Raw genomic sequence first — 55,443 nt, forward strand, 5'->3', positions numbered from 1 at the left:
GAAAAGGGGCGACCCCCGCCGGGGGGGAGAGCGGGGGTCGCCTGATCGGTCCGGCTCCGGGGGGGTAGAGCCGGTCCCGTTTCAGAAGAAAGCTTTCATCACTTCACCAGAGCCTGGCAAGGGACTTGCAAACCTATCCCCCGCAAGGTCGCTCCAGTTTCGGGCGATACCCCCGTATGCTGCCCGATCGGATCGAGTTTCGTCGAGGAGCAATCTCGCCTTTTCGCCAAGTTTTTTCGCCGACTGATAACGATCACATAAAGTCGATCACGGAGAGTGATCGACACAGGCTGGTAACCGGGTTGGCGCAGCCGAGGCGCCGATGCGCCCGGGCCCTGTCTCATCGGCAGGTAAAGGTCTTGGTCTGAGGGGTTCCCATCAGGGCGAATCCGTCGTAGAAAGGGGTTACGGACCACTTGTCCGGGTGCATTAGCCGGGTACCCACGCGCGACCAGCCGCGGGAGGCGCGTCGTGACGGGCTTGACCCGCTCCGACGAATACAGGTGCACGCTTGGTAACCCGGTGTGATGCACCGGCGGACGGCGTCTCATGACTGAGACGCCGTCAGCTATGTCGGCACCCTGCTCAGCCCCTTTGCATGGCCTCGCAGATGGCGGTCGTCTCGCGCACGCCGAGAGTTACCGCGGAGGCACACTCTTGTACCCACCGGGCGACGCCCTCAGGCGTCCCGCTCAGGTACGCTCGCAGCCCGTCGGCATACGGTAGCTCCAGGTGCCCTACCTCGACGGCCACCAGGGACTTCGGGTCCAGCCCGTACTCCACCAGCGTCAGCCGCTCGGCCGAGCGCGCGACCACCCCGTCGGCCGCGCCGAACGGCCGCAGCACGGCCAGCTCCGCGTGGACCACGGCGGCCAGCACGATCGCAGGGGCCCTCGTAGGACGTTCCAGCAGGTCCAGCAGGCTGTCCATGCGGGTCGCCGTCTCCTTGGCATCCGGCGCAGGACCCAGGTTCAGCGGGTCAGGGGCCTCGTCCTCCGCCCTGGGGCGGCCCAGCGTGGCGTGCGGCGCGAGGCCGGCCGCGGCGACCGTGTGCAGGCGGGCGAGCACCTGCCTGGGCGCCTTGCGCCAGGTCGGTCCCAGCCTGCCCATCTCCGCCGACGCGCGTAGCGCTCCCTGGACCAGCGGGTCGTGGATCTCGTCTCGGCGCAGGGCGTCCAGGGGTACGTCGACGCCTTCGATGGCGGCCGACGCTCTGGCGCCGCGCAAGGACGACTCCGTGGACACCGCGGGGCTGGCCCGGCGGAGCACGCGATGGCGGTAGAGCCTGTCGACGGCCTGGCGGGCCTCGTCCACCGCCTCCGGCACCCCCGGGAACTGCGCGATGACGGCCAATGGGTCACTCACGGGACCTGACCTTACCCGCGGGTACGGGCTGCTTCCGCGGGCTGGTGCCTAATGGCGCCGCGGGTTCGTCCCGAGTGGCGCCATTGGGCTGATCCCGGGTGACGCCGCGAGGTCACGAGGTCAGAGCCTCAAGAGGGAGCGGCCGGTGGGTCGACACGTCGGTCGAGCAGCGGGTGCGACTGGTAGGGCAGTACGCAAGCGGGTCAGGGTCAGGGTCAAGGGTGGAGGCAGGGGCGGAGGCAGGCCGGCGACGGCCGACCGGTGGCACTTGGATGGCACTTGCGCGGGCGCTTTGGTACGGACCGCGGTGCGCGCTGGGCGAGCGCTTCGGGGTGGAGCTTGGGGTGGGGCTTCGGTGAGCGCTTCGGCCGGGGATCTCGGCGTTGCCGACCTCACAGCGGGTAGGCGGCCCGGCGGAAAGTCCTGAAATAGGTGGCCGACCCCGGCCGGCTCTCAAAGAACCCCACCGGGGGACCCATAAACCCCAACCACATATTTCCCTGATTTCAAGATGACAACATTTCGATAGCACTTGTCAGGCGCCCTGATAAGAACTCCCCCATACCCGCCCACTCGGTACAGACCTGTCTAGACCTCTTGTGTGTAGAGGCCGTGAGCTGGTGAAGTGGGACACGACCTATCCAACCTGGCCCATAGAAGGAGCACGAGGTGGCCCCGGAGACCCCTGGCAACGAGACCCAGGCGCTGTCCAACCTGCTGAAGGAGAACCGCCGGTTCGCACCTCCGGCTGACCTGGTGGCGGCCGCGAACGTGACCGCAGCCGCATATGACGAGGCCGCCGCGGACCGTCTCGCCTTCTGGGAGCATGCAGCCGACCGGCTGACCTGGGCCAAGCGGTGGGACCAGACGCTCGAATGGAATCCCCCCTTCGCCAAGTGGTTCGTCGGCGGCGAGCTGAACGTCGCCTACAACTGCGTCGACCGCCACGTCGAGGAGGGCCGCGGCGACAAGATCGCCTACTACTGGGAGGGCGAGCCGGACGGCGACACCCGCACCCTCACGTACAACGACCTGAAGACGGAGGTCAGCAAGGCCGCCAACGCCCTCCAGGAGCTGGGCGTCGGCAAGGGCGACCGGGTCGCGATCTACATGCCGATGATCCCCGAGCTGCCGATCGCGATGCTGGCCTGCGCCCGCATCGGGGCTGTCCACTCGGTGGTGTTCGGCGGGTTCTCGGCGAGCGCGCTGAAGAGCCGCATCGACGACGCCGACGCCAAGCTGGTGATCACGTCCGACGGCGGCTACCGCAGGGGCAAGCCGAGCGCGCTCAAGCCCACCGTGGACGAGGCCGTCGCCGAGTGCCCGCAGATCGAGCACGTCCTCGTCGTACGGCGTACCGGCCAGGACGTCCCCACGAACGGCAAGGACGTGTGGTGGCACGACCTGGTGGAGCGCCAGAGCGACCAGCACACCGCCGAGCCCCACGACGCCGAGGACCCGCTGTACATCCTGTACACCAGCGGCACCACCGGTAAGCCCAAGGGCATCCTGCACACGACCGGCGGCTACCTGACCCAGACGGCCTGGACGCACCACGCGGTCTTCGACCTCAAGCCGGAGACCGACATCTACTGGTGCACGGCCGACATCGGCTGGGTGACCGGACACTCCTACATCGTGTACGGCCCCCTCGCCAACGGCGCCACCAGCGTCATCTACGAGGGCACCCCGGACACCCCGCACCGCGGCCGGTTCTGGGAGATCGTGCAGAAGTACAAGATCACGATCCTCTACACGGCCCCCACGGCGATCCGGACGTTCATGAAGTGGGGCGACGACATCCCCGCCAAGTTCGACATGTCCAGCCTGCGCATCCTGGGCTCCGTCGGCGAGCCGATCAACCCCGAGGCGTACGTCTGGTACCGCGAGCACATCGGCCACGAGCGCTGCCCCGTCGTCGACACCTGGTGGCAGACGGAGACCGGCGCCATCATGATCAGCCCGCTGCCCGGCGTGACCGCGGGCAAGCCGGGTGCCGCGATGCGCCCGCTCCCCGGCATCGTCGCCGACGTGGTGGACGACCAGGGCAACAGCGTCCCCGACGGAGGCGGCGGCTTCCTCGTGGTCCGCGAGCCGTGGCCGTCGATGCTCCGCACGATCTGGGGCGACGACCAGCGCTACATCGACACGTACTGGAGCAGATTCGAGGGAATGTACTTCCCCGGCGATGGCGCGAAGAAGGACGGGGACGGCGACCTGTGGCTGCTCGGCCGCGTGGACGACGTCATGCTGATCTCCGGCCACAACATCTCGACCACGGAGGTGGAGAGCGCGCTGGTCAGCCACCCGAAGGTGGCCGAGGCGGCCGTGGTGGGCGCGACCGACCCGGTGACCGGCCAGGCCATCGTGTCGTTCGTGATCCTGCGCGGCAGCGCGGAGGAGGGCGACGACATCGGCGCCGAGCTGCGCAACCACGTGGCCAAGGCGCTCGGCCCGATCGCCAAGCCGCGCCAGATCCTGGTCGTGCCGGAGCTGCCCAAGACCCGCTCCGGCAAGATCATGCGTCGCCTGCTGCGCGACGTGGCGGAGAACCGCAGCATCGGCGACGTCACCACCCTGGCCGACAGCACGGTGATGAACCTGATCTCCGAGAAGCTCCCCTCGGCCAAGTCCGAGGACTAACAAAAGGGCGCATGTCCCAGCAAATGGGACATGCGCCCCCATACGGGAACCCTGCTACCCAGGTGTGCCGGGAAGTCGGGTCGGCGCGCTCGCAGTGACGGCCGGCGCGATGCCGGCGGCGCCGCGGGCGTTCCTGCCGACCTGCGCGGTCGTCGACGACCTCGGCGCGATCTCGATCACCGCCGTCGTCTACAGGCACGACGTGAACGCCCCCATGCTCCTGCTCGGCATGACCCTGGGCCTGCTGACCCGGGTCAGCAGGCCCAGGGACGAGCAGCGCTCCCCGGCCGAGACCGCCGACCACTACATTCGCCCGATTTCGACGGATTTCGCCGTGCCCGTGTTCGCGTTTCTTTCGGCGGGGGGTGAAGCTGGATGGATCAAGTCTGGGCGCTATCTTCTCGGATCGGGTAGTTCTGGGAGTGATAGCGGGACTCGTACTCGGGAAGTTCCTCGGTGTGTTCGGTGGCGCCTGGCTGTGCTCGGCCTGGCGAACTGTCGGAGGAGCTCTCCTGGCGGGACATGGCGGCGATGTCGTTGCCGGCCGGGATCGGGTTCACGGTGTCACTGCTGATCGGCGACCTGGCGTACGGCGACGTCCGGCAGCGCGCCGAGACCGTCACCATCGGGATCCTCGCGGCCGGCCTCATCGCGTCGATCCTGGCGGCGACGCTGCTACACCTACGGGTACGCAACCGTCGCAATGCGCTGGATGATGTTTGACACGGCCACCGGGCCTCGATAGGAGACGTTCATGCCGCAGACTCCCGAGGAAGAATCCCTGGGCTCCCTGGTCGCCCAGGCGAGCACCCATATCTCGTCCCTGGTCCGCTCGGAGATCGAGCTGGCCAAGGCCGAGCTCAGATTCGACGCCAAGCGGGTCGGCACGGCAGGCGCCCTGTTCGCCGGGGCGGCGTTCATGGCGCATCTGTGCCTGATCCTGGCCTCGTTCGCGCTCGCCTACCTGCTCGCCCAGTGGTTGCCCAACTGGGCGGCCTTCCTCATCGTGACCGGGATTTACCTGGTGCTCGCGGGTCTGGCCGTGTTCCTCGGGATCAGGCGGCTCAAGGGCCTTGCCGGGATGAAGCGCACCGCCAGATCGATCAAGGGACTCAAGGAGATCGCCACGCCCGAGGAGCCGGCGCTCCCCGTGGTACGCCCCGATCGCGAGCCGGTGACCCGCGATGGCACCTGACGAGTCGGTCGTCCAGATCGAGGGGCCCTGGCGGCACCGCGCGGTGCACGCGGGCGGCACCCGCTTCCACGTCGTCGAGGCGGGCGAGGGGCCGCTGGTCCTGCTGCTGCACGGGTTCCCGCAGTTCTGGTGGACGTGGCGGCACCAGCTCGCGTCGCTGCCCAAGGCCGGATACCGGGCGGTCGCGGCCGATTTGCGCGGCTACGGCGGCAGCGACAAGCCGCCGCGCGGCTACGACCTGCCCACGCTGGCCGCCGACGCGGCCGGGCTGATCCGCGCGCTGGGCGAGACCGGGGCGATCGTGGTCGGGCACGACTGGGGCGGGATGCTGGCCTGGACGATGGCGGCGCTCGACCCCAAGAGCGTGCGGCGGCTGGTCGCCGTGTCCGCCCCCCATCCGCTGCGGCTGCGGGGGGCGCTGCTGACCGACCCGCTCGGCCAGTTCAAGGCCAGCGGCAAGGCGCTCGGCTACCAGCTACCGCTGCTGCCCGAGCACCGGCTCACGCGCCGCAACGCGTCGCTGGTGGGCCGGCTGCTCGACGAGTGGTCGCGGCCCGGCTGGCCGGAGGCCGAGGAGTCGCGGGCCTACCGGGAGGCGTTCAGGATCCCGGCCGTGGCGCACTGCGCGCTGGAGTACCACCGCTGGTTCGGCCGCTCCCAGCTGCGTCCCGACGGCCGCCGCTACGCCCGCGCCATGCGCACCGAGGTCGAGGCCCCCACCTTGCACCTGCACGGCGCGCTCGACCCGCGCGTCCTGCCGCGTACGGCCCAGGGTTCGAGCCGCTACGTGGCGGCCCCGTACCGGTGGCGGCTGTTCGAAGGAGCGGGCCACTTCCCCCACGAGGAGATCCCCGACGTGTTCGACACCGAGCTGATCGGCTGGCTGACCGATCCGGAGCCCGACCGATGAGAGACCGAGACCCCGAAGGCAGGCCGCGCCAGTCCAGGCCGCGCGACCCGTACGGCAGGCCGCTCCCCTACGGCGCGTCCGGCGTGCCCAGGGTCCCCGACGACTACGCGCCCACCACCGAACAGGCCCTCGCCGACGGCCGCCGGTTCCTGCGCGAGGGGATGCCGTTCAACGCGCACGAGGTGTTCGAGGGCCGCTGGAAATGCGCCCCCGAGGAGGAGCGCGATCTGTGGCAGGGCCTGGCGCAGATCTGCGTCGGGCTGACACACCTGCAGCGCGGGAACGGGCGCGGCGCGGTGACGCTCTTCAGCCGCGGCGCGGCCAAGGCGCAGGCGTACGGCGGCGCGTACGACGCGGTCGGCAAGGCCGCCTCCAGCCTGGGCCAGGACAGCGACCCGGACGAGGCGATCGCCCTGATCCTGGACAAGCTCCCCGGTTAGCGCGCCGGACCGCCGGCTCCGGCCTAGTCGCACTCCTGCGTGCTGGCCGGCGTGGTGTCGTTGCGGCCGGCGGCGGCGTCGGGGGCGACCTCCTCGGCCGTCAGCACGTAGCCGGTCTCCTGCTCGTTGACCGCGGCGGCGAAGATCACGCCGTAGACGCGGCCCTCCGCCGTGAGCAGGGGGCCGCCCGAGTTGCCGGGCAGGACCACGCCGCGGATCGCGTACACCTCGCGGGTGACGGTGGTGCTGCGGTAGATGTCGGGGCCTTCGGCGTTGAGCTGCCCGCCGATCCTGGCCGGCTCGGCGGTGAACCCCTTGCCCTTGGGGAAGCCGGCGATGATCGCGTTGTCGCCCCGGCTGCCGTCGCCGTCGAAGGCGAGCTGCGGCAGGTCGAGCCCGGGCACGTAGAGCACGGCGATGTCGCGCCGCGGGTTGTAGCGCACGACCGTGGCCGAGTGCCGGACGTTGTTGGAGTCGATGACCTGCAGGTCGCGGGTCACACCGGCGACCACGTGCGCGTTGGTCATGATCCGGCCGGAGGCGTAGACGAAGCCGGTGCCCTCGATGTGCTTGTTGCAGCTCTCCGCGTTGCCCTGCACCTTGACGATCGCCCTCCGGGCCCGGCTCAGCCGGTTGCCCTGCAGCACGCTCTGGTCCGGCGGCGGCACGTCGATGATCGTGCCGCCGCCGATGGCGTCGAAGACGGGCGGGAACTCCGAGCGGTCGATGAACTTCTTGAACGGCTGCTGCCAGTTGCGGGCCGTCTGGGGGATCGCGTCGTCGACCGTGGTGAGCAGCGCGGAGTTCTTCACCTGGTCGACGAGCGGGGTGAAGGTCGAGGAGATGATCAGCGACCCGATCAGCCAGGCGAAGACCAGCACGGACAGCGCGCTGGCGAACGTGCCGCCGACCGCGTCGGCCAGCTTGGCCGGCTCCCAGGTGACGTGGCTGCGTACGACGGCGCCGATGGTCGAGGACGCGAACTGGCCGATGGTGGCGGACAGAAAGACGATCACGATGGCGAGCAGCGCCTGCGGCGTGTCGCCGTCGACCACCGCCTTGGCGATGGGCGGCGCGATGAAGATGCCGAGCACGGCGCCGCCGGCGAACCCCACGAGGCTCATCGCCCCGATGATGAAGCCCTGGCGGTAACCCGAGATGCCGAAGGCCACCATGAGGCCGATCAAGATGAGGTCAAGCAGATCACCGCGCACGCTTCAAAGGTAGCCAGCGATACGGTCAAGCGTGCACGTCTTCGGCCAGGACGGCGTCACCCTGCTGACTACCTTGGGCGGTATGCCGCCGGCCGAGGGAACAGTGCGCGATCTCATCGAGGCAGCGCTACGCGACAGCGATCCTGACGGCCCGCTGCGCTGGCACGTGATCTCGCTGCTGCGCCAGCGCGGCGACCTCGAGTCGTTCATCGAGGCGCGCCGGTTGTGCGCCGCGGACACCGTGGCCGAGCGGCTGCTCGGGGTGGACATCATGGGGATGCTGCGGCCGTTCGCCGACCGTACACTGCCGGTGCTGCGCTACCTGGCCGCCAGCGAGAACGACGCCATGGTGCTCTACTCGGTGCTGATCGCGTTCGGCCACCTGGGCGACCCGCGGTCGCTGCCGTCCGTGATCGACCTGGCCGGCCACGACGACGCAAGGGTCAGGTACGGCGCCGCGTACGCGCTCCACCACGTGCTGGGCGACCCTCCGGACCCGGCGGGCCTCGACATGCTGCGCACGCTGGCGGGCGACAGCGACGCGGACGTGGCGGGCTGGGCATCCCTGGGCGTGGCGCTGCGGACCGCTCGCTAGCCGCGCGAGGCCAGGTCGAGCACGTCGGGCGGCAATTCCTCGACCCGCGACGGATCCCACGGCCGTTCGAGGCCGCCCTCGCGCAGCACCGAGTCCAGCACCATCGCCGTGAACCCCCACACCAGCATCCCCCGCACCCGGAACGCCGGCCCCGCCGTGCCACTGGGATGCCGCAGCATGATCCGGTTGCCGGGGTCGACCAGCTCGGCGATCGGCACCCGCTCCACGGACTCGACCTCGTCGGGCGAGGCCGCGTGCACCGCCGACGGCTCGCGCCACCAGGCGAGCACCGGCGTGACCCGGTTGTCGCTGTGGGTCAGGTAGAGCTCGGGCATGGTGCCCAGCACGTGCACCCCGCCGGGTTCGAGCCCGGTCTCCTCCTCCGCCTCGCGCAGCGCCGCCTCGACGGGTCCGCCGTCCTCGGGGTCCACGCCGCCGCCCGGGAACGCGGGCTGGCCCGCGTGCCTGCGACCGCGTGTGCTGCGCTGGATGAGCAGCACGTCGGGCCCGTGCGGCCCCTCGCCGAACAGCATCAGCACCGCGGCCTCCCGCCCGCGCCCGTCTGGTGGCCGCAGGTATCGGGGCACGCGGGTCCGGCCGGCCTGGGCCGCCAGTCGGTCAAGCCAGTCGGGCACTTGGGTCACGCATCCTCCAACACGCCGGGGCTCCGGTGACTTCCCCGCGGGGAAGCTTGCTTCCCCGAAGGGGGAGGCCTTTTCCTTGTTGGTTTCGGGGGTCCTTGTTGGTTTCGGGGGGTCGCGGGGGCTTGCCCCCGCGGGGAAGCTTGCTTCCCCGAAGAGGGGCGCCTTTTCCTTGTTGGTTTCCGGGGGACGCGGGGGCTTGCCCCCGCGGGGTCAGGAGAAGGGGCCGGGTCTGACAAGCTTCGAAGACTCGGCGGCGCCGGTGGGGCCGGTGCCGTACGAGGGGCAGAGCGCGGCCAGCGGGCAGACGCCGCACGCCGGGCGCCGGGAGTGGCAGATCCGGCGGCCGTGCCAGATCACCCGGTGCGAGAAGATCGTCCACTCGCGCTTGGGCAGCAACTCCGCCACGACGTGCTCGATCTTGACCGGGTCGGTCTCCTCGGTCCAGCCGAAGCGGCGCACCAGCCGCTGGAAGTGGGTGTCGACGGTGAGCCCCGGCACGCCGAACGCGTTGCCGAGGACCACGTTGGCGGTCTTGCGGCCTACGCCGGGCAGCTTGACGAGGTCCTTCAGCCTGTTCGGGATCTCGCCGCCGTGGTGCTCGCACACCGCCTGTGCCATGCCGATGATGCTGTTCGTCTTCGCGCGGAAGAACCCGGTCGAGCGGATGATCTCTTCCATCTCGGTCCGGTCGGCGGCGGCGTAGTCCTCGACCGCCGGATATTTCGCGAAGAGAATGGGGGTCACCATGTTGACCCGCTTGTCCGTGCACTGCGCCGAGAGGATGGTCGCGACCAGCAGCTCGAGAGGGTTGCCGAAGTCGAGCTCGCAGTGGGCGTCCGGGTAGGTGTCCGCGAGGATGCGGTTCATCTTGCGCGCCCGCCGCACCAGTGCCAACTGGGTCTCCGGCTTGCGCCCCGCCGCGTTCGTCACCATAGCGGCAAGGGTAGAAGGTCTCGCCCGTGGTTGAACCCTGGACCGCTCCGATCGCGTACCACCTGGCGACACGGGAGGCGGTTGCCATGGGCGGTCAGGGTGCGGTGCTGGCGGACTTCGTACGTTCCTCGGGACCCTTGCGGGGGCAGGCGCTGCACCGCCTCGCCATGGGTTGCGCGGCCGCCATGGCCAAGCTGCACGCGCGCGGCGCGGCGGGACTGCGGCTCGGCCCGCGGACCGTGGCGCTCGGCACCCGGGGCCAGGTGCTCATCGGCTGGCAAGCGTCGGCGGCGGATGACGGCGGGGCGATGGCGGAAGATGTGCGGGATTGGGCTGATCTGGTGGTGTTCGCGGCGACCGGTTCACAGCACGGCGACCTCTCCGTGCTCACTCCCGCGCTGCGCGCGGCGGTCGAAGAGTGCCGCCGCCCGGACGCCGCGGCCCGGCCGCAGGCCGGCCACCTGCTCCGCGTCCTGCTCGGCCACTCCATGGCAGCCGCGGTCGCCTCGGTCGACGACCTGCTGGCGGGTTAGGGCGCGATCATCGGCAGCGACGTTCTCGACCTCATCGCCGCGCTGCGCCGGGGCGAGCTGACCCTGGACGAGGTGGCGGAGCGCTTCCGCCGGCGGCACTGGGCGGAGCCCGGCACGTTCGGCCCGCGCCTGGCCGCGCTGGTGCACGACGCGCCTCCCGCCGTCCCCGGCTCCGTGGACGACCTGAGCCTCGCCTACGCACGCCGGCAGCTCTCCGACCACGAGTTCTACGTCCTCGCAGAGGCGGCAATCGAGGCAATGCGCGCCCAGGACGACGAATCAGACTTCTGAACTGCCCACAAAGGGGGTGTCATTGCCCAAACTACTCCGGCATTCCCATAGCCTGTGTGTGCCGCTTGGAGTGGGGTGCGTCACAATGGCAGCAGAGGAGGCAGAGTGAACACCGAAGATGTGCTGGGCAAGGCCCCCCTGTTCGCCGCGCTGGACCGCGAGAGCGCCGCGGCGCTGCGTACGAGCATCACCGAGGTCCAGCTGTCCAAGGGACAGACGCTCTTCCACGAGAACGAGACCGGCGACCGGCTCTACGTCGTGCTCGAAGGGAAGATCAAGCTCTCCCGGACCTCGCCCGACGGCAGGGAGAACCTGCTCAGCGTGCTGGGGCCGAGCGAGATGTTCGGCGAGCTGTCGCTGTTCGACCCGAGGCCGCGCACGGCCACAGCGACGGCGCTGACCGAGGTGCGGCTGGCCGGGCTCGGCCACGACGACCTTCGCCCCTGGCTCACCGGCCGTCCTGAGGTGGCCCTGCACCTGCTGCGCGCACTCGCGCAGCGGCTGCGCCGCACTAACGACGTGCTGGCCGACCTGGTGTTCACCGACGTGCCCGGACGGGTGGCCAAGCAGCTGCTCGACCTGGCCGAGCGGTTCGGCACCAAGACCGAGGACGGCCTGCGGGTGCACCACGACCTCACCCAGGAGGAGCTGGCCCAGCTCGTCGGCGCCTCGCGCGAGACGGTCAACAAGGCGCTGGCCGACTTCGCCCAGCGCGGCTGGCTGCGGATCGAGGCCAAGGCCGTGGTCATCCTCGACATGGACCGGCTCTACAACCGCTCCAGATAGTCCAGCTGCGCCCGCACTGACATCTCGGCGGCCGGCCAGAGCGATCTGTCGACGTCGGCGTACACGATGCGGACGATCTCGCGCGGCGTGCGCGCGCCCTGCGCTCGCGCCGCCCTGATCTGGTCGAGCCGCTCGCGCCGGTGCGCGATGTAGCCGTCGAGCGCCCCGATCGGGTCGGGCAGCACCGGGCCGTGCCCGGGCAGCAGCGCCCGCGCCTCCAGGTCCTCCGCGGCCGCCCTGAGCCGGTCGAGGCTGCGCAGGTAGTCGGCGAGGCCGCCGTCGCCGGCGATGATCGTGGTGCCCCTGCCGAGCACCGTGTCGCCGGTCAGCATCGCGTGGTCCTGCGGCAGCCAGAAGCACAGCGAGTCGAACGAGTGGCCTGGGGTGCCGTACACGTGGATCTCCAGGCCGTCCACGGTCACCACGTCCCCGTCGGCCAGCCCCTCCTCTCCGAGCCTGTGGCGCGGGTCCAGGGCGCGTACAGGGGCCTTCACCATCGCGGCGAAGCTCTTCGCGCCACCGCTGTGGTCGAAGTGGCCGTGGGTCAGCAGGATCTGGGTGACACGGCGGTCGGCGAGGTGGCCGCGTACGCGGCGCAGATGGCCGGCGTCGTCCGGGCCGGGATCGACGACGATCACCTCCTCCCGCGTGCCGACGACCCAGGTGTTGGTGCCGTCGAGCGTCATGATCGAGGGGTTGGGGGCGAGCAGGTTCTCGGCGTGCTCCGTACGGGAGCCGTCCGGCGTGCCGATCGGGATGTGCAGGCCGCTCATGCGAGCTCCTTCATCGACCGGCTGTGTTTGATCGGTCGCTCGCTCATGTCGTCACCAGCCGCATCTCGCCCTCGATCTCCACCGCCCGGGGCATGATGGTCACGATCTCCCGGTGCGCGGCCAGGACGTCCGCCACGCTGCCGTACGCCGACAGCTCGGTCAGCGTGTGGTACGTGGGCGGCATCAGAAAGATCTCCCCCTGGTGCGCCAGGTCGATCGCCTCCGCGGGCCGCTTCCACGCGACCTGATCGGCCTCCCCGCCGACGTCGCGGGTGCGCTGGCCCTCGGGCAGCACGGCGGCGAAGAACCGGGTGTCGAAGCGGCGCGTCTCGATCTCCGGCGTGATCCAGTGCGCCCAGGGCTTGAGCAGGTCGGAGCGGAGCACCAGGCCGCGCCTGGCGAGGAAGTCGGCGAAGGCCAGGCTCCGGTCGATCAGCGCCAGCCGGTCGGACTCCCAGTCGTCCCCTGTCGTGTCGGCGACCACAGAGCCGGGTCCGGGGCCGGCCAGCAGCACGCCGGACTCCTCGAACGTCTCGCGTACGGCCGCGCACACCAGGCCGCGCGCGACCTGCTCGCTCGCGTTGAACACCGCGCCCCACTCCGCGGGGGACGGCCCGGCCCAGGCGACGGCCTGGTCGGTGTCGCGGGCGTCCACCGACCCGCCGGGGAAGACGTAAGCCCCCGCCGCGAAGGCCATGGTGGACCTCCGCCGGAGCAGGTAGACCTCGGGCCCTTCCCGCAGGATCACTACCGTGGCGGCGTCCCGCGTGGGCGCGGGCTCGACCCGTCCGGCGAGGACGTCCCGCGCCCGCGCGGCGAGCTCGGCTGGAAGCGGAAATCCGGTCACATGACCTCCTCCTAGAACATCACTCGGTCATGGTGACATATCCCCGCTCAGGCGATCTCGGCGATCAGCTCCACCTCGACGGGCACGTCGAGCGGGAGCGAGGCCACGCCCACCGCGCTGCGCGCGTGCCTGCCCGCCTCGCCGAACACCTCGCCCAGCAGCTCGCTGGCGCCGTTGCCGACCTGTGGCTGCTCGGTGAAGGCCGGATCGCTGGCCACGAACACGACGACCTTGACGATGCGCACGACCCGCTGCAGGTCGCCGACCTCCGACTTCAGGGCGGCCAGGGCGTTGAGCGCGCAGATGCGGGCCATCCTCGCACCCTCTTCGGTGGTCATACCGGCGCCGAGCTTGCCGGTGCCCACCACCTTGCCCTCCACGATGGGCACCTGGCCGGAGGTGTAGACGAGATTGCCCGTGCGCACGGCCGGCACATAGGCCGCCACCGGCTTCGGCACCTCGGGCAGCGTCAGGCCGAGCTCCTCGAGCTTCTGCTCCGGTGTCACTGCTTCTCCCGCTTGAAGTAGGCGACCAGCTGCTCGGGCGTGGCGCCCTGGAGGATCTGGACCAGCTCCCAGCCGTCGGCGCCGAAGTTGTCCAGGATCATCTTGGTGTTGTGGATCAGCACCGGAGCGGTGAGGTACTCCCATTTCTTCATGAGGGTCAGAGTAGTGTGAGCAATCTCAAACGGTGGTCACCGGCTTGCGACAAGTGACCGTTCGGTAGCCTCGAAACGTGGACTCTCCGGACACCGATTGGGCCGGCGTACGACTGCACGTCGTCACCGGGAAGGGCGGCACAGGCAAGACGACCGTCGCCGCCGCCCTGGCTCTCGCCCTGGCCTCTGGCGGCCGCAAGGTGCTGCTGGTCGAGGTCGAGGGCAGGCAGGGCATCGCGCGGATCTTCGACCTGCCGCCGCTCCCGTACGAGGAGCGCAAGATCGCCGTCGCGCCGTCGGGCGGGGACGTGTACGCGCTGGCGATCGATCCCGAGGAAGCCATGCTCGAGTACATGGAGATGTTCTACGGGATGCGCCGGGCCGGGCGGGCGCTGACCAAGATGGGCATCGTCGACTTCGCCACCACCGTGGCCCCCGGCTTCCGCGACGTGCTGGTCACCGGCAAGACGACCGAGGCGGTACGCAGGCGCGCCAGGAACGGCCGCCGGGTCTACGACGCGGTCGTGCTGGACGCGCCGCCCACGGGCCGCATCACGCGCTTCCTGAACGTCACCCGAGAGGTCGCCGGGCTGGCCAAGGTGGGGCCGATCAAGAACCACTCAGAGCTGGTCAGCGGCGTCGTGAAGTCTCCCGAGACGGCGGTGCACCTGGTGACGCTGCTGGAGGAGATGCCGGTCCAGGAGACCCTCGACGGCATCGTCGAGTTGCGCTCCGCGGGGCTGCCCACCGGCGGCATCTTCATCAACATGGTGCGTGAATCACTGCTCCCGCAGGCGGCCCTCGACTCGGCTGTCAAGGGCCGCTTCGACATCGGGGAGCTGGTGCTCGGGCTCAAGTCGACCGGGGTGGCCGACGGCGCGGAGGCCACGGCGCTGGCCGAGGCGCTCGCCGGAGAAGTGACCGAGCACGCCCACCGCACCGAGCTGGAGCGGACCGAGCGCGAGTCGCTGACCGCGGCCGGGCTGCCGCGCTACGACCTGCCGCTGCTGGCCGACGGCGTCGACCTGGCCGGCCTGTACGAGCTGGCAGAGAGCATCCGCACCCAGGGAGCAGCGTGAAGAAGCCCGCCCAGCTGGACATCGACGCGATACTCGACGACCCCCACACCCGCATCATCGTCTGCTGCGGCGCCGGCGGCGTGGGCAAGACCACGACCGCCGCGGCGCTCGGGCTGCGCGCGGCCGAGCGCGGCAGGTGCGCGGTCGTGCTGACCGTGGACCCCGCGCGGCGGCTGGCCCAGTCGATGGGGCTCACCGAACTGGACAACACCCCGCGCCTGGTCGACGAGGCCGGGAACGGCGGCCAGCTGTTCGCCATGATGCTCGACATGAAGCGTACGTTCGACGAGATCATCGAGGCGCACGCCGACCCCGAGCGGGCCGCCCAGATCCTGTCGAACCCCTTCTACCAGTCCCTCTCCTCCAGCTTCTCCGGCACGCAGGAGTACATGGCGATGGAGAAGCTGGGCCAGCTGCGCCGCTCCGACGAGTGGGACCTGATCGTGGTGGACACGCCGCCGTCGCGGTCCGCGCTCGACTTCCTCGACGCGCCCGAGCGGCTCGGGCGGTTCCTGGACGGCCGGTTCATCCGGCTGCTGACGGCGCCGGCCAAGGCCGGCGGGCGCAGCGCGTTCAGGTTGCTCAACGCCGGGTTCGGGCTCATGGCCGGGGCCATGACGAAGCTGCTCGGCGCGCAGGTGATCAAGGATCTGCAGACGTTCGTGTCCGCGCTCGACGCGGTGTTCGGGGGGTTCAGGCAGCGGGCGGAGATGACGTACAAGCTGCTGCAGGCCCCCGGCACGGCCTTCCTCGTGGTGGCCGCGCCCGAGCGCGACGCGATGCGCGAGGCGTCGTACTTCGTCGAGCGGCTCGCAGAGGAGCGCATGCCACTGGCCGGCCTGGTGGTCAACCGGGCGCACACGTCCCCCGCCACCGCGCTCTCAGCGGCTCGTAGCGCCGCCGCGGCCGAGGACCTGGAGTCCAGGGGCGAGCATGAGCTGACCGCCGCCGTGCTGCGGCTGCACGCCGGGCGGATGCAGCTCACCGCCCGCGAGAGCCGCGAGCGGGAGCACTTCGTCTCGGCCCACCCCACGGTGCCCGTGGTGCAGGTCCGCGCCATGTCCGAGGACGTTCACGATCTGGCCGGGTTGCGGCAGATCGGGGAGCTGCTGGCGAGTTCATAGAAGTACGGCCGGCGGACGGCGCCGGCCGTACTTCTGCTCGCCGGGCTTGGGTCAGCCCGCGATCAGCTCATTGGTCCGTTCGTACTCTTCCTTGGCCGACTCGAGCAGCTCTCGCCATGAGTCCACGTCGGGCCGCCGCCGAAGCAGCGCGCGACGTTCCCGTTCGGTCATACCGCCCCACACCCCGAACTCGATGCGATTGTCCAGTGCATCGGCGAGGCATTCAGTACGGACCGGGCAACCCCGGCAGATGAGCTTGGCCCTGTTCTGCGCGGCGCCCTGCACGAACAGGGCATCCGGATCCGCACCCTTACAGGCGGCACGGGAGGTCCAATCCGTGATCCACATTTTTCGACCCCACTCCCCTTAGGTGGTCAGTCGTCATTTGGGGCCGACGGGCGCGGGCGCCGAGCCTCCGTATTCAGTTGCCGCAGGGAGAACGTACGCAACTACCCGTTCGGGCCGACAGACCCCAGAGGACCAAATTCTCGCGGCAGTCTTGACCGGGAATGACTAGTCACCCCCGCCAGTCAAGGCGAAATGGGGTGGCGCTACCGATTAGGTCAGTCTTTCGAAGTACGCTTGGAAGCGTGCAAGCGCAGCGCAAAGATCGCTCCAACCCCATCCTGGCCGTCCTGCGTCTGATCATCGCGGGAACGGCCGCCGGGGTGCTCGCGGCCGCCGTGGCTCTGCCCGCGGTCGGCGGGGCCGGGGTGTCGGCGAAGACCGCCGTGGAGGGGCTCGACCTCAAGCCCGAGGACCTCGACGAACCCCCTCTTCCCGAGCGCACGAAGCTGGTCGACGCCAACGGCAAGGAGATCGGGCGCTTCTACTACGAGAACCGCCAGTCCGTACGCCTCGACCAGGTCGCCCCGATCATGCGGACCGCGCTGATCTCGATCGAGGACTTCCGTTTCTACCAGCACGGGCCGATCGATGTTGAGGGAACGGCCAGAGCCCTCGTCAAGAATCTCACCACCGGCGGCGTGACGCAGGGTGGATCGTCACTCACCCAGCAGTACGTCAAGCAGGTGCTGGTCAACAAGGCCGAGACGCCGGAGGAGCAGGCGGCGGCCATCGCCCCGACGCTCTCCCGCAAGCTGTCCGAGCTGCGCTACGCGATGGCGATCGAGAAGAAATACGCCAAGGACCAGATCCTCGAGAAATATCTGAACATCGCCTACTTCGGCGCGGGCGCGCACGGCATCCAGGCCGCGGCCAAGCGTTTCTTCGACAAGTCCGCCTCCGAGCTCACCCTCGTCGAGGCCGCCACGCTGGCCGGCGCCGTCCAGAACCCTGCCAGGACCGACCCCAACGTCGGCCCCGAGTCGCGGGAGCGGCTGCTGCAGCGGCGCAACACTGTGATCGACAGGATGCTCATACTCGAGAAGATCACGCCGCAGGAGGCCGCCGAGGCCAAGGCCAAGAAGCTGGGCTACAAGGACGTCGAGTTCCCCGGCGGCTGCGAGGCCAGCAAATATCCGTACTTCTGCCTCTACGTCCAGTACGAGATCCTCAACAACGAGGAGTTCGGCAAGAACGCGGACGAGCGCAGGAAGCTGCTCCAGCGGGGCGGTCTGACGATCAAGACCACGATCGACCCCAAGATGCAGGCGGCCGCGGAGAAGGCGATCAAGAAGTACGTCTCCACGAAGGACAAGCCCGTGGCCTCGCAGGCCATGGTCGTTCCCGGCACCGGCGAGATCAAGGCGATGGCCGCCTCGCGGAAGTTCGGCGGGAGCAAGAAGAAGAACGAGATGAGCTACAACATCGTGGCCGACGCGGCGCACGGCGGCGGCCGCGGGTTCCAGCAGGGCTCGACGGCCAAGGTCTACACGCTGGCCACGGCGCTGGAGGAGGGCCTGAAGTACGGCGACGGCTTCCCCGCCCCCGCCGGCTACACCGCCGGCGGCTACAGCACGTTCAAGAACTGCAAGGGCCAGAACGTCGGAGACCCGTCGCACGAGGTGCGCAACTCCAGCGAGGGCGGCGGCGGCTTCAAGACCCTGGAGTCGGGCACCTGGGGCTCGGTGAACACGTTCTTCGTCAAGCTGGAGGAGCGGGTCGGGCTCTGCAGCGTCGTCAAGATGGCCAAGAAGCTCGGGGTCAAGCGGGCCGACGGGCAGAAGCTGTCCGAGGTGGAGACGTTCACGCTCGGGGTCAACGAGGTCGACCCGGTCACGATCGCCAGCTCGTACGCCGTGTTCGCCTCGCGCGGGAAATACTGCAGGCCGCTGGCCATCACCGAGATCAAGGACAGGAACGGCAAGGCCAAGCAGTACAAGCCCAAGTGCTCGCAGGTCCTCGAGGAGGAGGTCGCCGACGCGGTCAGCGGCATCCTGTCCGGCGTGTTCACCAAGGGCACGATGCAGGAGGTCGGCGGCATCGGCCGGGACGCGGCCGGCAAGACGGGCACCACCGACAACTACATGTCGGCCTGGTTCGCCGGCTACACGCCGAACATGTCCTCCGCGGTCAGCCTGGGTGACCCGCGCGGCACCAAGAACCACGAGCTGATCGGCATCAAGATCGGCGGGCGGTACTACCAGTACGTGTACGGCGCGTCCATCTCAGGGCGGATCTGGAAGGACTCGATGATCTCCGCCTTGAAGGGGATCGAGCCGGTCGGGTTCACACCGGTGGACCGCTCGCGGTTCGGCGGGTGCACGGAGCACTGCGCGCCCAAACCCAAGAAGAAGAAGGAAGATGAGGGACCGCGGGGAGACCGCGATCCGTTCGACATCTTCGACCCGCCGGGCAACGGCGACGGCCCACCGGATGGCGAGCCGGACCGGGGCGTCGGCCGCGGCGGCGACATCGGCCCCATCACCCCAGGCCGCTGAGGCCCCCCGATCGGGGAGGCCTCACGGACGGCACGCTGTCTCGCCCCCTGGGCGGGCGGACTCCATCAGGCCTGGGCCGCGGACTCCACCGGACCTGGGCCGCGGACTCCTCGAGCCTGAGCCGCAGACCGGGAGGGGACCCAGAGCTGGGACTGGGCGGGATTAGGACGAGGCGGCGAGGCGGGCGCGCACGGTGGCCGCCACCCGGCCTCCCTCGGCCCGCCCGGCGACCTTCGGATTGACGGCCTTCATGACCTGCCCCATGGCCTGCGGCCCGGAGGCGCCGGTCTCGGCGATGGCAGCGTCGACCAGCCCGACCAGCTCCTCGTCGGACAGCTGCGCCGGAAGGTACTCCTCCAGCACCGCCTGCTCGTCCAGCTCCGCCTGGGCCTGCTCGGCCCGCCCCGCATTGCCGAACGCCTCCGCCGCCTCCCGGCGCTTCTTTGCCTCCTTGGTCAGAACTTTGATGACCTCGTCGTCGCTCAGCTCCCTGGCCGCCTTGCCCGCGACCTCCTCGACGTTCACGGCGGCCAGGGCCATCCGAATCGTCCGGAGACGTACCTCGTCCCGGCTCTTCAGCGAGGCCGTCAGATCGGCCTTCAGCTTGTCCTTCAATGCGCTCATGAGCTCCATCTTGCCGTCTGCGCGGACGCCTCGCGCCGGATGTCGGGCATCATGAGTACGTGAGGAAAGCCGTCGCAGTGCCCCTGTCCATGCTCGGTCTCGGCCTGGCCGGGCTGGGTTACGCCTCCGTGGTGGAGCGCAACTCGTTCCGGCTGCGCCGGTTCGACGTGCCCGTGCTGGAGCGCGGCCAGCGCCCGGTGCGCATCCTCCACCTGTCGGACCTGCATCTGACGCCGCGCCGCACGATGCTCATCAACTGGGTCCGCTCGCTGGCCGCGCTGAAGCCCGACCTGGTCGTCAACACCGGCGACTCGATCGCGCACCCGCAGGCCGTACCGTCGCTCCTGCACGCCCTGGAGCCCCTGCTGTCCCGCCCGGGCCTGTTCGTCTACGGCTCCAACGACCTGTACGCCCCGAAGCCCAAGAACCCGGCCCGCTACCTCTGGCGCACCTCCAGGAACGAACGCCGCCAGCACATCCCCAGCCTGCCGTGGGAGGAGCTGGGTGCGAGCATGGCGGCCGAGGGCTGGCTCGACATGAACAACACCACGGCCCGCATCAAGGTGGGCGACCTGGATGTGGCGGTGGCGGGCATCCACGACTCGCACATCTCCCGCGACCGCTACGACCTCGTGGCCGGCCCGGCCCCGGCCGACGCCGACCTCCGCCTGGGCGTCATGCACTCGCCGGAGCCCCGCAACATGAGCCTCTTCGCGGCGGACGGCTACCAGCTCCTGCTGGCCGGCCACACCCACGGCGGCCAGCTCTGCATCCCGTTCTACGGCGCCCTCGTCACCAATTGCGGCATCGATCGCGCCAGGGTCAAGGGCCTGAGCCACCACGACAGCGCCTGGCTCCACGTGTCCGCCGGCCTCGGCACCTCGCCTTACGCCCCCGTCCGCTTCGCCTGCTTCCCGGAAGCCTCGCTCCTCACCCTCGTGCCCCGCCGATAAACGCGGTCACAAGCACCGTTGGAGTCCGCTAGACTTTCGTAAGCACGCGCAGGACCGGCGTGCGCCGGGGTGTAGCGCAGCTTGGCAGCGCGCTTCGTTCGGGACGAAGAGGCCGTGGGTTCAAATCCCGCCACCCCGACCCAGCTCAAAGGCCACTTCCGAGAGATCGGGAGTGGCCTTTTGATCTTTGTGCAGCAGCAAAGTGCAGCAATGTCACTTCACTGGCCGAGGCTGTCGCCGAGCCGCTTGAGTGCCTTCCTCGTCTCCTCGGACGGGATGTGCGTGTAGACCTCCATCGTGACCTTGATGTCGCTGTGCCGGAGGATCTGCATAGCGACCCGCGGGTGCACGTCGAGCGCGGCCAGCAGCGAGGCGCAGGTGTGGCGCGTGTCGTGGATAGTGATCTTTCGTACGCCAGCATGTCGGCATCGAGTGTCGAAGCGGCGGTTGAAATTGCGCGGCTCGAACGGCGTGCCGTGCTCGGTGGTGAACACGAACCCCGACTCGATCCAGGTTTCTCCAGCTCGCTGCCGCGCTTCCTCCTGGCTCTTGTGTCGCAACCGAAGAGCCGCAACGCAGACGTCCGGCAACGGCAGCACCGCGTCGGAAGCTTCGGTCTTCGTCTCCCGATGATGAAGCTGCCGCTTGACTCGCTGGAGCTGTCGTGAGACGTCCAGCTCGGCGCCGTCGAGGTTGACCCGATCCCAAGTGAGCCCCAGCAGCTCCCCCTTACGCAGGCCCAGCACGAGGATGAGCACGTACGCGGCATACAACGCGTCACCATAGCGCCGAGCCGACTCCAGGAACGCGCGAGCCTCCTCCACCGACCATGGCTTGATCTTCCGCTTGCGCTTGGCCGACAGCCGCACTCCCGTCACCGGACTCTTGGCGATGATCTCTTCACTGATGGCCGTGTTGAGAGCGCTGCGCAGCACACCCCGCGCATCCTTGATCGTCCGCTCGGACGCGATCTGGTCGCAACACCTCCCTGCCGCGCAGCAGCGAGGAACCTTACGTCGAGCGTCCTTGCCCTGAGCGCAGCACTGGCATGTGCGACGTAGCTTGTTCAGCCACAACCGCACATCCCGAACTTGGATCTTGTCGAGACGTTTCGTCCCAAGGTACGGCGTGATGTACAGCCGCACCATAGTCTCGTAGGTGCTCGCTGTCAGTGGCGCCAGCTCCGGCTCAACGACCTCGCGCACCCAGTACAGCAGGAACGCTGCGAGGGTTGGCGCGTTGACCGCGACTGGTCCTTTCTCCACCTTGGCCTTGAGCTCCTTCCACGCCTGCTGTGTTTCGTCGTACGTCTTGCGCTTGACGTACTTACGCTTCCGGACGCCCTCGGGCGTGGTCACCCAGACGAAGGCCCGGTAGCCGCCCGGGACGGGGTAGATGGATCCTTCTCCGTTGCCTCGTCGGCTCACTATCCCTCCCCTTCTGCGATCTTGGTTATGTACTCGTCCACCCATTGCGGAAGGATGCGGCGGTGGCGGCCGTCCTTTACGCTGCGGATCTGGCCGGACAGCACCAGGAACTTGGTCTTGGTCAGGCCGAAGCCGAGCATCTCGGCGACCTCCTTCGTGCTGTGCCATCGCTTGGTGATCACACTCATGGATCCACCTCCCTTCGAGCTGTCATGCCTGGCGGCCCGTTGATGATCGATGTAGCCAGCAGCGATTCACCCGCGGTGTAGCCCTGGCCGGCAAAGCTCCAGTGCGCGAGCACGAGCGTGGACTCCTCAGGCAGCTCGGCCCCGCCGTGCACGCTTTGCGCTCTGCGGTAGTCGGCGCGCTCGTCTCGGACGGCGCCGAGAGTGGTGGAGTAGGCGCGGGACCTGGTCGAGAAGTGGCCGCGGAAGCCGAGCATGTGAGCCCACTTGCGCAATCTGAGCCCGGTCAGCTCCGGGTACGACTCCGGGTTGCCCAGCCGCCACGCCGTGCGGATCAGGCGAGCGGCGTGCGAACTGGCGCCCTGCTCGCGCAGCCGGGACAGGTCATGAGCGTGAATGCGCCGATCCAGGGTGCCGGAGGTTTCGGCGGCCTTAGTCGCATACTTGGCGATGTAGGCGGCCACGGCCTGCTCCGACAGGTGGCCGTCGAGGTCGCCCGTTTCGATGGGCTTGACGTCGACCTGTCGGCCCCACACCAGCTCCTTAGTCGGCTGGCCGACATCCGGCGCCTTGACCCGCACCGCAGCCACAGCCGAGCTGATAGCGGTCTCCAGCAGCTCCAGCGTGGCCCACGGGGGCGGTTCGACCACGTCGGCCGGTTCGGTAGTGCGGCCATCGAGGCGAACCACGCCGTGAAAGTGGACGACGCCGCGGGCTTGGTATTCGGCGACCTTGGCGAACGACACCCGCACCGCCTTGTTGAACGCCGACTGGGTCAGCCCTGCGGCGGCGGCCAGGTGACGGCGCAGATAGATCGTGAAGCGGCGCCACAGCTCGCCCGCGTGCGCGTTCCACAGCACGTGCCCGACGTAGTCGTAGGAGTCCAGATCGAGCGGTTGGCCGATCCTGCCATCGTCGCTCTTATGCCGCTCGAAACAGGTCGGGCCGGTCCGGCGCGGGTGGCAGACCCGCCGCACGCCGCTCTTGTCGGGACCGCGATGCACCGGCCCGAACGAGGGCGCCGTCAGTGTCACGAACACGCGAGGGTGAGCGCGCACACTGGCCGGCACACCCTTCGCCCCGCCGAGCAGCCCGGCCCGGATCAGGTGGAAGGTGTCACGCCGGTACAACTCAGCGCAGGAGGGGCAGCGCGAGGCGCGCCGGTTGCCGCAGCGCACCAGAAGATGGCCGTGCGGTTCGCCCGCGGTGCTGTAGCTCGAGACGATCTCGCCGGAGGCGGCATCGAGCGTCATCGTTTCGCCCACCAGACGGACCGGTTCCGTACAGCCGCCCAGGCGGTGAACTTGCTCCAGCCAGCGGGACAGGTCCTTGCCGGAGCGCCGGGCCAGGTCACGCAAGACCGGCCCGACGCACTCGGCGAGCAGCGCAGGCGCGCTCACTCTTGCACTCTCCTTACCTCGACGACCTGGACGCGGACCAGGCAGGCATCGCACTGCCGAGCAGCGGGAAGACGACGACCGCAGGCGATCAGCCGACGCTGGCCGTTAGCCTTGACCTCCACCGGACGCCGACACGAGGAGCCCTCCGCGGCCGTGACGCGGCGGTCCACGCTCCAGGGGTTGTCCTTGACACCGTCGGCGTAGGTTTCGGTCACCTCGACCCGGTAGCGGCTCATGCGGCCACCTCGTCGAACAGAGACGGCTGGACAGGCTCGAAGCCACCACGAGTTGCGCTGCCGGAGTACAGGTCGGCCAGGTAGTCGCGTACGGGCTGCTGCCAGTCCAGGCCGAGAGCCGTGCCGAGGATCGCGGCGGCCACTGGAGGAGAGACGACGTCGGCAGCCTGCAAGAACTGCTTGGACCTGGACCCGCGCCACGGGTAGTCGGCGGGGAACCCGGTCAAGAGCCCGGCCTGGGATGCGGTGAGTGGGGCGCCGTCGCTGATGCGTTTCCACGAGCGTGCCTTCTCGGTCAGGCACCAGGACGGCCGGTCGGCGGAGAACTCATTCCCGCCGGAGGTCTTGCGGGCGCCGCGGGTGTTGACCCGCTCCCCCGAGCCCCAGCCGAGCGCCTGCGCCATCGTCACCCGCGGGAAGACGGTGGACGACAGGTTGACGTCGATGCGGGGAGGCTCGAACCGGCCGCACGTCCACCACGACGCCGCCGGCAGGCCGGACAAGGGGCGGGTGTGGTGCCGGATCGCGATCAGGAAGACCCGACGCCGCAGCGAGGCGACACCGAGATCGTCGGCGTCGAGGGTGACCACCGAGCAGTGCTCGAAGTCGTGGGCCATGGCCAGCTCGGCGCACATTTCTTCCCAGATCGGCGCGACCGCGGGCACTTGCTCGCAGATCACCCATTGGGCGTACGGGAGGCGCAGAGCGAACCTCAATGCCTCGACGACCAGCGCGGACCGCTCGTCCTGTACCAGTTCGTAGGCGATGGCGTAGGCGTCATCGGCCGCCGTCCCGGCGTGGCTGTCACCGAGCCTGGTGATGGCCTCGAGGATGGCGCGGTGGTCGGCCTCCTGAAGCGCGGATCGCTTGCCCGCTTTGCTGAACGTGGGGCAAGGCGGGCTGACGATCACACCGGTGACGTCGCGCATGCTGTCCGGGTCGAGGTCCTTGACGCTGGTCCGGGTCCGCTCGAACCCGGCGGCCGTCGCTGTGGCGCAGGCGTCCGCGTCGATGTCGTAGCCGCGGATCTGCTGAGAGAGGCCAAGGATGCGAGCACCCATGTCGAAGCCTCCGGGGCCGGCGAACAGGTTGAGGATTGCGCGCCCGGTCACCGCTTGGCCTCCGCCTTGCCGGTGCCGTTGCAGTTGTCGCAGCGGCGCCAGCCGCGCACGCTGCCGGGGTCGAACACTGACGACGGCACCCACCCTGCGCCCCGGCAGCGCGGGCAGCCGAAGACCTTGTCCTTGCTCATTGGCCGCACCTCCGGCAGAAGATGGCCGTGGCGTAGTTGACCGCCTTGCAGCGACGGCACTGCCACGTGCTAGGCGTGGTCGGCGGCAGCGTCGGCGCGCTCATAGCCCCGCCACCTCTCCCGGACGCAGGTCATCGGCTGCCAAGCGACCGCGGCCCTTGCACCGAGGACATTCGCGGGCCTCGACCTTGCCGCGCGAGCGGCCCGAGCCGCCGCAGCGTACGCAGCGCACGCTCGTGGGCTGGTTGTGCTTCATACTGGAATCTCCTTTGCTTGATGCCAGGTGAAGGAGGCGCGCCCTACGGGACGGCGGACGCCGGCCAAGCTGAGCCGTTCCGTGGGCGCGCACCCAACAACAGTTGCCGCGTGTCAGCGGCTAACAGTGAATAGCGGTATAGATCTCCTCTTCCGAGGAGTTCCGGTATGCTGCGTTCAGTACGGCATAACACCGCGCTATTTCCTTCGTCGTGCCTATGCTCATGGCTCTCTCGTACTCACGAGCAGCGGTCCTGAGCTTTTCAACTTGCGAGCGGCGAACCATGTTTCCTTTTCTCCTGGTTCTTGCAGGCGGACTAAGCGAAGTTGACCCAGAACGAGTAGCGGCAGTTGGGGCAGCCGACCTGTAGCCCGGCCTCGCCCACGAGCAGCGCATCAAAGCGCCTCAGACGAGTCTCGTAGCGGCAATCGGGGCAGCGCACGCGCCTGTTATTAATGCCTGTTGTGTTTGACATGTGACGGACCTCAGCATGCCCAACACTGAGAGGCGTGCTGATTTGCATGCCTGCTCAGGTTGTAACCCTTGCCACCGCACCCCTCACACACCCATCGACCATAGGGTGCGACTTTGGGATCAAAGGCCCATACGACAGTGCTGCCACCCGCGGTGCGGTATGTAATTACATCCTTCATCTTGCCTCCCTTCGCTTTTCTAGCGATCACATTTCGGGCATGTCTTCGTACGCACATACAGGTAGCCTTTGCACACCGAGCACCGCGGCATCGGTCGGCACGGTGGAATCTGTTTTCTGCTCATCCGTCCGTGCTTTCAGTTGTGGTTGTCGATTCCGGTGCCGTTGCAGTCTCGGCACGTTCGGCTTTCGGAGTCGATCCCGGTGCCGTTACAGGTACAGCACGCATACGACGACAGTGGAATGAAGCGCCTGTTTGTCATTGTCGCGTCACAGGTCTTCCCAGAGAATCAACGTGCAGTTATTGCACACTTCGACCTTGTCTTTTTCGTACCACGTGCTGTCCTTCTTCCCGCACTCCGGGCACAGCGAAGCAGCCATGTAATTTCTCCTTTTCTCCTTCGTTTGACGAGTGGCCTTCCATGAGCCGCCCTCCTGCATACGGTGGGCGGCCGGATGCAAAGTCACTCACCGGGACGGAAGAGCTCCGCGACCCTTGCACCGTTTGCAGGTCTGCCCTTCGAACTCATAGCCCTTGCCCATCTTCCACCGCCCATTTATCCTGCGGCCCGTGCCCGAGCACTTATCGCAATCCAGCGGCGGAGCAGGCTTCTTCAACAGGCCCACCATTGCCCACCTCCCTCTCTATTACTTCGTACGCTTATGAAGTGAGATCATCGTCTTATCGCTCTCCGCTGCCCTTGCATCTGCCGCACCAGATGTGGATGGACCCGGACCGGAATCCGCCGGCACCCTTGCACCATCGGCATTCCTTCTTCTTCGTGTCGGACGTCTTGCGATGCTGGCCTGCCATGTTCACCTCCTGATCACCGGAACCGGATCGGTTTCGAACGGGAAATTTTCCTGTGCCGCCGCACGCCCAGCACAGCCGGAATCGCTGCATTTTCCACCGGATGACCCACCGCTTTTCGGTCACCGTCCGGCAGATGAGTCTGCGGCCCTCGCACGCCTGGCACACGTCAGCGAGCGGCGGCGAGATTGGCTGGTATGTCATTACAGAGAGCCCCGGCCCTGGCAGGTGAAGCACTTGCGGCGCACCTCGATAACGAGAAGCTGGCCGTTTTTGAGCGTGGACTTCATTTCGCCGATCTTGCCGACGCCTCGGCAGGTCCGGCATTGACCGCTTCTTGCCATGACGACTTGTCCTTTCGTGAACGTGAATTGCGAAAATCGCTGGGCGTGGTTATCCGGGGCGCTTTCAGCCCAGAACCGCGACGCAGAAAACAGCGAGCTGGTCAGCGCTGTTCAGGATTCCGCCGAAGACGCCTTTGACGGCTCCCGCGGCTTGAGCCGGACGGGTGAACAGGTAGAAGACGGCGAACGCGATAACCGCCCAGCCGAGCCAGCGACGAGGGCGCCACATCAGCGCTCACCCCACGCCGTCACGACGCCGTAATAGCTGCTGGCCGCCTGGTGATCGCGCATGTACTGCTCGCTGATCGTGAGCGCCTCGTAGGTGATCGGCCCGAAGTCGCGCGTGGTCTTGTAGTGCGTGCCCCCGCTGGCAGGTGAGCCGATCAGCTCGGCTACCTGGTCCACCAGGGCGCGCTCCTCCTCATCGCTGCACCCCTTGGCGTGCACACGGACCGTCTCGCCGTGGCTGGGGACCGGCACTTTGGGGTTGTCGGCCAGGAACTGCGCCAGACGGCGCAACCCGGCGATGAACTCGCAGCGGACCGTGGGATCGGTGGTCATCATCGGTGTTCTCCTCCTTCTGGAAGGGGCAGGACTGGCTTTCCATGAGCCGCCCACCGGGGAAGGGATGGGCGGCCGGATGCAAGGTCAGTCCTCCAAATGAGCGATCAGGCTCGCGGCCAGCTCCGGCGCGATATGCATGCGCGAGCGCAGCAGCTCGGCAGTGATCGGCCGGTCATGACTGGCTCGGTGGGCATCGGCCAGACGGCGGGCATAGGCCACCAGCGACGGCGACGGCGCCGGCACTTCCGGCTCGTGCTCGACATGCGCGGGTGAGGCTTGTTCCAGAGCAGGGGCGCCCTGCTCCACCGGCAGCCCGGCAGCCTCGTCGACTCGGTCGACGTGCACCCGCTCAGCCGGGGGCGCGTCGCCTGTGTCGGGTGTCAGCGACGGGTCTTCCCAGACCAGGCCCGTTTCCTTCGCTCGTGCCGGTTTGCCGTGGCCTGCCCGGCGTTCGATCATTGACATGGCGATCAGGAACGCCGCCGCAGGTGTGGCCGCCATAATCCAGCCCCACGCGCTATCGCGTGCTTCGGCCAGGTTCGCGGCCAGCGTCAACACGATCCCGCCCGCCAGCACCAGCGACGGCCACGACACCGGCCCGCGCCGACGGCGGCCGGTGCGCTTGTCGCGCTGGATCTCCCGCGCGGCCATCACGCACACCAGATCGATGCAGACGGCCGCCGCCCACGAGCGCCAACCCTCTTGGCCGTACTTGCGGGCCAGGCTGGAGATGTGATCGAACGAGCCGACTGCCGCGATTACTGCCAGCACCGTTACCGGCCCCGAATCGGCCAGCATCCGACGCATTCGTTCCACTTGGTCACGCCTCCCTTCCTGTGGTCAGCTCCGGGCTTTGCAGGTACAGCCCGGGTGTTTGCACCAGCCCGACGCGTTCGCCCAGGTCGGCTCGTAGATCGCCCAGCCGCCCGGACTAGCGCCACCGGTGTGGACGGCCCATTGGTGGCCGCAGCCCTGGCACGGCTTCTCCAACTCGTGCATCTCGGTCACATCCATGCAGCGAGACACCCTCACGCCCTTCTCTCAGCCGCATCGCGGCAAGGCTCGGGTAAGGACGTGGCGTGATCAGGGCTCACGCCCGGCCCGTAGGAGCCGACCCCGGGCTGTGCTCTAGACGGGAACTTCGTCCATGTCGGGGTTGGCGAACTCGTCTACCGCTTGCTCGTCCAGCTCGGCGGTATCGTTCACGTTGATGGCGGGACCGCCGGTGAGCAGCGCCCATGACGGCGTGAGTTCCGCGTACCGCTCGGCGGCTGCTTCGGCTTCCTCTTCGAGCACGTGCACCGAACGGGCGTGATGCCAGCGGCTATCGGAGCCGATCACCACGGCCGTGCCGGGCCGGTCCGGTGAGATCTGCCGAGCCGCCGCCACCGCGCGCCGGTCCATGTCGCCCAGGCACATCTTGGCCGTCTCATCGTCGTTGACCATGTGGCAGACGCGGCCGGTCAACTGCGCACGCAGCGCGGTCACGCCCTTGCCCAGGTCCGAACCGACCCGCTGACCGCACACGAACAGGTAGATGCCGAACGCCCGGCCGAGCTGCGCGACACGCAGCAGCCTGGTGGCGACCGCGGCCACCTCTTCCTTCTCGTTGTCCGGATCGGCCATCAAGAACAGCTCGGCCATCTCATCCACGAACACCACGATCGGGATCGGCCGTATCGCGTCCGGCAGCCGCGGATGCCAGATGTTCTTGACCCGGTACTGCCGGCACAGCGCCATCCGTGCCTTGATGATGCCGACCAGGTCACCCAGCAGTGCCGCGCACTCCGAACGCTCCGTGGCCAGCGCCGACAAACGCGCCCGGTACGGTGTGAACTCCACGCCGCCCTTGAGATCGAAGCCGACCAGCGCCACCGGTTGCGGCGCCAATCCCTTGATCAGGGCGTTGGCCAGGTTCGACTTTCCTGACTGGGTCGCGCCCACGTTCAGCCAGTGCGGCACTGTCCGGAAATCGATCACGTACGCGTTGCCGTTGTCCAACAGCCCAGCCCGCACCCGCAGCAGACCGTCAGCCGTCACCTCGAGCCCGGCCACCGTGTCCAGCGGATCGACCAGCGTGGCCGCCAGCGTCACCCGGCCCGGCTTCCACGACACCAGCCGCACACAATGCACCCGCCAGGCATGCGCCAGCTTGTCGAGCACGTCTTCGTAGTCCTCGGGCGTCTGCCCGTCATGCAAGTACGCCGTCACCTGGAACCCGAGCGGAGTCGGACGAATCAGCCCGAGCCGCGGAGCCTTCTCCACCTGCACCCGGTGCAGCTTGCGACGCTGCTTGACCATGAGCCCGTGCATCAGCCGCCACCGCCCATCGACTTCAGCGCCCTGTAGAAGGCTTCCTCGTTCGAGCCGTAGAAGTGGATCAGCACGTCTTCCTTCTGCTGCTCCGACAGCGAGCCCAGCACGACGTACAGTTCCTTGGTCGTGAGCTTGCGGAAGTCGGCCATTACTCAGCCCCCCAACCCGGGAAGCCCGGCACACTCCAGCGCCAGCGACGCCGACGCTTCGACAACCCGCAGCCCGACGCCACCGCCCGCCACGTCCCGTACACCATCACGGCCTTGACCGGGAAGCCCAGCACGTACCAGAACGACACCGGCGCCCACCGACGCCACGCCCACAGACACACCGACGCCGCCAGCACGCCGCCCAGCCAGATCAGGAAATCGGCCATACTAGAACCCGTCTCCTTTCCTCTTGTTGGTGGTCGGAGACCCCGGAGCGGCCCAAGCCGCCAAGCACACGGCCGCTCCGGGAAACCCTTCAGAACAACGGCTCCATCAGCGGAGCCTCCTTCAGCACCGTCACCGGCTCGCCCCGCTCCAGATACCTCCGACCGACAATGGCCATCACCCGCCACCCCCAGCCACCGCGCGGTAGTGGCAGTACGCGCACAACCACTCGTCGCAGTTGTGTGTCTCGTAGAACTGCGCCGCCGTATCCAGCCCCGCGCCACACTTGACGCAGTTCGCGAGGGCCATCACGCACCACCCGAGACGGCTTGATAGTGGCAGTACGCGCACAACCACACGATCCTGTTGCGCCGGGCATCGAACTGCTCCGCCAGGTTCTGCGTCGAACCGCAATCGACACACATCAGCGCTGCCATCAGGCCGCCTTGTCCGCCGCCGGCCGAACCGCCTCACAGCGGAAGCCCATGCCCGCGCGGCCGTCCATCTTCCAGAAGAAGCAGACCAGCCCCGCCAGCCGGACCTTGCTCCCGACCTGAATCTGCGGGAACACCGTAGACGGGAACGTCACCATGATCACCGGGTTACGCCGGTCATCGTTCGGCATCGGCAGCAGCGGCAGCGTGTACAACTCACGCCCCTCCGCATCCTTCTTCACCTCACCCGTCGCCCGATCCACGATCTTCGGCTCAGCCTCACCCGCAACCGTGAACGACAGGGCCGACGTGTCCACCGGAATGTTGCGCATCGGTTCGATCCCTTCTAAGTGGGCGCGGTAGACTCTTTCTAGTCGTCTACTCGCCTAGAGGAGTTTCTATCTACATGTATAGAGGAGTGCTGAAGGAGTGTCAACGACTAATGCGCAGGAAGTTCGTACGACAGTTGATACGCGTCGCCCGACATGATCGTATCGCACACTTCAACCGCGTGGCCTTCGAGGTCATAGGCGGTACGTACCAGCCTGAACACCGGCATTCCAGGTCCCAACCCAAGCAGCTGGGCTTCCTCACGCGTGGGCATGCGAGTCCAGACATCCTCAACGTAACGCTCCAGGACGTGCCCTTGCTCTTCGATGCGAGCGTAGATTCCGCCGGGACCGGGGTTGGGGTCCATGATCTGTGTTCCACGCGCAAGCTCGACTGGGATGTACGACGTCGCCAGTTCGACAGGACGACCATCCAGCGAGTAACGACGGCGCCGCGCGACGACGATCGCGCCTGGCTGTACCTTCAAACGCTCCGCGACATCGGCTGGAGCCGGAGCCTCGTCAACCGTGATCCTGTCAACCGCGGCCTTGGCTCCAACCGTCTCGGACTCTGCCAAGAAGGCGGCCTTCCCGTCTTTGCGATGTCGGCGCGCGAACCGGTCCGACGCGAGCCGCTTCACAGGAGGGCGGGCCCGGACAAAGACGCCACGGCCATGCTCAGCTACAACGAGTCCTTCTGTCGTCAACTCTTGGATAGCGTTACGAACGGTCATGCGAGCTACGCCGTAGTGTCCCATGAGCTGCGCTTCAGACGGCAACTTGTCCCCAGCACTGATGCGGCCGGTCCGGACAGCCTCACGAAGATGATCGGCAATCTGGCGGAACACGGCGCGGTCGCTTGCCGGATCAATGCGCCTGAGAAGGACTGCGTCGATGCCCACACCCAACTCCTCAAGTCGTCTGTACGTCTACTACCTTTAAGCCTATCCACTGGAGGTGACAGATGACCGGCCAAGACGGACGCCACTCGGTGAGCGTTGCTGGTGTCGTCGTCGATGACGCCGGCAGAGTCTTGCTCGCGCAGCGTGCCGACAACGGCGAATGGCAGGCACCGGGGGGAGTGCTCGAACTCAACGAGACCATCACCGACGGGGTGCGTCGTGAAGTCCTCGAAGAGACAGGTCTAGTCGTCGAGCCGGTTGCCCTGACGGGCGTCTACAAGAACATGTCCCGCGGAATCGTCGCGCTGGTCTTTCGCTGCAAGGGCACAGGTGGACGCCTCACCATCAACGAAGAGGTGACGCGATTCCACTGGGCGACTCCAGAAGAGGTGCCCCAGATGGTCACTGAGGCGTTCGCAATTCGAGTGCTCGACGCCCTCCACGAAGGAGCACCCGCGATCAGACAGCACGACGGCGTCCACCTGGTCTAGCTGTCACAACTTTCCTCACGTCTTCAAGCCCGCCGCGCAGCGGCGGGCACACCGTGATCACGGCTAGGAGGCGTGTGCTAGGCGTTTCCCGCAACGATGAAGATCGAGAAATGGCCGGCATGCAGACGCAGGGCTTCCACCGGAATCCGGAGGATGAACGTCGGAGCTGGGACGATGTTGCAGCACGGAGACTCACCTGACCTCCACCAGCTCGGGACGATGACTACCAGGAGGACCGAACGTCAGCCTGCCCAGCCCATCACCACCGGCCCCGCATTGCAGACACGCACCCCGCCGCGAAGGACGTCGATCAAGCAGCCCGGCCCCTGCGCGCTCGCTCGCGGCGGGCTGCGGCCTTGGGGGCCGGTCCCGCCGCGGCGGCGCGCGTGCCGCAAGCGGCACCACCCAGGTAGTGATGGCCCAGGTACGGCTTGACCGCATCGCTCTCCTCCCAGGTCTTTCACCAACCCAGCGCCCACAGTGAAGGCCACGGCACGCCACCCGCACGGCTCAACACGCCCACGACGAGGATGGCGAAAGCCCTCACACTCATAGGCACCGATCAAAGGTGAAGCGGCGAATGCGCGACCGCGGGAAAGGTGAAAGAAGGAATGGGGCTCCGCCCCAAACCCCGGCCCTCCTCGGAGATGGCCAGGATCGCGAAAATGTACAGGTCGGACGGACGTTCCCCGTGATCATCTCCTCGTCGGCCACCACAAGGGAGACCAGACCAGCCGCACCAGGGCAAGCCGCCGACTGCGGGCAGGGCAACCAGCGCGCGAGGAAGCTCACCGGGAAGCATGTACACGCGAACGACGGCTTGCCCTGGCACGTCCGGCCCGGTATGGCTACGCCTGCCCGACGAGGAGATGACACCCCACAGCCCTCTGCTCAAAGGCTGGAGGCGGAGACGGGCTACCACCCCCGACGCCGCCTCCTGACGCTGTGTCCTGTCGCGCTCGGCAAAGAGGCTAAGGTCCAGCAGTTCTTAGGATATTGCACTTGTCCCGCCCGATATGTCGGAATCCATCCGTGGAAGTAGAACTTTCTGCATCCAAGATGAAGAGAGTTATATCCGACAATCCGCTCGCTTGACATGGTTTGACGCACCTCAGAGGTCTATTACCGCAGGTCATCATACAAAAAGCGGCTTTTCGCCACGGGTGATCATCGACCGACAGATACGGGCGCTTCTGGTCTATTGTCTTCCCAGTAGCGGCACTTACCACGCCGCTAGATCTACAAGGCGCTCGGCAAAGATGCTGGAAAAGGTGGTTAGGTGAGGAACACTCACGCTCTCGTTGTGGGAGCTGTCGTCATTGTCGCGATCGTCTGCATTGTCGGATATGCCGCTGTTAAACTTTCCGCCATGGACCCCAAGCGTGTCGCGCGTATCTTGCTGGCCTTCGCTGTTGTTCTTACGGCAATCCCGGCTATCCTCTACGCGCTTCTAGGAGTGCAATGAGGATGAGATCATGACACCAAGGATGCGGCGCGCGGGCCAGATCAGCTTTTGGTCTAGTCTCACTCAGCTTGAACGCCGCCTAATCTCGCATCGAGGTTCACGCAAAACTGTGCACCGAGGCGACATCGTACTCTCCGCCCAACGTCCAGCTATGGTGATTCTACGCCAGGGATGTTGGGTCCGCCTCCAAGCTGAGACTCCCGGGGCCGCACGAGCCGTACTAGATATCGTTGGTCCCGGCGATCTTCTGAGCGGGCTCCATGTGGTAAGTCCTGTCAGCCCTGTATGGCTAGGTCGAGGAGAGCACGTCGGCGTCGTACTGAAGCGTGGACAGATACTCGAAGTTCCACACGAAGAAATTAGGGACATTCTGGGAAAGAAACCAGCCCTTAGAGACCACGTCATGCACCGGATTTGTGTTCAGCTGCACATAGCTGGTTGGATCCATGCTATTGCTCATCTCGACATTAAGACACGTCTTGCCTTACTGCTCCTTAGTCTGCTCTATCGATACGGCGAGCGTAAGTCTGAGGAAAAGGGCACCGTGCTCGCCCTTCCTCTTTCGCAAGCAGACATGGCGGGATGGATTGGCGTCAGTACCGCATCGGTCGCTCGAATACTGCAGGAATGGAAGGCTCTCGGGCATGTCCATATCGCACACTCGACGATAATCATCGTAGATGTTAAGAAGCTAATTGGTCTGGCTGCCGCCGATGATCCATCCAAGGCGGTTCCCTCCTGGGGCAGCCACACTCTCGACGAGTTGCTCTCTTGAGAGAGAAGCCAAGGTCTCTAACGCCCATCCGCGCTCTATACCAGACCGTTCGTCAATGGGGCGCTCCATCCTCTGGCATCCGTAGCCCTGGCCACGCTTCCGTGCGGGCGGGTCGAGAGCAGGCGAGGTGATCAGACGGGCGGGGTGCCCCTCGAACGATGGCAGGACAACGACTCATTGGACGATGTTTCACGAAACCACAGGTCAGGGGCCTTAGAAAGTTGATCTTTTGTCAACTGTTTGACAGCAAGATCTTTTTTTTATTTCCATCATCGCTAATCGGCGCACTCGCACCCACCATGGCAAGGGCCACAAGACCCACACGCGCCGGTAATGGGATCGCGTCCTCTCCGGCTACGACCGCAGCAGCCGCACCAGCGGCTGTCACCAAGCGCAGGGCCCATGGACGCAGATGCACAGAGGTCAGAATACGTCGCGAGTCGGCCGATTGCGCAGCCAGGCATGTCAGTGTGCAGCAACCCCGCCGACCATCGGCGATCACCCGCGATCGACGTGCCCTGCCTGACCATCGCACCGACTCTTAACGACCTTAACGCCACGAGTTCACACCGACGAGGTGCTGTAGCCGCCCTGGCCCAACGGGAGAACCCGCAGACCATGCCCCCTGTGCGATCGGGCTTCTGTTCGTTAGCATCGGCGAGTGCCCAACGACCTCTTGATCGTGCTGCTCCTGTTCGGTGCACTCTCAGTCGTGGTACTCACAACGGCCAAGACGCGGGCGAGGCGCATGCGGCGCCTCCTCGCTCTCGGCTACGTTGCCGGTTTTCTGTTGTTCTACGTCGCCATGGGCGTAGTGGTTCTCTATTCTCCCTGGCCCGACTTCTGACGGCTGGCCATCCCCACCCACGCCGCGTTCCGTCGCCGGCGCATCTCCATCAGAGGGCACAACGAGGGCACGACCTCGTGAAACGGTGCGAAACATTGGCACACGTTCAGAGACACCCCCGCAGCTCAACCCCCACATCAATCCGATCCGAGCAGGTCAACTAACCCACCGCATCACATCTCCGACGTCAGACGTGGATTACTCCACGTCCTCGCCACGGTTCGACCTGGACTCTGAGAAGACAGGCAAACGGTACGAGCCCCCGCAGAACAGCCGAGCCAGGGCAAGCCGCCGCCTGTTGGCAGGACAACCAGCGCGCACGGAAGCTCACCGGGACGCATGTACACGCAAACGACGGCTTGACCTGGCACGTCCGGCCCGGTATGGCTACGCCTGCCCGACGAGGAGATGACCAACACATCCCTCCTACGGAAGTAGGACGGCGAGCTCTAAGAACACAACGGATTTTACGATGGCGGAACGAACGCAATAAGCATCAAGAAAACCCCATGAAGGGGCATATGCCCCATTAGGGATATGGGATGCACCTATATCCCTAATAGGATGTTTCAAAAACCGTGCGTCGGTTGGTGGGTTGTGTGCTAAGCCACAAAGTGCTATACCGTCAAATAGAGACTGTATTTCTGCGTCGATCACGACTGTTCCGTGGATCTACCAAAGTATGGATGATATATGCCCCCAAATCGAAAAAGGTTCCGGAGTAACTTCAATCTAGGCGGAGAGCAAGCTGAAGCAGACCCCTTGCTTGAGTATGCATTTTATGAGACTGGTGATTACGAAGCAATCACGTCACGCGAAGACGCACGTTGCTTTCTGATTGGGCGGACGGGTAGCGGCAAGTCAGCGACTCTCCAGTACCTTGAAGACATCATGTCGGGAAAAGTTATCCGGATCACACCAGAAGATCTCTCTCTGCCTTATATCGTCGACCTAAGTGTGATTCGCCACCTTGACTCACTTGATATAAACCTCGATCTGCTCTTCATCGCACTATGGAAGCACGTTCTCCTGGTAGAGCTTATTAGGCACCGATACAAGGTGGACTCACCCGTAGCTAAGCAGAATTTTCTCGCTAATCTTCGCGAGGCCGTTAAGAGAGATCCAGCCAAGAAGGAGGCTCTTGCTTATCTAGACGAGTTTGCTGGTAAATTCTGGTGCGAAGCAGATGAGCGAGTACGAGAGATCACGGAAAAATTTGAAAGACGTATCGACGAAGCTGGAAAAGGCCATCTCGGCCCTTCCGGAGCATCGCTCGACCTAAATTTCGGCACAGGCAGAACATATGGTACCGAGGAAAAAAGAGAGTTGGTCGATCGATATCAGCGCGTTGTTAACGATACGCAACTTGCTCGTTTAAACAAGATGATAAGAGTCTTAGACGAAAACATACTAGACTCGCCCCAGCATCAAACGTATGTCATCATTGATGACCTCGATCGAGATTGGGTCGACGAACGTCTAAGCAACGATCTGATCAGATGCCTCTTTCGAACGGTCCTCGATATAAACCGTATCCGGTATCTAAAGGTCTTAGTCGCCCTGCGCACAAATATATTTCGAGAACTAGACTTCGGCCGCACAGGAGGCCAAGAGGAGAAATTTAGAGCTCTGGTGCTACAGATACGCTGGAATAAGCTGGACCTCGAAGGAATGCTCAATCTACGCGCACAGATAGCTGGACGAAGGGCCGGAATAGCTCTCCAATCTATCCATGATTTATTGCCTGCGCCTAACAGGTCGCGCGGTGATGCTCTCCAATACATCCTCGATAGAACATTGATGAGGCCACGGGACACGATCTCGTTCTTCAATGAGTGCCTAGCAGTTGCCGCAGGTAGCTCCCAACTTACTTGGCCGCAGATTTTTGAAGCAGAACGTGCATATTCTGAGAAGCGACTTCTTGCTTTGCGGGACGAGTGGAAACCAACATACCCTGGTATCGAAGATGTTTTCTACGCTTTCACAAAAACCTCTATGCCTCTATCGAAAGCGCTCTTCACACGCTATCTGGATGAAGTGCTTCTCCTGCATCTGGAGGAGAAATTCCAGGATCACGATTGGTTGAAGGAGCTAGCTGAAACGTCACTGTATAGTTCTCGACGCGCAGGCTGGGCGGAGTCATATCAACCGCTGATAAAGATGCTCTTTGACATAGGATTCGTAGGCTTGGCGCAAACCAAAAAGGAGCGCGTGATATACGCCCAGGATAATCCTCGATATGCCGATAGGCTGCGTAATCTAGAAGACGCTTCTTACTTCTATGTGCATCCTGCTTACCGTTCTGCGCTAGAAATCAGGTACGACAAGCGTATCTGGCAAAAGAAGGATCGTGACTTATAGTGGCTGCCCCAGCCCTCCAAGCACTTGCACTTCGAAGGGCATCGGCAACACCGTCGACGCAAATGTCTGGTCAGCCCTCTACGGCCGGCCGCCCGGCTACGGGCAGGAAAACCAACCCACGGGAACGCTGACCGGGACACATTTACACCTGAACGGCGGCCCTCCCTGGCATCGGCCCCGTACGGTTACGCCTGCTCGACGAAGAGATGACCCCAGGCCGACTTGTGTTCCCAGTGGGGCCTGTGGGATACTTGCTCTAACCTAAGCGAAGGCGTGCAGGAAAGTAGGCTTACTTCCTCATGTCCTCGCTCGAGAGGTTGCTCCCCTTGCTAGCACAAGGGTTGAGCATAGTGACCGGGATGGTCCTTCTAGCTTGCGTTGCTGCTGCTCTGTTCTTCGCCTACCGGGTGATCCGTGTACTCCTAATGGAAAAGGTGAAGCGGGGTAGTGTGGGCGTACGAGTGTTCGGCTTGATCAACGTAGATCTCAAGTTCGGAGATCGAGAAGAAGCATCTTTTCCGGCTGATGGACGCGACGACGGCGAGGACGCCAACGAGCACCCGATGCAGCAGCAAAGTGCAGCAACGTCATCGACCACTGGCGACCCTCCGCAATCTCCATAGACCACTTGACCACTGCACCGGCCTCTACCGACCTTCATGCCACGAGTTCGGGACGAAGAGGTCGTGGGTTCAAATCCCGCCACCCCGACAGAGTTGCCGCAGGTAGAGGGCCTGATTCTCAAGACTGAGAATCAGGCCCTTGATCATTTGACCGTTATTTGACCGTCCGTCTGAACGCCTCTGGTGGGCACTAGCGGGTTCAAATGAGTTTTCCCGATCACATGATCGTGGGTTGGATGGCGTCATCTCGGCGCCACGTTCAAATGATCAAGATGGTGCGGAGCCTCTGGCGTCGTTGCCATCCACGTTTCTCCATGAGGCGCCCCGGATTCTCCGCATCGTGACCAGACGGCCGACGGGCCAGCGGGATGCACCGGATGGTGCGGATGGGAACCGCTACGGCAGGTGTGTGGCGCATTCCGCTCGCCCAACTCGCCGAACGGCTGTCCGAGATCCCCGAGGACCGGCCCGTCGTCGTGTACTGCGCCACCGGCAACCGCTCGGTCATCGCCATGAGCCTGCTGGAGCACCAGGGCCGCGCCCAGGTGTCCAACCTGATCGGCGGCTACGAGGCCTGAGTGATCATGTCCTCGCAGTCCCGGCTGTTCTCGATCATCTGGATGACGCCACCGATCTGTCCCTGCGCGCGGCGAAGGCGGACGACGACGTCGGCGAGGGCGCGTCTTTGTCCATCTCCATGTCCTGCCCCCTTCGGCTCCCCTGCTGGCGGCGTGCTCGGCGATGGCCGCGCAGGCCCACGGAGTCACCGCCGGGTCGGGGTGTTCAGGTGTAGATGATCTGCCCGCCGGCGGCCAACTGATAGAAGTCGCCGACGGTGATGATGTCCTGCACCTGCGGGACCAGGTCGTCCTTGGTCAGGTCGAACAGGTCGCAGGAGGCCTTGCAGCCGTACAGCCCGGCGCCGGTGTCGGCGATCATTTCGATGAACTCCGGGATCGGGGGGATGTCCAGCTTGTCCATCTTGCGTTCGAGGTAGCGGGTCATCAGGCTGGGCATCCCGGGCAGCCCGCCGATCAGCGTCGCCAGGTGCAGGCCGGGGTTGCCGACGGTGGCCAGCTTGATGTGCTCGTGGTACCTCTTCGAGACGGCGTCAAGGCCGAAGAAGGTGAAGAACAGGTTGGCCTCTATCCCCTCGGCGCGGGCGCCGTTGGCCATGATCAGCGCGGGGTAGATGCCCTCCAGCGAGCCTTTGGAGACGATGATCGAGACCTTCTCGATGGTGTCGCCCATGGCGAACCGTCCTTTCTCTGGTGGGGTCAGATACAGCCGTGCGGCTTGGGGATGCCGGCGATCTTCGCGGCGATCTTCGCCGGTCCCTTGGGGAACAGCTGGTACAGCTCCTTGACCGACACTCCGGAGGACTTGCCGAGCGCCCGCACGGTGGGGCCGGTGCCCTTGGCGGCGTACTCGGCGCGCATGAACTCGATGACCTGCCAGTGCCGCTCGGTGAGCTGGTCGATGCCCAGGCTCTTGGCGATCTCCGGAGCCATGTCCTCGGTCCACTGGGCGGGGTCCTCGAAGAACCCCTCGTCGTTGACCGTCACGGGCTGGCCGGCATAGGTCGTGGTCGACATGTTGATCAACTTCCTTCGGTTCAGGCGGGTGGACGGGCCTTGCCGTGGCTGGGCATGGCCGCGCCGACGCCGGGGATGTCGTGGCCGGGCAGCAGGCCGTGCCAGTAGAACCACTGGAACATCAGCTTGCCCAGGTGGTTGAGGCGGGACTGCTTCAGCAGCGGCAGGCCCACGGCGGCCGGGTAGTGCCCCGGCAGGGGTTCGGTGTCGTAGTTGAAGTCGATCAGCAGCGCCTTGCCAAAGCCGGTCTCGATGAAGCAGTTGGTGTGCCCGTCGAAGGAGGCGTCCAAGGGGCGCCCGGCCAGGAATCGGCCGATGTTGTCGACCAGGATCTCGCCCTCGAAGTGGGTGACCGAGCCCGCCTTGGACGTCGGCACACCGGCGGCGTCGCCGATGGCGAACACGTTCGGCGCGGCGGAGGCCTGCAGGGTGTGCTGGTCCACGACGACGAATCCCAGCTCGTCGCCGAGGCCGGGAGAGCGGCCGACGTACTCCGCGCCGCCGTGCAGCGGCACCACCACGGCCAGTTCGAAGCCCACCTCGCGCTCGTCGTAGGAGATCAGCCGGCCGGCGGAGCCATCGACGGAGCCGGTGTTGAACTCGGTCACCAACTCGATACCCTTGTCTGCCAGCAGACCGCTCAGGGTGCGGGCGGCGACCGGCTTGGTGAAGGCGGCGTCCAGCGGGGTGACGTAGGTCAGTTCCACGCGATCGCGGATGCCCCGCTGGCGGAAGTACCAGTCGGCCAGGAAGGAGAACTCCAACGGCGCGACCGGGCACTTAATCGGCATGTCCACCACGTTGACCACCAGCCGCCCACTCTCGAAGCGCTCCAGGGCGCCGTGCAACGCGGCCGCGCCCTCGGGGCTGTAGAAGGTGAACACCGTGTCCATCCACCCGGGGCCGGTCAGGCCCTCGGTCTCCTGCGGCAGCAGCACCGACCCCGTGGCCACCACCAGCACGTCATAACCCAGCACCGTGCCGTCTTCCAGGTGCACCTGCTGGGCGCCCAGATCGACCCGATCGATCGGGGTCTGCCGGAACACGATTCCCCGGTGCAGCTGACGACGCCGGGGCCGGACGATCTCACTCGGCTCGGCCAGCCCGAACGGGACGAACAGCAACCCGGGTTGGTAGACGTGCTCATCGTCTTGATCCACCACGACGATCTCTGCCGCGTCCTCGGGGTACAGGCGCCGCAGCCGGTTGGCCACCAGCGTGCCGCCGGTGCCCGCCCCTAGAATCACGATGCGCTTTCTCATACCCCCAATTTCCTCCCAAACCCCGGGGGGTATATAGGGGCTTTGGTCCCAGATGGGGGCACCAAAGGCCCGAATACCCTACGGGGTATCTCTTCGGGTCGACCAGGGCGGCAACAGCGGTTCCAAGGGGTGGGATTGTTCACGGTCGTTCCGCGTCGGAACGCGCCCGTGATGTCGAGGTACGTTGGCGCTGGGAGGGGCGATGTGGACAGTGACCAGTGAGACCGCCCCTATGCACGTCCTGCGCATGCTGTGTGACCACGATGAAGCCGCCGCGGCGCCGGCCCAGCCCGTGAGCTGATCGGATCGCTCGCCGTCCTGCGGCTTACACCGTCTCCGCTTGGTTGCCTGCCGGGACGTTCCTCAACCTGCTCGGCCCGGCGTCCGCGCCTGTGGACCGGCCACGCCGAGCTCAGCGAGCTTGACGTGGCCCAGTTCGGGCTCTACCTGATCCACGACCGGAAGCAGCCCACCTCAAGGCGTACGGGTCCAAGGTGCCCGGCCCGTCGACTGAGTCGGCGGAGTCGGCTTGGCCTCGTCAATCCGCGGTCTGCCCGCCGCAGAACACCTCCTTCACGAGCCCGTCCAGCAGCTTCTGGAAATCCTTTGCCGGGCCCCTTGTGGCCTCGTCCACCCAGGTCACCGAGGCGGTCAGGGTCTTGCTGCCGTCGGGTGAGCTGTACATGAACGCCCCGTAGCCGTGCGGGGGGCTGCCGTTGTGCTGGAAGACGGTGCCGCAGTCCGGGCCCAGGTCTTGCACGAACAGCCCGAGGCCGTAGCCCATCTTCGGGTGCGGCTTGCGCATCTCGGACAGCAGCTTGGCCGGCAGGAGCTTGCCGCCATTCAGCGCCGAGACGAACCTGGCCAGATCGTGGGTGGTCGAGATCAGATCACCGGCGCCGGCCAGCAGGGAGAGGTTCTGGCGCGAGATGTCGACCACCTTCTGCTGGCCGGCGTCCTCATACCGGTAGTAGCCGTGGGCGTGCGGCCCGGGGAGCTGCGTCCGGTTGCCCGCCACCATGGTGCCCCGCATCTTGAGCGGCCGCAGGATCCGCCGCTGCATCTCCTCGGCGTACGAGCGGCCGGTGACCTTCTCGATCAGCAGCAGGGCCAGCGTGTAGTTGGTGTTGGTGTACTTCTGGTCCGTGCCCGGCTCGAACCGCGGCGGCTTGGACAACGCCAGCCGTACCAGCTCTTCGGGCCGGTAGCTGCGGAACCGGTTGTCCAGCCACTCCTTGCCCGTGGCGGAGATCCCCGGCACGTACGTCCCGTTGGGGTCGAAGTCACCGGTGTAGTTGAACAACCCGCTGGTGTGCTGCAGCAGCATCCGCACGGTGATCCGCCGGTCCAGCCCGAACTCGGGCAGGTAGCCGGCCACCGGGGCGTCCAGCCCGATGTTGCCCTCGGCCACCAGCTGCAGCACCAGGGTCGCGGTGACGGTCTTGATGATGCTGCCCGCCCAGAACGACCCGTTCGTGGGCGGCTTGGCGCTCTGGCCCAGCTTGCGCACCCCGGCGCTGCCGACCCACTCGCCCTGCTCATCGTGCACGCGCACCTGCACCCCGGCGAAACCGGCATCGACGAACGCCTGCGTGGCCTTCTGCAGCTCCGGGCGATCCTGCCCGGCCGCGGCCTTCGGCACGGCCGCGCTGCTGTCCGCGGCGGCCACCCTGGGTGCGGACACAGCCGCCCCGGCCAGCAGCGCGGCCGCCAGCGCCGTAACCGCCGCTCGCCGCAAGACCTTGGTCTGCGTGATCGCTGGTGGGGATTGGGTTTTCATGGTTCCTTGTCTTTCGGTGTCGCGCTCAGGCGAACAGCTCGCCGAGCAATTCGGGGTCGATGAGGATGGGGGTCCGGGTGGAGGGCAGGCGGCTGCGTGCCCATCCGCTCGCCTATCAGGAAGTCCAGGCGCGCTTGCGGAAGTAGTGCAGACAGTCGATGAGTTGGTGCCCGCGCGGCTACGACGATCAGCTCGAAATCCTTGTCAGCGGCGATGAGTCGGTCGACCAGCCGCAGCGTGTGGTCCGGGTGGACCTGGTCATCCATGCCGGCGGGCGTCGGCCAGGGCGATTGAGCCGGCCTGGCCCGTACGGCTCCACGGTGCTCGGCCTTGTCTACTGGGCCGGCTCTACAGAGCCGGCCCGGCCTGCCCGCCGCCGAACACCTCCTCGACGAGCCTCTGCGTCGCCTTCTGGAACGCCTCTCCCATGGACAGTGCGGCGTCGTCCACGTAGTTCAGCGAGGCGGTCAGGGTCTTGCCGCCGTCGGGCGTGCTGTACATCAGCCCTGCGTGGCCCGTGATGCCGCCGTTGTGGGTGATGACGGTGCCGCCGCCCGGCGCGTCCTGCACGAACACCCCCAGGCCGTAGCCGGCCTTCGGCTCCGGCGTGCACATCTCGGCCAGCAGCTCGGCCGGCAGCAGCCTGCCGCCCACGAGCGCGGAGATGAACGTGTGCAGGTCCTGGGTGGTTGAGATCATGTCGCCGCCGGTGGAGATCCAGGACGGGTTCTGGCGGGTGACGTCGACCACCTTCTCCTGGCCATCCTCCTCATACCGGTAGTAGGCGTGGGCGTGCGGCTCGGGAACGTCCGTCGAGGTTTCCGGCGCCACCGTGCCCGACAGCCCGAGCGGCCCCAGGATCAGCCGCTGCATCTCCTCGCCGAGCGAGCGGCCGGTGACCTTCTCGACCAGTAGCCGGGCCAGCACGTAGTTGGTGTTGGAGTAGCTCCAGTCGGTCCCCGGCTCGAACCGCACCGGCTTGGACAGCGCCAGCCGGACCAGTTCCTCCGGCCGGTAGGTCTTGAACCGGTCCTCCACCCACTCCCGGCCCTGATAGACGATCCCCGGTACGTACTCGGGGTAGTAATCGCCGGTGAAGTTGAACACCCCGCTGGTGTGCTGCAGCAGCATCCGCACCGTGATCCGCCGGTCCAGCCCGAACTCGGGCAGGTAGCCGGCCACCGGAGTGTCCAGCCCGATCTTGCCCTCGGCCACCAGCTGCAGCACCACGGTCGCGGTGAAGGTCTTGGTGTTGCTGCCGATCCGGAAGTGCCCGTTCGCCGGCGGCTTGGCGGTGTCGCCCAGCTCGCGCACCCCGGCGCTGCCGACCCACTCGCCTCGCTCATCGTGCACGCGCAGCGTCACCCCGACGAAACCGGAATCGACCATCTCCTGGATGAGCTTCTGCAACTCCGGACGATCCTGCCCGGCAGCGGCTGGCGGCACGGCCACACTGCTGTCCGGGGTGGCCATCCCCGGCGTGGCCGAAGCGACGTCGAGGGCCTCGGTGATCTTGCGGGCCATCTCCGCCATGGTGGGGCTGGCCTCGCCCTTCTGGGGCCGGGTGGCTGCTTCGACGGCGACGATGACAGTTCGGCGGAAGTTGTCGGCCTCTGCCGGAGCCTGCTCCTTGAGCAGGCTCATGGTCGCGGTCAGGGCCGGCAGCACCTGATCGGCGAGTGCGGCGGTGGACTTGCCGTTCAGGCCCTTGGGCGCCTTGGAGAGCACGTGCCCGACCAGGCCGGTCGCGGAGGTCAGGGCGATGGAGCCTTCGGTGGCGGCCTTATGAGGCGAGCCGGCGGCTCCGGCGGCGGACATCAGCGAGACGGCGCCCCACGCGGCGGTGCGCAGGGTGAGTTTGTCCTGCTCAGTAAGGGTGACGGACATGATTGCGTGCTCCTTTAAACCAATGAGAAAATTCACTTCAGCGGAACCGATGGTGGAATGCGGTCCTGCTGAGGCCCGGGGTGTCTGGATTGCTCAGGTCGGGTCGCCCGAGAAGATCGCACCCAGCTTCGGGGCCGCAATCGCTGAACCGTTCATGGCATCCACCATCGCCGACCGCCCTGATACCGGGCCGTTGCCGTCCTGACGCGGCCGCTGACACAGTCACTGACACGGCAGCGCATGGCCGGCGGTGATGCCGGTGACGGCGAACGACACGACCAGGTCGGCCGGTCCGGAGTCAGCCCGTGAGTGGGGAAATCCACTCGGTGAGCTGGATCGCCACGCCGTTGGGGTCGGTGAGCTGCATCAGCAGCTCACCCCACGGCTCCCGCCGGAGCGGGATGGTGATGGTGGCGCCTTCACCGCGCAGCCGCTCGTACTCGGCGGCGAGGCCGGTGACCGTGAACACCACGATCGCGTCTGCCAGTCCCTGTCCCGGTTGCCACCGCTCGAGGTTGCGCTCCATCAGGACCAGGTCGACGGCCGCGTCGTCACGGCCCTGCGCGATGAACTCCTCGCCGACCAGGATTTCGCGGAAGCCGAGATGACTGGTGAAGAACCGGCTGGAAGCGGCAGGGTCGGCGACGGTCAGGGATACAGCGGAAGAGACGATGTTCACACCACAGCACCAGAAAATGACATATCCCGATTCACCTCCCGACGGGCGTGTTCTTTGGATGGATCAAGCATCGCGCCGCGCGGTGCCGCGGATCAACGGCGACTATCGCAACGGTCGTTAACCCATGGTTGACGGTCTCAGCCGGGCAGCGGTCCCAGCTCGCGCACCACGCGAGCGAAGGCACGGATCATGTCGTTCTCCGCGTCGCTGCTCCACACGAGCCCGTACGGCAGCGCATCCATGTCCTTGACGGGCAGATAGGCGACGTCGGGGCGGGGAAAGTACCAGCTCACGTGGACCGGGAAGAGGGTGACGGCCTCGCCCAGGACCGTGTGCATAAAGACTTCCTCGAGGTTGTCTACGTTGGCGGTGCGGTCGATCAACCGGCCCTTGGGGGTGAGCTTCGGGACGAAGTGGTCGAACCAGTAGCCAGGCACAGACTCGATGACCACGTGCTGGAAATCGCTGATCGCCTCCAGGGAGACCGACGACCACCTGGTGAGCGCATGGTCGCCGGCCACGGCCAGCACCCTCCGCTCGGCGAAGAGCAGCGGACCCACCGTGAGGTCGGGCTCCTCGACGGGCAGCCAGGTAACCAGGATGTCGACCTCCCCTTTGCGCAGTTGGGCGAACGGATCCTGGTAGCCCGACATCCGCAGGCGCAGCTCCCACTGTGGGTGGCGGGCGCGGAAGGTCTCCCAGTACCGGCGCAGCTCCTGAACGTTGACGGGAAACAAACTCACCCGGAGCGTGCCGGTCTTGCCCCGGGCCGCCATCCGGGCCCGCTCCAGGCTCTGCGTCAACCCCTGATGCACCTGGCGTAGGTCGTCGCGGAGCTGCTCACCCACCGGCGTGAGCCGTACATTGCGGCTGTCCCGGGCGAAAAGCTCGACGCCGATGGCCCGTTCCTGCTTCTTGAGCGCCTTGCTGACCGCCGCCACGGAAACGTGCAGCCGCTCCGCCGCACGGCCGAAGTGCAGCCCCTCGGCAAGGGTCAGAAAGATCTCAATGTCGCGCAGCTCCACACGACCCCCCTCCGTCGACCCCACTATCGAGACCGTTCATTCGGGGCGCGAGTATGACATGTCGGCCCTATTGGAGCGGTCACCGCAAGTATGACGCGCGTCCGCCAGCCCTCGATCTTGGAACCGGCACCTGTCCGCGCTGGTCTCCTTCACCACCTGGGCCCAGCGCCAGGACCTCCTCGAAACCAACCCGGCCCGGCGGCTGCAGCGGCGCAAGCCCGCCCGTCGCGGTGACCGCGCCATCCCGGCCGCCTGGCTGGAGAAGCTGTTCACCGACCCCGCGCACGTGCAGCGCGAACGGGTGCTGTGGAGGCTCCTGTACCGCGCATGGCGTGATCAAGATCGACCCGGCCGCGAGCGTCCACGTCACCGCCTCCAGCGGTGACGTCTCGGTCGGCCGCCCCTTGCTGGACCTCCTGCCGAACGCGCCGAGCCGTACCTCGTGAGACCATTTCGTACGGCAGGCCAAGGAGGCCAAACCCAGGGCAGCGCGAGCACCCCTCACGCGCCCTGGCCGGCCAACGCTCGAGACGGGGCACGGCAGGTGTGTCGATCATGTGCACTCCCGCGGCTGCGCCACCCGCATGACGGTCCCCACGGGAGTCTCCAACCTCATCCCGGCCGAGATGCTTCTGAGGTCACCGTCGACCAGGCGATGGCCGCGCTGAACACACTCGGCGCGGCGCCGGTGGCCAACCCTGAGCTGCGAGCTCCGCCCCGACGGACCTGCCGCTGAGGCCCTTGAGCTCGCCGCCCTCACTCTGCCGACTGGCAGCGCGGCTGCGCGAACTCCACGAAGCGACGGAGCACCTGCGCATCACCCGCAAAACACTGCTGTCCCTCGCCGACGAACCCGAGGTCGAGATCGCGCACGCCCACTCTGCTCCCGAACTCCCTGACCATCCCGCCTACCGTCACATTCTGCACAGCTTCGCCGACCTCGGCCGGCCGCTACGAGCTCGCGACCTGTGCCAGGCCCTGGACCTGCCCATCGTCAAGAACAACACCGAGAACATCCACTCCAAGCTCAAACGCCTGGTCAGCCAGGGCATCCTCGTGGAGACCGAGCCGGGATCATTCGCTCAGCCTCGTCCCTAAAGAACCCGGCCCGGGCGTGACGTCGTCCATGGGCTGGCCCCCAGGGCGGCGGCGAGACGCGAAGCGAGGCTCGCGATGGCGGCACGCAGTTCCGGGCCGCCCTCGACGCGGAAGGGCAACGGCACGTTCGGCAGCCACTCCTGCGCGTACATCGTCGGATTGCTCGTGCTGCCGACGAGCACGCACCCGTCCCTCGACGGTTCGAGCCTTCCCATCGGCGGCCGGATCCAAGGCGCCACCTCGGCTAGGGGAGCGTCGAACACGACGCGCGTGGCGAACTCCCACCCGGCGCCAAGGTTCTCCTCCAGCGCCGCCACCGGGTCGAGACCGTCGGGCGGCTCGAACGCGTGCGTACTCCGCTGAACCCGGCGGACGCGGTCGACCCGGTAGGTGCGGACGGCGTCCGCGTGGTGGGAGTAGCACAGCAGGTACCAGCGCCCGTGACGGACGACGACCGCCCAGGGGTCCACCTCAGCCTTCCACTGGTTGCCGGACTCGCTCCGGTAGGCGACCACCACGCGCCGCCGGTCCGCGATGGCGGCCACGAGCGCGCTGGTGGTGGCGGGATCCGGACGGGCCGAGAACCGGTCGGGCGCCGCCGCCGCATACTCACGCAGCGCCGCCGCCTGCCGTCCGACGTTCTCGGGCAGGGCCTGGATGACCTTGCCCAGGGCGGCGCCGACGAGGTCGCCGACATCGGTGGCCGCCGGCTGGCCGTTGAGCACCGCCATGACCAGGCCAAGCGCCTCGGGTTCGGTGAAGGCGACCGGAGGCAGCCGCGTCCCGCGCCCGAGCCGGTACCCGCCATACGGGCCACGGACCGACTCGACGGGGATGCCCGCCTCACGGAGGATCCCGACGTACCGGCGCGCGGCCCGCTCCGTGACGCCCAGACAGGCGGCGAGCTCGCCGGCCGTCACGCCAGGGCGGCCCTGGAGGATCTCCATGGCGCGCAGAGCTCGTGCGGTGGGACTGAGATCGGTCGGCACACGAGCACATTACGAGGTCACGTAATGAACAGGAAGTAGAACGTCCGGAATCGGTCCTAGCCTGACGTCCTGACCGAATTCCGTCCTCGCCGGAACGCGCTGAAGAAAGAGAACTGACCATGGATATCCTGCTCATCGCCGGCCTGTGGCTCGACGGATCCGCGTGGGACGACGTCGTGCCCGCCCTTCAGGCACTCGGCCACCGCCCCGTACCGATCACCCTGCCCGGGCAGGGTGACGGGTCCGCCTCGGCCACTCTCGACGACCAGGTGGCAGCCGTGCTCGCCGCCGTGGAGTCGGCGTCAGGAAAGCCCATGGTGGTGGGGCATTCCGCCGCTTGCACCCTGGCCTGGCTGGCCGCCGACGCGTGCCCGGAGCGGGTCGCCAAGGTCGCGTTCATCGGCGGCTTCCCGGCCGCGGACGGGCAGCCCTACGCCGACTTCTTCGAGGTGAAGGACGGCGTCATGCCCTTCCCCGGCTGGGGTCCGTTCGAAGGACCGGACTCAGCTGACCTCAGCGAGGAGGCAAGGAGCGACTTCACGTCCGCGGCGATTCCCGTCCCTGCCGGGGTGACGAAGGGCGTGGTACGCATGACGGACGAGCGACGGTTCGACGTACCCGTCCTCGTCGTGTGCCCCGAATTCACCCCCGCCCAGGCTCAAGAGTGGATAGCCGCCGGAGACGTGCCCGAGCTGGCCAAGGCCAAGCACCTTGACCTTGTGGACATCGACTCGGGCCACTGGCCCATGATCACACGGCCTGCCGAGCTCGCCCGGCTCCTGGCCGCCGCGGCCCCTGAGGTCTGACACAGCTGCCGGCCATCGCTCCTGGCTGATCAGCCGGGTCAGCGTAGCGATCCCAGTCGACAGCAGAACGCCTTCGCGCAGCATGTGCACCACGGCGCGGTCGAGGGCTAGTCGTAGCTAGACAGTCACGTGCGGCAGCGTCGCCCTGCCCGCCTTGAGCTCCAAATGGGAGCCGGTGAAGGCAGCTCGCATGCGCCGGTCGTGGGTGACGATGACGAGCGAACCCTCATAATCGGTCAGAGCAGCCTCCAAGTCGTCCATCAGGTCCGGGGACAGGTGGTTGGTGGGTTCGTCCAGGAGCAACAGATCGACCGGTTCGCTGACCATGCGGGCGAGTTCGAGCCTGCGGCGCAGGCCGGGAGAGAGAGCTTTGACCGGCAAGGCGAGATGGGTGGCGCGGAACAGTCCCAGCGCGAGCAGCGCATCGGCGTGTTCGACCGGATCTCCCGGTCGCCCCGCCGCGAACGCCTCCAGGACCGTGCCTCCGCCGTACAACATGCCGTTCTGCTGACGCAGATGACCCACGCGGGGCACCCGGCGGACCGTGCCGGTGTCGGGGGCGAGTTCGCCGGCCAAGACGCGCAGGAGCGTGGTCTTGCCCGCTCCGTTGGGGCCGGTGACCAGCAGCCGTGCTCCCGGCTCGATGCGCAGCGACTCGACGTACAGGCGCTCGCCGACACGCACATCCGTCAGTTCCACGAGGGGGCCGGCGGTGCCGATATCGGCGGCGGTGACGTGGGCGGTGAACCGCAGCGGGCGCGGAGGCGGCGGAACCCGGTTCAGATGGAGCCGTCGAAGCCGTTCACGAGCGCCGCGGATCCTGCTCATCGCCCCATGCGCCCGTGATCTGGCGCGGAACGCACCCGCCCCGCTGAAGGCGGCCGGTGCCTTGCGCGGGATGGCGGCCAGCCGCTTCGCATGGGAATCGGCCAGCCCCTCCTGCTGGGTCACCTCGGCGCGCCACTCCTGGTGCTCTCGCGCCCAGCGCGCCCTAGCCGCCGCCTTGGCCGCCAGGAATCCGGTGTAGCCGTTGCCGTAACGGTGCACAGTGCGCAGATCGTGGTCTACCTCCACGATGGTGGAGGTGACCCGCTCCAGGAAAAGCCGGTCGTGGGTGACCGCGATCAAGGTACCCCGGTGATTTCGCAGGTGGTTCTCCAGCCAGGCGACGGCCTGGTCGTCAAGGTCATTGGTGGGTTCGTCGAGGAGCAACACCTCGGGAGCCGCGGCCAGGGTCGCGGCCAGCGCGAGCCGGGACCTCTGCCCGCCCGACAAGATGCCCAGTGGGCGGTTGCTGTCCAGTCCGGGCAGGCCGAGTGCGTTCAGCATGATCTCGACCCGGGTGTCGGCCTGATATCCCTCGCGGGCCTCGAACCGGGCGACCAGGTCGCCGTAGACGGCCAGCTCGGCGGGCGTGGCATCACCCAGGCCGAGCTCGGCCTGCCGTATCCGGCGCTCTAGGTCGCGCACGTCCGCCAGCGCGAGATCGATGGCGTCGCTGACAAGGGCGGTTCCGGGCAGATCCAAGGTCTGGGCCAGATAGCCGACGCCACCGGGCGCCGCGACGGTGACAGAGCCATTGTCGGGCCGGCTTCGTCCGGCGAGCAGGCGCAGCAGAGTGGATTTTCCGGAGCCGTTGTCGCCGATCACACCGATCTTTTCGCCGGGCTTGACGGTGAGCGAGACCTCGTTCAGCACGATCTTGTCGTCATACCGCTTGGTGACTCCGGACAGGACGAGTTGGGTGTCGGATGAGGGATGACCGATGCGCATATAAGCGTCCTCCTGATGTCGGCACGGCCGAGTGGACAGTCGCTGGCGGAGCTGGTGGTGCAGCGGCTCTGGTGCCGGAAAGGCCGGTGTTGACGCCGGTCCGCCGGTCAACCGGCGGTTTCGGGGGGCGGGTACGGCGTGTTCACTTAGGCGAGACGATCCGTCTCGTCTCGAAGGGAGACGATACCGGTTCCCCTTTGCTGCGTCAAGACGGACCGTCTCGTCTCGTTCCTTGGTCGGTTTGACGCATGACGACACAGCGCAAATCCCTCTCCAACACGACCCGCCGGAACGAGGCCTCCCGGCAGGCCATCACGCCGCGGTGGTGACCGCCAACGTGTCCCAGGAACACAACGAGCAGCCCTCCGGCGGCCAAGGCGATCAGCGGCCGGCGGTCGCCGAGGTGGTCTTGCACCGCCCGTAACTGGTCATGGAACCCGTCGCGCCAGCCTCCCGGCCGCCCCACCAGCACCTCCACGTCGACCTGGGCCACGTCTTGCCCGCGCCCGCCGGCCCGTCCACGGCCACCAGGCGGACTGGGCCGCAGGAGGGCCGCAGGCTCCTGATGCGGTCGGCCAGCGAACTCACCGTGATCGAGCCGGCGGCCTGGGAATGGATCCGCCGTCCGCCTCAACCTGGGAACGCAACTGGCGGGCGTGCCCGGCCATCAGGTCCGCGCCGAGGCCCTCCAGGGCCGATGCCGCTGCTTCCAGGAGTGAGGCGGCGTCATCGGGCCGGCCGAGCGCGATGAGAGCCTCCCCCTCCGCGATCCTCGCGAGATTCTCGCCGCGCTGATCGCCCAACTCCATGAAGCAGGAGCCGGCCCGGGTAGCGAGCCGGAGAGCCTCCTCCGGGTGGCCCTCCGCCACAGTGATCCTCGCTTCCAGACAGAGCAGCCAGGTGGTGCCGTAAGGGTCATCGCTGTGCAGCACCTTGATGGCCTCGTCAACGGCAGACCGTGCGGTGGACAGGTCGCCGTGCTGCAGCGCCACGCCGGCCAGGCGGCCCAGGACGTTGGCGGTGGAGGTTCTGCTGCCATGCCGCCTGACGAGCGCCGTCGCGCGGTTGAGGTGATCGACTGCCTCGGCGTACCTGTCCAGAGTGCCCAGCACGCTGCCGAGGTCGCGGAGCGCGGCGGCCATGAGCAGGTCGTCCCGGAGGTGTTCCGCGGCCTCCACCGCGCGGCGGCACGTCGCCACGGCCTCCTCCAGCTCACCCGCGTGATAGAGGCAGAACCCGAGCGCGCCGAGAGCGTGCGCCAGCTCATACGGCATCTCAAGCCGTTCGAACGCCTCCATGCACTGCTGAATGCCGGCAGTGGCCTCCGCGAGCAATCCCTGGCTGAGTCTTTGGTGGTTGCGATCGTACTCGGCCCGCCAGGCTGCGCCCTCGTTGCCGGCGGCGAGCGCCGCGTCCCTGATCAGTGTGTGGAGCCGGATCACCTTCCCCCTGCCCACGTAGACGTCGAGGTAGTCAGTGACGAGGTCGAGGAGGGCGGCGGCCTCCGTGTGCCAGCCGCGCGCGCAGGCCCGCTCGATGGCTTCGAGCAGCTGCCGGTGCTCGGCGAGGAGCCACTGCTGCGGCGCGCGGGACAACTCGCGCAGCTGGCTCTCCGAAAGCGTGTGCTGCGCCTCATATGGGGTCGGGCGCAGCCCGTCCACGGTCGCGGTCGCGTCGCCGGTGTGATAGCAGACGTGGGCGAGCGCCAGGAGCGCCTCCAGGAGGCGGCGTTCGGCGGCGTGGACGTGGGCGGGGTCGTCGCCCGCGAGCAGCTCCCGCGCGTACACGGTCAGCAGGTCGTGCAGGCGGTAGCGCGGCTCGCCGGTGATGTCGGTGCCGACGGCCTCCAGCAGGTTCGCCCTCAGCAGCTGCTCGATCAGAGACAGAGATCGAACCAGCGCTCCAGGGCTCCTATGTGCTTTTCGGTGAGCGGGGGAACCTGCTCGCGGTGAATTGTCTCCGATGGCACGTCGGCGAGGACAGGGCCCCGCCACAGCGACAACGCCTGCCGTAGCAGATCGGCCTCCCGAGCGGCGGCACCTGCTCGGGCCGCTTGCGCGGCACGGTCGAGGAGGTCGAAGAACCGCAGGACGTCGAGGCTCTCGCGATCGACCCTCATGAGGTAGCCCTGGTCCCGTGTTTGAATGAGGTGCGAGCCCTCGGCGCACAGGCTGCGCCGCAGCCGCGTGATGTGAGTTTGGACCGATGATCGCGCGTTGACGGGGCTCGTCCCATCCCACATGCCTGCGGCGAGTTGATCGAGTGACACGTACTTGTTCGCCTGCAGCAGCAGAGATGCCAGGGCGATGCGCTGCTTGGGGGCCGAAATCGAGACCGGCTTCCCCGCGATGACCACGTCGAGCGCGCCCAGAACACCGAATTGCAACCCTGCTCCCCTCTTCATGGCCACGATTGCGTCAAGACTCGGGGGTGGCGGCGACCAGCGATTCCGGTAGCCGAAGCCCAAGATATCTTGCAAAATCGGGTTTTCGGGGAGTGCACCATTGACCCCGAACCGATCACTTGCGCCGATGCCGGGCAATGGCTTCACCGAAACTCAGTTGGGGTCGGCCGCGGCGGATCTGCCGAACAGTTGCCGGCTTTGCTGGGTGTCCGCTGGGCTCGGGCCGGGCGCCGGACCACCCCGGCTCCCGCACCCTCCGCACCGGTGCTCACGCCGAGCCGCTGATCTGCTCAGTCAGGCACTAGGCCGCATGGCACGGACACACCATGCCATGCGCGCCGTGCCCTGTCTCCACGTCGCGTCGTTGCCTAGACGAAGGCGGTGACGCCGTCGTATTCGCCTTGGGGTGCTTCGCCCGTTGTCTCGTATTCGAGGAGCAGCAGGCCGTTCGGCGTCGCCTCGTGGTGGACCAGGCGGAGACCGGACGTGGCGCCCGGGCCGGTCAGAAGGCGCCGTCCGGCGCGGAGCACTGTGGGCGCGACCACGAGGCGGAGCGTGTCGATCAGGCCCGCCGGCAGTAGCGCGTCGGCTAGGCGGGCGCTGCCGTGGATCTGGAGCTCCCGTCCCGGTCGTGCCTTGAGCTCGGCGACCGTCTGAAGCGGGTCGCCCTTGAGCACGGTCGTGGGGTGCCAGGTCCCTTCGGTGAGGGTGTTCGACACGACGTACTTCGGCAGCGCGTTCATCCGCTCGGCGAACGGATCGGCCGGGTCGGTGATCTTCGGCCAGTCGCGCGCGAACGCCTCGTAGGTGCGCCGGCCGAGCAGCAGGCCGTCGGCGAGGTCGAGCCAGTCGGAGGCGCGCTGGACGAACGTCCCGTCGATGTGGGGCACGAGCCAGCCGCCGCGGGTGAAGCCGTCGCTGGTGTCCTCGTCCGGTGAGCCGGGTCCCTGGCTGACCCCGTCGAGCGTGACGAACTCGGTGAGGGTGATCTTCATCGCGGGCCCATGCCCTCGGTGAAAGCGGCCAGCTGGCCGGCGACCGAACCCCAGCCTTCGGCGAAGCCGAGCTTCTCGTGATGAGCGCGGGCCTCCGGGTCGCCGTGCCGGACGACCATCCGGTAGTCCGTGCCGTCCGGATGATCGTTCAGCGTGATCGTCGCGGTCATCGCGACCGGGGCGGGATTCGCGGGACGCCATGTGCTGGTGATCGCGTTGGTGAACACGATCCGCTCGAGTTCATCGACGGCGAGGAAGCACGCGTCCAGGTGCGGGACGAACTCGGCCCCGTCGTCACTCAGCCGTGTCACGAACGCCCCGCCGGGCCGCAGGTCCAGGCGGTCCACCCGGCAGCGGGACGGAGCCGGGACCCACCACTGCTCGAGCCGGGACGGGTTGGTCCAGGCACTCCACACGGTAGCGCGCGGGGCGCGGATGATCCGCTCCAGGCCAAGGTCGAGGTCGGGATTCATTGCCTGTTCTCCTCCGGGTTGGTGACGAACTGTTCGAGGCGGTCGGTGCGCTCCCCCCAGATCCGGCGCTGCTCCGCGAGCCAATCGTCGACGAGGGCGAGCTGCTCGCGGTTGAGCACGCACGTGCGCACCCGGCCGGACTTGACCGTGCGGATGAGCCCGTTCGATTCGAGCGTCCGTACG

Annotated in this window: 61 protein-coding genes, 1 tRNA gene and 2 pseudogenes (1 of these 64 only partly in view); 23 read left to right on the forward strand and 41 right to left on the reverse strand. The window is 67.0% G+C overall.

From position 1 onward, the window contains the following. Positions 1 to 585: 585 nt before the first annotated feature. Positions 586 to 1,365, reverse strand: coding sequence for a Fic family protein (locus EJK15_RS04015; protein ID WP_138708995.1), 780 nt, complete (start codon positions 1,363 to 1,365; stop codon positions 586 to 588). Between the two features lie 669 nt (positions 1,366 to 2,034). Here EJK15_RS04015 and acs point away from each other — a divergent pair. The 6 genes and pseudogenes from acs (at position 2,035) to EJK15_RS04045 (ending at position 6,553) form a co-directional block, all read left to right on the forward strand. Further along, positions 2,035 to 4,008, forward strand: coding sequence for an acetate--CoA ligase (gene acs, locus EJK15_RS04020; RefSeq protein ID WP_138708996.1), 1,974 nt, complete (start codon positions 2,035 to 2,037; stop codon positions 4,006 to 4,008). 109 nt (positions 4,009 to 4,117) lie between these two features. Continuing rightward, positions 4,118 to 4,180: pseudogene (locus EJK15_RS77400) on the forward strand (hypothetical protein); the annotation flags it as partial. A gap of 193 nt (positions 4,181 to 4,373) precedes the next feature. Further along, positions 4,374 to 4,731 (forward strand): annotated as a pseudogene (locus EJK15_RS74180) (Na+/H+ antiporter NhaA). A gap of 31 nt (positions 4,732 to 4,762) precedes the next feature. Then, on the forward strand, positions 4,763 to 5,203 hold the full coding sequence (locus EJK15_RS04035; RefSeq protein WP_138708998.1) for a phage holin family protein: 441 nt from the start codon (positions 4,763 to 4,765) through the stop codon (positions 5,201 to 5,203). Beyond that, the gene (locus tag EJK15_RS04040) at positions 5,193 to 6,113 is read left to right on the forward strand and encodes an alpha/beta fold hydrolase (RefSeq protein WP_138708999.1); all 921 of its coding nucleotides are present in this window, start codon (positions 5,193 to 5,195) and stop codon (positions 6,111 to 6,113) included. The genes EJK15_RS04035 and EJK15_RS04040 overlap by 11 nt, the downstream gene beginning before the upstream one ends. Then, positions 6,110 to 6,553 (forward strand): DUF309 domain-containing protein, encoded by a 444-nt coding sequence (locus EJK15_RS04045; RefSeq protein ID WP_138709000.1) that lies wholly within the window; start codon positions 6,110 to 6,112, stop codon positions 6,551 to 6,553. Before EJK15_RS04040 ends, EJK15_RS04045 begins: the two co-directional genes overlap by 4 nt. Before the next feature lie 23 nt (positions 6,554 to 6,576). Here EJK15_RS04045 and EJK15_RS04050 read toward each other — a convergent pair whose 3' ends face one another. Next, positions 6,577 to 7,767 (reverse strand): MarP family serine protease, encoded by a 1,191-nt coding sequence (locus EJK15_RS04050; RefSeq protein WP_138709001.1) that lies wholly within the window; start codon positions 7,765 to 7,767, stop codon positions 6,577 to 6,579. A 31-nt stretch (positions 7,768 to 7,798) separates the two neighbouring features. Here EJK15_RS04050 and EJK15_RS04055 point away from each other — a divergent pair, with 31 nt between their 5' ends. Beyond that, positions 7,799 to 8,362: a HEAT repeat domain-containing protein gene (locus tag EJK15_RS04055; RefSeq protein ID WP_240776752.1), complete on the forward strand. Its 564-nt coding sequence runs from the start codon at positions 7,799 to 7,801 to the stop codon at positions 8,360 to 8,362. Here the strand turns inward: EJK15_RS04055 and EJK15_RS04060 are convergent. Both EJK15_RS04060 and nth read right to left on the reverse strand, forming a co-directional pair. Then, positions 8,359 to 9,006 (reverse strand): NUDIX hydrolase, encoded by a 648-nt coding sequence (locus EJK15_RS04060; RefSeq protein WP_138709002.1) that lies wholly within the window; start codon positions 9,004 to 9,006, stop codon positions 8,359 to 8,361. The two genes, EJK15_RS04055 and EJK15_RS04060, sit on opposite strands and share 4 nt — an antisense overlap. Positions 9,007 to 9,216: 210 nt before the next feature. Next, positions 9,217 to 9,939, reverse strand: a complete 723-nt coding sequence (nth, locus tag EJK15_RS04065) for an endonuclease III (RefSeq protein WP_138709003.1) — start codon at positions 9,937 to 9,939, stop codon at positions 9,217 to 9,219. Positions 9,940 to 9,965: 26 nt separating this feature from the next. On the opposite strand from nth, the gene EJK15_RS04070 reads away from it, so the two are divergent. The 3 genes from EJK15_RS04070 to EJK15_RS04080 all read left to right on the forward strand — a co-directional run bounded on the left by EJK15_RS04070 (position 9,966) and on the right by EJK15_RS04080 (position 11,549). Beyond that, a complete protein-coding gene (locus EJK15_RS04070; RefSeq protein ID WP_138709004.1) occupies positions 9,966 to 10,472 on the forward strand; it encodes a hypothetical protein in 507 nt (168 codons plus the stop codon). Positions 10,473 to 10,544: 72 nt separating this feature from the next. Then, on the forward strand, positions 10,545 to 10,763 hold the full coding sequence (locus tag EJK15_RS04075; RefSeq protein ID WP_138709005.1) for a hypothetical protein: 219 nt from the start codon (positions 10,545 to 10,547) through the stop codon (positions 10,761 to 10,763). A gap of 105 nt (positions 10,764 to 10,868) precedes the next feature. Continuing rightward, positions 10,869 to 11,549, forward strand: coding sequence for a Crp/Fnr family transcriptional regulator (locus EJK15_RS04080; protein ID WP_138709006.1), 681 nt, complete (start codon positions 10,869 to 10,871; stop codon positions 11,547 to 11,549). Here the strand turns inward: EJK15_RS04080 and EJK15_RS04085 are convergent. Genes EJK15_RS04085 through EJK15_RS70170 form a run of 4 tightly spaced genes read right to left on the reverse strand, consistent with a single transcriptional unit; the run spans position 11,531 to position 13,827 of the window. Then, positions 11,531 to 12,322: an MBL fold metallo-hydrolase gene (locus EJK15_RS04085; protein ID WP_138709007.1), complete on the reverse strand. Its 792-nt coding sequence runs from the start codon at positions 12,320 to 12,322 to the stop codon at positions 11,531 to 11,533. The two genes, EJK15_RS04080 and EJK15_RS04085, sit on opposite strands and share 19 nt — an antisense overlap. Before the next feature lie 43 nt (positions 12,323 to 12,365). Continuing rightward, positions 12,366 to 13,169, reverse strand: a complete 804-nt coding sequence (locus tag EJK15_RS04090) for an NUDIX hydrolase (RefSeq protein ID WP_138709008.1) — start codon at positions 13,167 to 13,169, stop codon at positions 12,366 to 12,368. A 47-nt stretch (positions 13,170 to 13,216) separates the two neighbouring features. Beyond that, entirely contained in the window at positions 13,217 to 13,675 is a 459-nt protein-coding gene (locus tag EJK15_RS04095) for a RidA family protein (protein WP_138709009.1), read from the reverse strand. Then, positions 13,672 to 13,827 (reverse strand): Sp36 family protein, encoded by a 156-nt coding sequence (locus EJK15_RS70170; protein ID WP_165959776.1) that lies wholly within the window; start codon positions 13,825 to 13,827, stop codon positions 13,672 to 13,674. Before EJK15_RS70170 ends, EJK15_RS04095 begins: the two co-directional genes overlap by 4 nt. Before the next feature lie 77 nt (positions 13,828 to 13,904). Between EJK15_RS70170 and bagA the strand changes: the two genes are divergently transcribed. After that, positions 13,905 to 14,906 (forward strand): ATPase BagA, encoded by a 1,002-nt coding sequence (gene bagA, locus EJK15_RS04100; RefSeq protein WP_138709010.1) that lies wholly within the window; start codon positions 13,905 to 13,907, stop codon positions 14,904 to 14,906. After that, on the forward strand, positions 14,903 to 16,030 hold the full coding sequence (gene bagB, locus EJK15_RS04105; RefSeq protein ID WP_138709011.1) for an ATPase BagB: 1,128 nt from the start codon (positions 14,903 to 14,905) through the stop codon (positions 16,028 to 16,030). Before bagA ends, bagB begins: the two co-directional genes overlap by 4 nt. Before the next feature lie 51 nt (positions 16,031 to 16,081). Here the strand turns inward: bagB and EJK15_RS04110 are convergent, their stop codons facing one another. After that, positions 16,082 to 16,378, reverse strand: a complete 297-nt coding sequence (locus EJK15_RS04110) for a WhiB family transcriptional regulator (protein WP_020542548.1) — start codon at positions 16,376 to 16,378, stop codon at positions 16,082 to 16,084. 242 nt (positions 16,379 to 16,620) lie between these two features. Here EJK15_RS04110 and EJK15_RS04115 point away from each other — a divergent pair, with 242 nt between their 5' ends. Continuing rightward, the gene (locus EJK15_RS04115) at positions 16,621 to 18,873 is read left to right on the forward strand and encodes a transglycosylase domain-containing protein (protein WP_240776753.1); all 2,253 of its coding nucleotides are present in this window, start codon (positions 16,621 to 16,623) and stop codon (positions 18,871 to 18,873) included. 162 nt (positions 18,874 to 19,035) lie between these two features. Here EJK15_RS04115 and EJK15_RS04120 read toward each other — a convergent pair whose 3' ends face one another. Next, entirely contained in the window at positions 19,036 to 19,497 is a 462-nt protein-coding gene (locus EJK15_RS04120) for a GatB/YqeY domain-containing protein (protein WP_138709013.1), read from the reverse strand. 89 nt (positions 19,498 to 19,586) lie between these two features. On the opposite strand from EJK15_RS04120, the gene EJK15_RS04125 reads away from it, so the two are divergent. Both EJK15_RS04125 and EJK15_RS04130 read left to right on the forward strand, forming a co-directional pair. Further along, on the forward strand, positions 19,587 to 20,450 hold the full coding sequence (locus tag EJK15_RS04125; protein WP_138709102.1) for a metallophosphoesterase: 864 nt from the start codon (positions 19,587 to 19,589) through the stop codon (positions 20,448 to 20,450). A 65-nt stretch (positions 20,451 to 20,515) separates the two neighbouring features. Beyond that, a tRNA-Pro gene (locus EJK15_RS04130) sits at positions 20,516 to 20,589 on the forward strand. A 79-nt stretch (positions 20,590 to 20,668) separates the two neighbouring features. Here the strand turns inward: EJK15_RS04130 and EJK15_RS04135 are convergent. From EJK15_RS04135 to EJK15_RS04185, 16 genes are all read right to left on the reverse strand, one after another. Then, positions 20,669 to 21,877, reverse strand: coding sequence for a site-specific integrase (locus EJK15_RS04135; RefSeq protein WP_206060641.1), 1,209 nt, complete (start codon positions 21,875 to 21,877; stop codon positions 20,669 to 20,671). Beyond that, complete coding sequence (locus EJK15_RS04140) at positions 21,877 to 22,065, reverse strand: excisionase family DNA-binding protein (protein ID WP_138709014.1); 189 nt, start codon at positions 22,063 to 22,065, stop codon at positions 21,877 to 21,879. The genes EJK15_RS04135 and EJK15_RS04140 overlap by 1 nt, the downstream gene beginning before the upstream one ends. Then, on the reverse strand, positions 22,062 to 23,462 hold the full coding sequence (locus EJK15_RS04145; protein WP_138709015.1) for a replication initiator: 1,401 nt from the start codon (positions 23,460 to 23,462) through the stop codon (positions 22,062 to 22,064). Before EJK15_RS04145 ends, EJK15_RS04140 begins: the two co-directional genes overlap by 4 nt. Then, positions 23,459 to 23,698, reverse strand: a complete 240-nt coding sequence (locus tag EJK15_RS04150; RefSeq protein ID WP_138709016.1) for a hypothetical protein — start codon at positions 23,696 to 23,698, stop codon at positions 23,459 to 23,461. Before EJK15_RS04150 ends, EJK15_RS04145 begins: the two co-directional genes overlap by 4 nt. Next, positions 23,695 to 24,810 carry a DNA cytosine methyltransferase gene (locus EJK15_RS04155; RefSeq protein WP_206060642.1) on the reverse strand — a complete coding sequence of 372 codons (1,116 nt, stop codon included), beginning with the start codon at positions 24,808 to 24,810 and terminating at the stop codon, positions 23,695 to 23,697. Before EJK15_RS04155 ends, EJK15_RS04150 begins: the two co-directional genes overlap by 4 nt. Beyond that, entirely contained in the window at positions 24,807 to 24,950 is a 144-nt protein-coding gene (locus EJK15_RS70175; protein WP_171074103.1) for a hypothetical protein, read from the reverse strand. The genes EJK15_RS04155 and EJK15_RS70175 overlap by 4 nt, the downstream gene beginning before the upstream one ends. Positions 24,951 to 27,077: 2,127 nt before the next feature. Then, a complete protein-coding gene (locus EJK15_RS70180) occupies positions 27,078 to 27,242 on the reverse strand; it encodes a hypothetical protein (protein WP_171074104.1) in 165 nt (54 codons plus the stop codon). Beyond that, the gene (locus tag EJK15_RS04160) at positions 27,242 to 27,577 is read right to left on the reverse strand and encodes a hypothetical protein (RefSeq protein WP_138709017.1); all 336 of its coding nucleotides are present in this window, start codon (positions 27,575 to 27,577) and stop codon (positions 27,242 to 27,244) included. Before EJK15_RS04160 ends, EJK15_RS70180 begins: the two co-directional genes overlap by 1 nt. Before the next feature lie 84 nt (positions 27,578 to 27,661). Next, complete coding sequence (locus EJK15_RS04165; RefSeq protein ID WP_240776754.1) at positions 27,662 to 28,375, reverse strand: DUF2637 domain-containing protein; 714 nt, start codon at positions 28,373 to 28,375, stop codon at positions 27,662 to 27,664. Positions 28,376 to 28,705: 330 nt separating this feature from the next. Next, positions 28,706 to 29,890 carry an FtsK/SpoIIIE domain-containing protein gene (locus tag EJK15_RS04170; RefSeq protein ID WP_138709018.1) on the reverse strand — a complete coding sequence of 395 codons (1,185 nt, stop codon included), beginning with the start codon at positions 29,888 to 29,890 and terminating at the stop codon, positions 28,706 to 28,708. Continuing rightward, positions 29,890 to 30,042 carry a hypothetical protein gene (locus tag EJK15_RS70185; protein WP_171074105.1) on the reverse strand — a complete coding sequence of 51 codons (153 nt, stop codon included), beginning with the start codon at positions 30,040 to 30,042 and terminating at the stop codon, positions 29,890 to 29,892. Before EJK15_RS70185 ends, EJK15_RS04170 begins: the two co-directional genes overlap by 1 nt. Beyond that, positions 30,042 to 30,269, reverse strand: a complete 228-nt coding sequence (locus EJK15_RS04175; protein WP_138709019.1) for a hypothetical protein — start codon at positions 30,267 to 30,269, stop codon at positions 30,042 to 30,044. The genes EJK15_RS70185 and EJK15_RS04175 overlap by 1 nt, the downstream gene beginning before the upstream one ends. 175 nt (positions 30,270 to 30,444) lie before the next feature. Then, complete coding sequence (locus EJK15_RS76150) at positions 30,445 to 30,576, reverse strand: hypothetical protein (RefSeq protein ID WP_276615358.1); 132 nt, start codon at positions 30,574 to 30,576, stop codon at positions 30,445 to 30,447. Then, positions 30,576 to 30,704, reverse strand: coding sequence for a hypothetical protein (locus EJK15_RS76155; RefSeq protein WP_276615359.1), 129 nt, complete (start codon positions 30,702 to 30,704; stop codon positions 30,576 to 30,578). The genes EJK15_RS76150 and EJK15_RS76155 overlap by 1 nt, the downstream gene beginning before the upstream one ends. Beyond that, on the reverse strand, positions 30,704 to 31,033 hold the full coding sequence (locus EJK15_RS04180; RefSeq protein ID WP_138709020.1) for an SCO3933 family regulatory protein: 330 nt from the start codon (positions 31,031 to 31,033) through the stop codon (positions 30,704 to 30,706). Before EJK15_RS04180 ends, EJK15_RS76155 begins: the two co-directional genes overlap by 1 nt. 107 nt (positions 31,034 to 31,140) lie before the next feature. Continuing rightward, positions 31,141 to 31,932, reverse strand: a complete 792-nt coding sequence (locus EJK15_RS04185; protein WP_240776755.1) for a GntR family transcriptional regulator — start codon at positions 31,930 to 31,932, stop codon at positions 31,141 to 31,143. A 62-nt stretch (positions 31,933 to 31,994) separates the two neighbouring features. On the opposite strand from EJK15_RS04185, the gene EJK15_RS04190 reads away from it, so the two are divergent. The 6 genes from EJK15_RS04190 (at position 31,995) to EJK15_RS04215 (ending at position 39,072) form a co-directional block, all read left to right on the forward strand. Next, positions 31,995 to 32,423 carry an NUDIX hydrolase gene (locus tag EJK15_RS04190; RefSeq protein WP_138709022.1) on the forward strand — a complete coding sequence of 143 codons (429 nt, stop codon included), beginning with the start codon at positions 31,995 to 31,997 and terminating at the stop codon, positions 32,421 to 32,423. Between the two features lie 1,868 nt (positions 32,424 to 34,291). Beyond that, positions 34,292 to 34,663, forward strand: a complete 372-nt coding sequence (locus EJK15_RS70190; RefSeq protein WP_171074106.1) for a helix-turn-helix domain-containing protein — start codon at positions 34,292 to 34,294, stop codon at positions 34,661 to 34,663. Between the two features lie 661 nt (positions 34,664 to 35,324). Beyond that, positions 35,325 to 35,510: a hypothetical protein gene (locus EJK15_RS04200; RefSeq protein ID WP_138709024.1), complete on the forward strand. Its 186-nt coding sequence runs from the start codon at positions 35,325 to 35,327 to the stop codon at positions 35,508 to 35,510. Between the two features lie 693 nt (positions 35,511 to 36,203). Next, entirely contained in the window at positions 36,204 to 37,871 is a 1,668-nt protein-coding gene (locus tag EJK15_RS04205) for a P-loop ATPase, Sll1717 family (protein WP_420847015.1), read from the forward strand. 359 nt (positions 37,872 to 38,230) lie between these two features. After that, entirely contained in the window at positions 38,231 to 38,494 is a 264-nt protein-coding gene (locus tag EJK15_RS04210; protein ID WP_138709026.1) for a hypothetical protein, read from the forward strand. Positions 38,495 to 38,880: 386 nt separating this feature from the next. Further along, entirely contained in the window at positions 38,881 to 39,072 is a 192-nt protein-coding gene (locus EJK15_RS04215; protein ID WP_240776756.1) for a rhodanese-like domain-containing protein, read from the forward strand. On the opposite strand, the gene EJK15_RS77405 is transcribed toward EJK15_RS04215, so the two are convergent. From EJK15_RS77405 to EJK15_RS04260, 8 genes are all read right to left on the reverse strand, one after another. Next, entirely contained in the window at positions 39,060 to 39,128 is a 69-nt protein-coding gene (locus EJK15_RS77405; protein ID WP_420847018.1) for a hypothetical protein, read from the reverse strand. The genes EJK15_RS04215 and EJK15_RS77405 overlap by 13 nt on opposite strands. Before the next feature lie 149 nt (positions 39,129 to 39,277). Next, entirely contained in the window at positions 39,278 to 39,745 is a 468-nt protein-coding gene (locus EJK15_RS04225; RefSeq protein ID WP_138709028.1) for a DsrE/DsrF/DrsH-like family protein, read from the reverse strand. A gap of 26 nt (positions 39,746 to 39,771) precedes the next feature. Beyond that, positions 39,772 to 40,089, reverse strand: a complete 318-nt coding sequence (locus tag EJK15_RS04230; RefSeq protein ID WP_138709029.1) for a TusE/DsrC/DsvC family sulfur relay protein — start codon at positions 40,087 to 40,089, stop codon at positions 39,772 to 39,774. Between the two features lie 20 nt (positions 40,090 to 40,109). Beyond that, positions 40,110 to 41,351 (reverse strand): type III sulfide quinone reductase, selenoprotein subtype, encoded by a 1,242-nt coding sequence (sqr, locus tag EJK15_RS04235; RefSeq protein WP_138709030.1) that lies wholly within the window; start codon positions 41,349 to 41,351, stop codon positions 40,110 to 40,112. Between the two features lie 538 nt (positions 41,352 to 41,889). Next, positions 41,890 to 43,131, reverse strand: a complete 1,242-nt coding sequence (locus EJK15_RS04240) for a serine hydrolase domain-containing protein (protein ID WP_138709031.1) — start codon at positions 43,129 to 43,131, stop codon at positions 41,890 to 41,892. A gap of 348 nt (positions 43,132 to 43,479) precedes the next feature. Next, positions 43,480 to 45,018 (reverse strand): serine hydrolase domain-containing protein, encoded by a 1,539-nt coding sequence (locus tag EJK15_RS04250; protein ID WP_240776757.1) that lies wholly within the window; start codon positions 45,016 to 45,018, stop codon positions 43,480 to 43,482. Between the two features lie 298 nt (positions 45,019 to 45,316). Continuing rightward, the gene (locus EJK15_RS04255; RefSeq protein ID WP_138709032.1) at positions 45,317 to 45,697 is read right to left on the reverse strand and encodes a VOC family protein; all 381 of its coding nucleotides are present in this window, start codon (positions 45,695 to 45,697) and stop codon (positions 45,317 to 45,319) included. A 137-nt stretch (positions 45,698 to 45,834) separates the two neighbouring features. Then, the gene (locus EJK15_RS04260; RefSeq protein ID WP_138709033.1) at positions 45,835 to 46,722 is read right to left on the reverse strand and encodes a LysR family transcriptional regulator; all 888 of its coding nucleotides are present in this window, start codon (positions 46,720 to 46,722) and stop codon (positions 45,835 to 45,837) included. A gap of 741 nt (positions 46,723 to 47,463) precedes the next feature. Here EJK15_RS04260 and EJK15_RS04265 point away from each other — a divergent pair. Continuing rightward, entirely contained in the window at positions 47,464 to 47,820 is a 357-nt protein-coding gene (locus EJK15_RS04265; protein WP_138709034.1) for a hypothetical protein, read from the forward strand. On the opposite strand, the gene EJK15_RS04270 is transcribed toward EJK15_RS04265, so the two are convergent. Further along, on the reverse strand, positions 47,817 to 48,809 hold the full coding sequence (locus tag EJK15_RS04270; RefSeq protein ID WP_138709035.1) for a helix-turn-helix transcriptional regulator: 993 nt from the start codon (positions 48,807 to 48,809) through the stop codon (positions 47,817 to 47,819). The genes EJK15_RS04265 and EJK15_RS04270 overlap by 4 nt on opposite strands. Before the next feature lie 119 nt (positions 48,810 to 48,928). Here EJK15_RS04270 and EJK15_RS04275 point away from each other — a divergent pair, with 119 nt between their 5' ends. Continuing rightward, on the forward strand, positions 48,929 to 49,615 hold the full coding sequence (locus EJK15_RS04275; protein WP_138709036.1) for an alpha/beta fold hydrolase: 687 nt from the start codon (positions 48,929 to 48,931) through the stop codon (positions 49,613 to 49,615). 117 nt (positions 49,616 to 49,732) lie between these two features. Here the strand turns inward: EJK15_RS04275 and abc-f are convergent, their stop codons facing one another. The 6 genes from abc-f to EJK15_RS04310 form a co-directional block, all read right to left on the reverse strand. Then, positions 49,733 to 51,388: a ribosomal protection-like ABC-F family protein gene (gene abc-f / locus EJK15_RS04280; protein WP_138709037.1), complete on the reverse strand. Its 1,656-nt coding sequence runs from the start codon at positions 51,386 to 51,388 to the stop codon at positions 49,733 to 49,735. Between the two features lie 584 nt (positions 51,389 to 51,972). After that, positions 51,973 to 53,175 (reverse strand): tetratricopeptide repeat protein, encoded by a 1,203-nt coding sequence (locus EJK15_RS04290; protein ID WP_138709039.1) that lies wholly within the window; start codon positions 53,173 to 53,175, stop codon positions 51,973 to 51,975. 89 nt (positions 53,176 to 53,264) lie between these two features. After that, on the reverse strand, positions 53,265 to 53,939 hold the full coding sequence (locus EJK15_RS04295; RefSeq protein ID WP_138709040.1) for an AfsR/SARP family transcriptional regulator: 675 nt from the start codon (positions 53,937 to 53,939) through the stop codon (positions 53,265 to 53,267). A 221-nt stretch (positions 53,940 to 54,160) separates the two neighbouring features. After that, positions 54,161 to 54,787, reverse strand: a complete 627-nt coding sequence (locus EJK15_RS04300; protein ID WP_138709041.1) for a dihydrofolate reductase family protein — start codon at positions 54,785 to 54,787, stop codon at positions 54,161 to 54,163. Then, a complete protein-coding gene (locus tag EJK15_RS04305; RefSeq protein WP_138709042.1) occupies positions 54,784 to 55,260 on the reverse strand; it encodes an SRPBCC domain-containing protein in 477 nt (158 codons plus the stop codon). Before EJK15_RS04305 ends, EJK15_RS04300 begins: the two co-directional genes overlap by 4 nt. After that, a protein-coding gene (locus tag EJK15_RS04310) for an ArsR/SmtB family transcription factor (protein ID WP_138709043.1) crosses the window boundary here: on the reverse strand, positions 55,257 to 55,443 show its 3' portion. 152 nt of this gene lie beyond the right edge of the window; 187 of the gene's 339 nt are visible here — the last part of the coding sequence; its start codon lies beyond the right edge, outside the window; it ends in the stop codon at positions 55,257 to 55,259. The genes EJK15_RS04305 and EJK15_RS04310 overlap by 4 nt, the downstream gene beginning before the upstream one ends.

This window comes from Nonomuraea basaltis (assembly GCF_005893125.1).
GTDB classification, from domain to species: Bacteria; Actinomycetota; Actinomycetes; order Streptosporangiales; family Streptosporangiaceae; genus Nonomuraea; species Nonomuraea basaltis.

Bases quoted from the DNA above. Each gene is read 5' to 3' on its own strand.
- EJK15_RS04275 (WP_138709036.1), top strand. From the start codon at position 48,929: ATGGATATCCTGCTCATCGCCGGCCTGTGGCTCGACGGATCCGCGTGG.
- EJK15_RS70180 (WP_171074104.1), bottom strand. From the start codon at position 27,242: ATGTGGCGCCCTCGTCGCTGGCTCGGCTGGGCGGTTATCGCGTTCGCC.
- EJK15_RS70190 (WP_171074106.1), top strand. From the start codon at position 34,292: ATGCACCGGATTTGTGTTCAGCTGCACATAGCTGGTTGGATCCATGCT.
- EJK15_RS04125 (WP_138709102.1), top strand. From the start codon at position 19,587: ATGCTCGGTCTCGGCCTGGCCGGGCTGGGTTACGCCTCCGTGGTGGAG.
- EJK15_RS04225 (WP_138709028.1), bottom strand. From the start codon at position 39,745: ATGGGCGACACCATCGAGAAGGTCTCGATCATCGTCTCCAAAGGCTCG.
- EJK15_RS04165 (WP_240776754.1), bottom strand. From the start codon at position 28,375: ATGCTGGCCGATTCGGGGCCGGTAACGGTGCTGGCAGTAATCGCGGCA.
- EJK15_RS04140 (WP_138709014.1), bottom strand. From the start codon at position 22,065: ATGAGTGTGATCACCAAGCGATGGCACAGCACGAAGGAGGTCGCCGAG.
- EJK15_RS04150 (WP_138709016.1), bottom strand. From the start codon at position 23,698: ATGAGCCGCTACCGGGTCGAGGTGACCGAAACCTACGCCGACGGTGTC.
- EJK15_RS76150 (WP_276615358.1), bottom strand. From the start codon at position 30,576: ATGGCCCTCGCGAACTGCGTCAAGTGTGGCGCGGGGCTGGATACGGCG.
- EJK15_RS04305 (WP_138709042.1), bottom strand. From the start codon at position 55,260: ATGAATCCCGACCTCGACCTTGGCCTGGAGCGGATCATCCGCGCCCCG.
- EJK15_RS04175 (WP_138709019.1), bottom strand. From the start codon at position 30,269: ATGGCCGATTTCCTGATCTGGCTGGGCGGCGTGCTGGCGGCGTCGGTG.
- EJK15_RS04205 (WP_420847015.1), top strand. From the start codon at position 36,204: ATGCCCCCAAATCGAAAAAGGTTCCGGAGTAACTTCAATCTAGGCGGA.
- EJK15_RS04215 (WP_240776756.1), top strand. From the start codon at position 38,881: ATGGGAACCGCTACGGCAGGTGTGTGGCGCATTCCGCTCGCCCAACTC.
- EJK15_RS04300 (WP_138709041.1), bottom strand. From the start codon at position 54,787: ATGAAGATCACCCTCACCGAGTTCGTCACGCTCGACGGGGTCAGCCAG.
- nth (WP_138709003.1), bottom strand. From the start codon at position 9,939: ATGGTGACGAACGCGGCGGGGCGCAAGCCGGAGACCCAGTTGGCACTG.
- EJK15_RS04210 (WP_138709026.1), top strand. From the start codon at position 38,231: ATGGTCCTTCTAGCTTGCGTTGCTGCTGCTCTGTTCTTCGCCTACCGG.
- EJK15_RS70185 (WP_171074105.1), bottom strand. From the start codon at position 30,042: ATGGCCGACTTCCGCAAGCTCACGACCAAGGAACTGTACGTCGTGCTG.
- EJK15_RS04110 (WP_020542548.1), bottom strand. From the start codon at position 16,378: ATGTGGATCACGGATTGGACCTCCCGTGCCGCCTGTAAGGGTGCGGAT.
- EJK15_RS04180 (WP_138709020.1), bottom strand. From the start codon at position 31,033: ATGCGCAACATTCCGGTGGACACGTCGGCCCTGTCGTTCACGGTTGCG.
- EJK15_RS04240 (WP_138709031.1), bottom strand. From the start codon at position 43,131: ATGAAAACCCAATCCCCACCAGCGATCACGCAGACCAAGGTCTTGCGG.
- EJK15_RS04170 (WP_138709018.1), bottom strand. From the start codon at position 29,890: ATGCACGGGCTCATGGTCAAGCAGCGTCGCAAGCTGCACCGGGTGCAG.
- EJK15_RS04035 (WP_138708998.1), top strand. From the start codon at position 4,763: ATGCCGCAGACTCCCGAGGAAGAATCCCTGGGCTCCCTGGTCGCCCAG.
- EJK15_RS04190 (WP_138709022.1), top strand. From the start codon at position 31,995: ATGACCGGCCAAGACGGACGCCACTCGGTGAGCGTTGCTGGTGTCGTC.
- EJK15_RS04250 (WP_240776757.1), bottom strand. From the start codon at position 45,018: ATGTCCGTCACCCTTACTGAGCAGGACAAACTCACCCTGCGCACCGCC.
- EJK15_RS04085 (WP_138709007.1), bottom strand. From the start codon at position 12,322: ATGAGCGGCCTGCACATCCCGATCGGCACGCCGGACGGCTCCCGTACG.
- abc-f (WP_138709037.1), bottom strand. From the start codon at position 51,388: ATGCGCATCGGTCATCCCTCATCCGACACCCAACTCGTCCTGTCCGGA.
- EJK15_RS04160 (WP_138709017.1), bottom strand. From the start codon at position 27,577: ATGATGACCACCGATCCCACGGTCCGCTGCGAGTTCATCGCCGGGTTG.
- EJK15_RS04120 (WP_138709013.1), bottom strand. From the start codon at position 19,497: ATGAGCGCATTGAAGGACAAGCTGAAGGCCGATCTGACGGCCTCGCTG.
- sqr (WP_138709030.1), bottom strand. From the start codon at position 41,351: ATGAGAAAGCGCATCGTGATTCTAGGGGCGGGCACCGGCGGCACGCTG.
- EJK15_RS70175 (WP_171074103.1), bottom strand. From the start codon at position 24,950: ATGAGCAAGGACAAGGTCTTCGGCTGCCCGCGCTGCCGGGGCGCAGGG.
- EJK15_RS04230 (WP_138709029.1), bottom strand. From the start codon at position 40,089: ATGTCGACCACGACCTATGCCGGCCAGCCCGTGACGGTCAACGACGAG.
- EJK15_RS76155 (WP_276615359.1), bottom strand. From the start codon at position 30,704: ATGGCAGCGCTGATGTGTGTCGATTGCGGTTCGACGCAGAACCTGGCG.
- EJK15_RS70170 (WP_165959776.1), bottom strand. From the start codon at position 13,827: ATGAAGAAATGGGAGTACCTCACCGCTCCGGTGCTGATCCACAACACC.
- EJK15_RS04040 (WP_138708999.1), top strand. From the start codon at position 5,193: ATGGCACCTGACGAGTCGGTCGTCCAGATCGAGGGGCCCTGGCGGCAC.
- EJK15_RS04045 (WP_138709000.1), top strand. From the start codon at position 6,110: ATGAGAGACCGAGACCCCGAAGGCAGGCCGCGCCAGTCCAGGCCGCGC.